Below are 55,622 nucleotides of genomic sequence, written 5' to 3' on the forward strand. Positions count from 1 at the left end.
CCGCTGCTGGTGCTGGTGGGCCGCTTGCTGCAAGGCTTTTCGGCCGGTGCGGAGCTGGGCGGTGTGTCGGTGTACCTGTCTGAAATGGCCACCCCAGGCCGCAAGGGGTTCTACACCAGTTGGCAATCGGGCAGCCAACAGATCTCCATCGTGGTCGCCGCCGCCCTGGGCTATGGCTTGAACGTGTGGATGGAACCGGCGGTGGTTGCCGATTGGGGCTGGCGCATTCCGTTCGCCATCGGTTGCGTGATCATCCCCTTTATCTTTGTGTTGCGTCGCAACCTGCAGGAAACCGAAGAATTCGCCAACCGCAAGCATCGCCCGACCATGCGCGAGGTGCTGGCCACACTGGTGAAAAACTGGACCGTGGTCATCGGCGGCATGCTGATGGTGGCCATGACCACCACCGCGTTCTACCTGATCACCGTGTACGCGCCGACCTTCGGCAAGACCGTGCTGCAACTGAGCACCTCCGACGCCCTGCTGGTGACCTTGCTGGTGGCGGTGTCGAACTTTGTCTGGCTGCCGATCGGCGGCACCCTGAGCGACCGCTTCGGCCGCAAGCCGGTGCTGATCGCCATGACCGCGTTGACGGTGCTCACGGCTTATCCGGCGCTGTCCTACGTGGTGAATGCACCGAGCTTCGCCCATATGCTGGAGACGCTGCTGTGGTTCTCGTTCCTGTACGGCATGTACAACGGCGCGATGATCCCCGCCCTCACGGAAATCATGCCGGTGGAAGTGCGCGTGGCGGGCTTCTCCCTGGCCTACAGCCTGGCGACCGCGATCTTCGGTGGGTTTACCCCGGCGATCTCCACCTGGTTTATTCACATCACTGAAGACAAGGCCTCGCCGGCCTATTGGATGATGTTCGCTGCGTTGTGCGCGCTGTGTTCGACCCTGGCGCTGTATCGTCGCGCCAACGCACGCGGGCAGGTGATGCAGGGGGCGGCGTGATGAAGTCTCTGTTCAAGACCCTGGCGGCCCTGGCCCTCGGTGCCCTGGCGCTGACGGCCCAGGCCGAGGAACTCAAGGTGATGACCTCCGGTGGCTTCACCGCCGCCTATAAACTGCTGGGCCCGCAATACGCCCAGCACAGCGGCGACACCCTCGATACCGTCCTCGGCCCGTCCATGGGCAAGGCGCCGGAAGCGATTCCCAACCGCCTGGCCCGTGGTGAACATGCCGACGTGGTGATCATGGTCGGCTATGCCCTGGATGACTTGATCAAACAAGGCAAGGTCGACCCGGCGTCCCGCGTGGAACTGGCGGATTCGCGCATCGGCCTGGTGGTGAAGGCAGGTGCGACCAAACCCGCGATCGGCACCGATGCCGAACTCAAGGCCGTACTGAGCAAGGCCAAGTCCGTGGCGTATTCGGACAGCGCCAGCGGTGTGTATGTCGAGAAAGAGCTGTTCAAGAAGCTCGGCATGCCCGCCAAAGGCACCATGATCGAACGCCTCCCGGTGGCCGAACAGGTCGCCAAGGGCGATTACGAGGTGGGCTTGCAGCAGGTGGCGGAGTTATTGCCGGTGCCGGGTGTGACGTACGTCGGCAAGATCCCGGAAGACGTGCAATCGGTGACGCGCTTTGCGGCGGGCATTCCGGTCAATGCCGAACACCCTGCACAGGCCAAGGCCTTGTTGCAGTTCCTGGCCTCGCCCCAGGCACAACCGGTGGTGCAATCCACCGGCCTGGACTCGGTGGCACGCTGACCGAAACGGTATCTCCCTCCCCCACCGCTCCAATTCCAGCGCCGCCGACGGCCAGTTCCGTCCGCGGCGTTTGGTCACCTCACCTGCGGTTCCACCCACGGCACACTCAGCCAAATGGGTTGCTCCGACGCCGCTGTCGCGATCGACGGCAGCATCGACCCCCATCCCGCCTCCACCCGCCCGAAGCGCCCGGTCCACAGGGCTTGAGGCAAATGAACGAAAACCTTCGAAACAATTCAAAGCACTTCAATTTAGTATAAATTGCATGCCACTCAACAAGGCATTCAAGGAGGTTTCCCGTGGCAACTCTGCAAGCTCACACCATCCAGGCACTGCACACCCATCGCCCGACCCTGCTGACCGAATGGGTTGCCAGCCTTGAAGCTTCGGGGGCCACGCGTAACGTCAAGGCCGAAGACACCCGGCAGCAGGCCAACGACTTCCTCAACCTGCTCATCGCGGCGCTGCAGCAAGGCGGTTCCCAGCCGGTCAACCATGAAAACTGGGCAGAAACCCGGGTATTCCTGGAAAAGCTCTCCCACAGCCGCGCCCTGGTCGGCCAGGACTCGCAACAGACCGCCAGCTTTATCTTTGCCCTCAAGGGCCCGCTGTTCGCCCTGCTGCAACGGGAGTACGCCGAACAACCGACGCAACTGGCCGAACAACTCTGGGAAATCTCCGAGCTGCTTGACGCGCTGGGCATGCACACCATCCGTACGTTCCAGAAATCCCGTGAGTCGGTGATCAAGCGCCAGCAGGAAGAATTGCTGGAACTGTCCACCCCGGTGGTCAAGCTGTGGGACGGCGTGCTGGCCCTGCCGATGATCGGCACCCTGGATTCGCAACGCACCCAGGTGGTCATGGAGTCCCTGCTGCAGCGCATCGTCGACACTGGCTCGGAAATCGCCATCATCGACATCACCGGCGTACCCACCGTGGACACCCTGGTAGCCCAGCACCTGTTGAAAACCGTTACGGCCATCCGCCTCATGGGGGCCGACTGCATCATCAGCGGCGTGCGTCCGCAGATCGCCCAGACCATCGTGCACCTGGGCCTCGACCTGCAAGGCGTGGTGACCAAGGCCAACCTGGCGGATGCCTTGGCGCTGGCCCTGAAACGCCTGGGCGTCACCATCAGCAAGGCTCTTTAAGCATGGAACGTATCCCTATTTTGCAGATGGGCGAATTCCTGCTCGTGACGATCCAGGTCGACATGCATGACCAGCTCGCGCTGACGCTGCAGGACGACCTGTCCGAGCGCATCAGCCGTACATCGGCCCGGGGCGTGCTGATCGACATTTCGGCGCTGGACATGGTCGACTCGTTTATCGGCCGCATGATCGGCACCATTTCCGGCCTGTCGCGCATCATGGATGCCCAGACCGTGCTGGTAGGCATGCAGCCGGCCGTGGCGATCACGCTGGTGGAACTGGGCATGACCCTGCCGGGCGTGGCCACCGCGTTGAACGTCGAGCGCGGCATGCAACTGTTGCGTGACCGGGTAGACCACTCATGACCCAGGCCAGCAGTGGCACTCACCCGGTGCTCATCGAACAGGACGTAGTGCTGGCCCGACAATTGGTGCGCAAGCTGGCCCAGGAATGCGGCATGCGCCTGATCGACCTGACCAAACTGGTCACCGCCGTCAGTGAGCTGGCGCGCAACACCGTGGTGTACGGCGGCGGCGGCCATATGGATTGGGCCGTGGTCGAAAAAGACCACCGCCCAGGCCTGCGCCTGACCTTTCGCGACGAAGGGCCGGGCATCCCCGACCTCAAGTTGGCGATGACCGACGGCTGGACCTCCGGCAGCGGCCTGGGCCTGGGCCTGACCGGCGCCAAGCGGTTGGTGGACGAGTTTGAACTGGACACCGCACCCGGCCAGGGCACCCGCGTGACGATTACCCGATGGGCCTGAATATTCCCAGTGCCCTGACCCAGGTGTTGTTGATCGAGGATGTCAGCCAGATCGGCCATGCCCGACGCACCGCGCAACAGTTGGCCGAACAATCGGGTTTCGACGAGACCGATGCCGGCCGCGTGGCACTGGTGGCCACCGAGCTGGCCAGCAATATCCTCAAGCATGCCGCCCATGGCCAATTGCATCTGCGCCTCACGGGTAACCAGGGCGTGGAGCTGATCGCCGTGGACCGTGGCCAGGGCTTTGACCTGGACAGTTGCCTGGTGGACGGTTTTTCCACCGGCGGCACCCAGGGCATCGGCATGGGCGCCATTTCGCGTGTGGCCCAGGTGTTCGACGTGTACGCCGATCAGCGCGGAACGGCGATGCTGGCGCGCCTGTATCCACGGGCATCGGCCAGCAAAGATATCCGCTACGGCGTCAGCCAGCATTCCCTGCACGACGACCCGGCCTGCGGCGATGCCTGGCACCTGGTGATCGAACCCGGCCGGTTCAGCGTGATGGTAGCCGACGGCCTGGGCCATGGCAGCGAAGCCGAACGCGCGGCGCAGGCCGGCGAAGCGGTGTTTGCCCAAGACGCCTTCTTCGACGCAGGCGAGCTGTTCAACGACCTGCATATCGGCATGAACGGCACCCGCGGCGCAGCCGTGGCCGTGGCGCAGTACGATGCCACGGCAGACAGCCTGCGCTTTACCGGGGTGGGCAATATCGGCGCCAGCCTGATCGGCCCCGGCAAGTCCCGCGGGCTGGCGTCCCATCCGGGGATCGTCGGCGTGCAGTTTCGCAAGGCGCAGCCCTTCGACTACGCTCAAGTGGGCGGCCAGATGCTGATCCTCTACAGCGACGGCCTGCAGTCACGCTGGAACCTGGCGGACTATCCCGGGCTTTCCCATCGCCACCCTGCCCTGATCGCCGCCGTCCTGCACCGTGATTTCTGTCGCGGCCGGGATGACGTTACCGTCTTTGTGATTGCCCTGGAGGCCATCGATGGCTGACACCACCGTTTCGCTTGAGGAGCAAGTGCGAACGCTTCGCCTGGAAGCCGATGCACTGCGCGCCGAACTGGACGAAACCAACCAGGGCGTATTGGCACTCTATGCCGAGCTGGATACCCAGGCCGACCAACTGCGCCAGGCGTCGGACCTGAAAAGCCGTTTCCTGTCGTACATGAGCCATGAATTCCGCACGCCCCTGGGCTCGATCCTGAGCATCACCAGTCTGTTGGCCGACGAACTCGACGGTCCCCTGAGCCCTGAGCAGCACACACAGGTCGGGTTTATCCGCAGCTCGGCACGCGAACTGCGCGAAATGGTCGACGACCTGCTGGACCTGGCCAAGATCGAGGCCGGGCGCATCACGATCTCGCCGGCCTGGTTCGACATGTTCGATCTGTTCTCGGCGTTGCGCGGGATGTTCCGCCCGATCGTCGATGCGACGTCGGTGGACTTGATCTTCGAAGAGCCGATCGGCTTGCCCAAGCTGTACACCGATGACAAGAAGCTCGCGCAGATCCTGCGCAACTTCATTTCCAACGCCCTGAAGTTCACGGTGCAAGGTGAAGTGCGAGTGTCGGCGCAAAGAGTGGGTGATCAGGAAATCCGCTTTGCCGTGCACGACACCGGCCTGGGCATTCCGGCCGAATTGCACAGCAACCTGTTCGAAGACTTTTCCCAGATCGATTCGCCGCTGCAAAAACGCCTGCGCGGCACCGGCCTGGGGCTGTCGCTGTGCAAACGCTTTGCCGAGTTGCTCGGCGGCCGCGTCGGCGTGGAAAGTACCCCAGGCGTGGGCTCGATGTTCTTCGTGATCATTCCTCTCTCTATTCCTGGCGGGCTTGTTGATGAACCGTGACATCCAACTGCTGATCGTCGACGACAACGCGGCGACCCGCTATGCCCTGCGCCGGCGCCTGGAGAACCATGACTACCGCGTGCTCGAGGCCGGCACCGGCCAGGAAGGGCTGGACCTGATCGCCAGCCAAAAGATCGACGGGCTGATCCTCGACGTCAACCTACCGGACATGAGCGGCTTCGACATCGTACGCGGGCTGCGCGCCGATCCGGTCACGGCCTTGCTGCCGGTGGTGCACGTGTCGGCCGCCTCCATCGAGACCGGCGATATCATCACCGGCCTGGATGCCGGGGCCGATGCCTACCTGATCCACCCCATCGACCCCGATGTGCTGCTGGCGACCCTGCGGACCTTGCTGCGGGTGCGCGACACCGAATATGCGCTGCGCGAGAGCGAGGCACGCTTTCGCGAAATATTCTTCAATATCAGCGCACCGATTGCGGTCATGGATGCGCAGCTCAAGGTCCACGAATGTAACCACGCCTTCGCCCAATTGATTCACGACAACCTCAACCCCGACGCCCTGCTGGAGTGCTTCGCCGCCGATCAACTCGGCGTGCTCCAGGAACTGTGCCAGCGCCTGGCTGCCGGCGAGCGCTGGAAGGGCACCCTGCACATGAAGGTCGACGGTCAGTTGCGCGAGACCGAATGGCAGGTTTCGCCCTACCGCAGCGCCGAATTGAGCCTGGTGTTTGTCGAAGACGTCACCGAGCACCGCCACCGCGAGCGGCACCAACAGGCCGAGCTGGCCAACGCCGCCACCCAGTTGGCACGTACCGAGGCGCAACTGTTGCAGGCGCAGAAGATGGATGCCCTGGGCAAGCTCACCGGCGGCATTGCCCATGACTTCAACAACCTGCTGACCGGGATCATCACCAGCCTGGAGCTGATCAAGAAACGCATCGAGACCCAGCGCACCGACAAGGTCATGGCCTATGCCGATGCAGCGTTGAGCTCGGCCCTCAGCGCCGCCGGCCTGACCAACCGCCTGCTCGCCTTCGCCCGCCAGCAGCCGCTGGACACACGGCCGATCGATATCAACGCGCATATCCGCTCCCTGGAAGAACTGCTGGTACGCACCATCGGTGAACATATCGCGCTGAAGCTGGAGCTGACCCACAACCCTGCCGTGGCGATGGTCGATCCGATCCAGCTGGAAAGTGCGGTGCTGAACCTGGTGATCAACGCCCGCGACGCGCTGCCCAAGGGCGGCACTGTCTGGGTGACGACTTACCCGGCCTACTCCAGTGGCAACCTGAAACTGGAAAACGGCGCCTACATCGCCCTGTCGGTGCGGGACAACGGGGTGGGCATCGAACACAGCGTCATCGACAAAGTCTTCGACCCTTTCTTCACCACCAAGCCGCTGGGCCAGGGCACCGGGCTGGGCCTGTCGACCATCTACGGGTTTGCCCGCCAGTCCGGCGGCGATGCACAGATCCGCAGCGTGACCCGCCAGGGCACCGAAGTGACCATCATGCTTCCCGCCGCCAGCGGGCCTGCCAGCATCGTGACCAAGCCTCTGGCCGCACCCGGCCAGAGCCAGGGCGAACATGTGCTGGTCGTCGAAGACATGCCTTCGGTGCGCAGCTTTGTCGCCGAAATCCTGGCCGACGCCGGCTACCGTTGCAGCCTGGCCGCCAATGGTGACGAAGCGGTGGTCTGCCTGCGCAGCGACCCGAGCATCAACCTGTTGTTGACCGACGTCGGCCTGCCCTTTATGACCGGGCGCGAACTGGCAGACGTGGCACGCGAGATCCGCCACACCTTGCCGATCCTGTTCATGACCGGCTACGCGGAAAATGCCGCGAACCGGCAAAGTTTCCTCGGCGAAGGCATGGATCTGATTTCCAAGCCGTTTCACATCGATGAGTTGCTGGAAAAGATCCGTCGTGGGCTGGATGGGACGGCAGGCGAGCGTTAGAAGGGACAGGGGCACCACGCCAAAAGGCACCTGCCTGGTGCCCGAAGGCGGCGAAAACCGAATGCCCGCGCGGCGCGAAAACCCACGGTAAAACGAAGCAGTATCGCGCAACGGCACAGGCGGCGAACCTGTCAGGAATGACAGTACCGCTGGTCCCGTGGCGCGTTGACGAGCAGCGGCTTCGGGACTTTGCTTATGGTTACCGCGACGAATCTGCAGCGGGGCACACCGGTTCGAGGACAGGAAGAATGAGCGACAGACAGAACGGCACAGTGAAGTGGTTCAACGATGAAAAGGGTTACGGATTCATCACGCCGGAGAGCGGCCCCGACCTGTTCGTCCACTTCAGGGCAATCGAGGGCAACGGGTTCAAAACATTGAAGGAGGGCCAGAAGGTCACCTTTGAAGCCGTACAGGGCCAGAAAGGCATGCAGGCCGATAAAGTCCAAATCGTGTCCTGACCCGCTTGATGCCCGCAGACATACCTGCCCCGACGGGCCACCTATTGCACTGGAAAGGAGAACGGCCATGCCCAGGAAAACTCCACAGACTGCAATCTCCATCAGCAGCAAGACTGCCGCCTACGATGAGCAGGACATTTTCTTTCGCAGTGCCACCACCGCCCAGGGCGGACGGCGGCTGCGCGAGGGGCAGACGGTCACCTACGAATTGGTCAGGGGCCCGGGCGGCGACTGGCAGGCCGTCAATATCGAGATCGTGGACGAGTCGACACTGAACTAGCCCGCGCATGTCACTACAGCTGAAACCTTGCGACGGCTTCGTTCAGGGAAACGGCCAGCTGCGCCAGTTCTCGACTCGATCCATTGATCTGCCCGGCGCCGGAAGAGGATTGCGCAGACAGGTCGCGAATATTGACGATGTTGCGATCGACTTCCTTGGCCACCTGGGCCTGCTCCTCGGCGGCGCTGGCGATGACCAGGTTGCGCTGGTGGATCTGGTCGATGGAGTCGGTGATCTGGCTCAATGCGCCGCCCGCGCCCTCAGCCAATGCCAGAGTGTCGGTGGCACGCTGGGTACTCGACTGCATCGAGCTCAACGCGTCGTTGGACCCCGTGCGCATCGCGGTCACCATCTGGTCGATTTCCAGGGTCGATTGCTGGGTACGGTGGGCCAGTGCACGGACTTCGTCAGCCACCACCGCAAAGCCGCGCCCGGACTCACCGGCCCGCGCCGCCTCGATCGCAGCGTTGAGTGCCAGCAGGTTGGTCTGCTCGGCGATGGAGCGGATCACATCGAGCACCTTGCCGATATCCCGCGATTGCTCGGCGAGGTTCTGCACCAGGGTCGAGGTTTCGCCGATGTTGGTGCTCAGGGCTTGAATGGCGCTGACGGTTGCACCCACACGGTGCTGGCCTTCGCGCGCGGTTTCATTGGAAAGGCGAGTGGACTCGGAGGTGGACACCGCATTGCGCGCTACCTCATCCGCCGCCGAGGTCATCTCGTTGACGGCGGTGGCGGCCTGCTCGATTTCAGCGGTCTGCTTTTGCAGGCTGCGGCTGCTCTGGTCGGTGATGCCGTTGAGGTCGGTGGCCGATGACGCCATCTGCCCGGCCGACTGGCGAATCAGTTGCAAGGTCCCGCGCAGGTTGGCCTGCATGGTCTTGAGTGCCACGAGCAGGCGCGTCACTTCGTCGTCGCCGCTCACGTCCACCGTTTGGGTCAGGTCACCTTCGGCAACGTTCTCGGCAGCCCGTACGGCATGACTGAGCGGGCCGACAATGCTGCGCGTGAGCAACCAGGCCAGCAGCACGGTGCTCAACCCGGCCACGATCACAAAGCCGAACACCATGGTGCGCGAACGGCCGTACTGCGATTCGGCCGCCTGGCCTTGCTGGTTGATCTGGGCGTTGTAGTAGTCGGCCAGGGCATTGAGTTGGGCCCCGGAGCCATCCACCACGGTTTTCATATCCACCAGCAACAACTTGTTGAGCTCGGCGCCCTGCTGCTTGTCGGCAAGGATGAACGACTGCGCCAGCCCTTGCTGGTATTGGCGCAGCGAGACCTGGAACTGGTCATAGAGCGTGCGTACTTCGGGGGTGTCGATCACTGCATCGAGGTCGGCCAGCCGTTTGCTCAGGTCCTGGCTGCGGGTGTCCATCTGGCTACGGTATTGCGGGATGCTCGCCGGGTTCGGGTCCAGGGCCATGCGCAAAGAGATCGTACGAATGCGCAGCATGATTTCACGAATGTCCGCCACCAGCCGCATCTTCGGCACCAGCCCGCTTTCCACCTGCACCGCGCTGGCGCGGATGCTTGCCATGTTCGACAGTGCAAAAAAACCCAGCAGGGCCACGAGCAAAGCAATCAGGGCAAAACCCAGACCCGCACGGCGGGCGATGGACAGGCTGCGAAGGGACATTAGGGGGGACTCTCTTATTGGGGATACGATGTCGTACGAGAGTGTTTCGGCCGTGTGGGTAAAGACTTGAGGGGCGTACACCCAGGAAATGGGAAGTTATAAATATCAGTGAGTTATTTGCAGTATCGACGAGCACGGCGCCCACCAACGACAATACTGGGAACATCAAAGGATTACCCCACCAGCAGGTCTGACATGGAAAAAGCCGTCATTACTCTGGCACTGATTTCTTGCCTATACGGCTGCATCGGCGCACAACTTTCACTTCCTGAACAGAAAAACGTACGCACCACCCCTCAACAGAACCCGCCTGAACGAGCATGGTGCGGCGTGACGCTTTGGGCTGTAGTTCCAATACCCCTGAAGCTCCCCGTGTGCCGCTCACATCCCGCTCCCTCGCCCTTATATGCCTGTGGTCCTTTCATGTTCCTGGGACCGGTCATGCACGGTTACAAGGGGAATGCCTTATGTGGAGAAATGCCTTGAGAGCCCATGACACCCGTCTGGAAAACTGCTTGCTCCCATGTGCCCACTTGCAAAAGTCCCAAGGCGGGACTAGGATTTTCCCATGAGAATAGTCGCACTCAGTCAACTCAAAACCTTTTGGCACAAGCACCCGGATTCGGAGCAACCGTTCCTGGCCTGGATAGACGAAGTAAAAAACGCCGACTGGTCAAACCCGGCTGACATCAAGGAACACTTTCGCAGCGCTAGCATTCTCAAAAGCCGAAGGGTCGTCTTCAACATCAAAGGTAACGACTACAGGCTCGTGGTCGCCGTGGCCTATCGCTATGGCGCTGTCTACATCAAGTTTGTCGGTACACATAAGCAGTACGACGCAATTGACGCCGATACCGTCGAAACGGAGTAACCCATGAACATCCGACCTATCCACACCGAACAGGATTACAAGGACGCGCTCAAGTCTGTCTCTGCACTGTTCGACAACGAACCAGAACCCGGCACCCCGGAAGGTGATTACTTTGACGTAATGATCACGCTGATCGAGGCCTATGAAGCCAAACACTTTCCCATGGACCTGCCCAACCCAATCGATGCCATTCGCTTCAGAATGGAACAGTCTGGCCTGTCGGCGGCTGATCTTATTCCCGCCATTGGCCGCCAGAATCGTGTTTATGAAGTGCTGAATGGAAAACGAGCGCTGACCTTGCCGATGATTTGGAAGCTGCATGAGATGTTTGGTATTCCAGCAGAAAGCCTGATCAAACCAGTAAGGACTGCCTGAAGACGGAATACGGTTGGTTGTGCCTGCTGGAAAGAACCACTACGGCCCTGTTTGCTGCTCGGAACGAGTAGCTCTGCCCCAAACTCTCAGAAACGAAAAAGCCCCGTAGCTTATTCAGCTACGGGGCTTTTTCTATGTAATGGCGGAGAGATAGGGATTCGAACCCTAGGTACCGGTGAAGGTACAACGGATTTCGAATCCGTCCCATTCGGCCACTCTGGCATCTCTCCAACGGCGCGCATCATAACAGCCTGTTTCGTGGAAGCAAAGCTCAAACGAGATTTTTTTCCGTGCTATCAGATGCTTGCGTCGATTAAAGCGGTACGCCGAGGCGCTTGGCGACTTCTTCGTAGGCTTCGATCACATCACCGAGGCCTTGGCGGAAGCGGTCCTTGTCCATCTTCTTCTTGGTGTCCTTGTCCCACAGGCGGCAGCCGTCCGGGCTGAATTCGTCGCCGAGGACGATGGAGCCATCGTGGAACACACCGAATTCCAGCTTGAAGTCCACCAGCAGCAGACCTGCGTCGTCGAACAGCTTGCTCAGCACGTCGTTGACCTTGAGGGACAACTCCTTCATGCGTGCCAGTTGCTCGGCGGTGCCCCAGCCGAATGCCACGACGTGGGATTCGTTGATGAACGGGTCGCCCTTGGCGTCGTCCTTCAGGAACAGCTCGAACGTGTAAGGGTTGAGCTTGAGGCCCTCTTCCACGCCCAGGCGCTTGACCAGGCTGCCGGCGGCGTAGTTACGCACGACGCATTCCACCGGGATCATGTCCAGCTTCTTCACCAGGCACTCGTTGTCGCCCAGCAGTTTGTCGAATTGGGTCGGAATGCCGGCCGCTTCGAGTTTCTGCATGATGAAGGCGTTGAACTTGTTGTTCACCATGCCCTTGCGATCAAGTTGTTCGATGCGCTTGCCGTCGAACGCCGAGGTGTCGTTGCGAAACAGCAGGATCAGGCGGTTGGCGTCGTCGGTCTTGTAAACCGACTTGGCTTTGCCGCGGTAGAGTTCTTCACGTTTTTCCATGATGGGCTCCGCTTTGAGTGAGGTGGGCTAGGCGATATGTCGCCAGTCGAGCCCTGAATCTTGATCGGCCAGTTGCAGCCAGTCCGGGTCGCACCCGAGGGTGTCGACAAAACATTGCCGGGCAAGCGTCGGCAGGTTGTTCTTGCTGCTCAAGTGGGCCAGGACCAGGTGTTGCAGGTCTTGCCAGCCCAACTCATACACCAGGTACGCCGCCTGATGGTTGTTCAAATGTCCCAGTTCGCCGCCGACCCGTTGCTTGAGAAAGTACGGATAGTGACCGCGAGCCAACAGGTCTCGGCAGTGGTTGGACTCGATCATCAAGGCATCGAGGTTCCGGTAGCCGTCCAGTACCTTGGCGCAGTAGGAGCCCAGGTCGGTGAGCACGCCGAAACGCCGCTCTCCGTCACTGAATACATACTGCGTCGGTTCCTGGGCGTCGTGCGCCACGGCAATCACATCGATGCTCAGGGCACCGATTTGCAGCTGCTCGCCACCGGCCAGGAAACCTGCGGGTTCTATAGGTTTGCGCATCCCGCGCAGTGTGCCGCGACTGAGGTACACCGGAAGATTGTAGCGCCGAGACAGCAAACCCACGCCATGCACGTGGTCGGCATGTTCGTGGGTCACCAGAATCGCGCTCAGCTGCGAGGGGTGAACCCCCAGGCGCAGCAGGCGCCGCTCGGTTTCCTTTAACGAGAAACCACAATCCACCAGCACGTACGTGTCGTCATGGGCGACCAGCGTGCCGTTCCCTTGGCTACCGCTGCCGAGAACGGCAAAACGCATCGGATCAGCCCAGGTTGTCCTGAATCACGCCCAACACCTTGCGCGCTGTTTCAGCCGGCGCGACGGTGTTGATGTTCTTCTCGACGGTGACCTGCACAGTCTCGCCAACCTTGCTCAAACGCACCTGATAACGCTCGGCGCGGGTCTCGATTTCTTCCTTGGTCGGCTTGCTGCCGAACAGTTTGCCGAAGAAACCAGGCTCTTCGTCTTTGCGCTCGGCCTTTTCAGCCACGTTGATGTAGTACAGGCCCAGGCTGCGGTTGATGTCTTCAACACGCCATGGGCCTTGCTCCAACGCGCGGCCGACGCTGGCCCAGGCGCGATCCAGGTCTTCACCCAGGTTCAGCACCACGTTGCCGCTGCCGTCCTCGGTGAGGCTGACGCGGCTCGGGGTGTCGTAATCACGGGCGGCGAGCAGGGAAACGGAACCGCCCTTCTCGGAGATACGGCTCATGCTGGCCAGCATCTCGTCGACCAATGCCGAGTCGACACCGGTGTTGACCGAGCGGTTGGTGAAGTCGACGTTGGCGGTGCTGCCGGCAGGACGCTCGGCGCTGACCACGTAGACTTCACTGGTGTTGCGCTGTACGCCCGGCTCGATGCGCACACGCACTCGGGCTTCGCTGTCGGCGGCGACACCACCGGCCTGCAGGCGCTTGGCCATGGTGGCGGACAGCTCGCTGCCCTGCTGCCATGCCGTGGTGAATTCACCGGTCTGCGGGCGCTGCTCGTCGATGCGGAAACCGTTGTCCTGGAAGAACTGCACCGCTACCGGCCAGACTTCTGCAGGTGGGCGCTGCGCCACGATCCAACGCGAATCACCGCTCTTCTGCAGGCTGTAGTCGCTGGCATCCGCCACGGCCGAGATCGGCTGTGGACGTGGCACGACGTATTCACCCTTGGTGGTGTCGTCGGCAACGTTGCGTGGAATCGGCAGCAACGGGTCAAGGCGCTTGGCGACGTTGACGTCCGGCGGCAGTTGCATCGGTTTGGTTGCTTGTGCTTCCAGGTAATCGCTGCCGCGGTCACGGAAGTAGCCTTCCGGGCCCCAGATCCAACCGCAGCCACTGGTGCTGGAGATAATCAAGGCAAGTGCGGAAAGTCCGGCCAATCGCTTCATGCGTAGTGCTTCCTCAATTAAACCAGGACGCCGGACTGGCGCAGGGCCTGTCGCAGCGGTTCGTGACAGGCTTCGCTGAGGCGGGTGAGCGGCAGACGGATACCGTCCGGCATCAGGCCCATCTCGAACAGCGCCCACTTCACGGGAATAGGGTTGGATTCGATAAACAGTGTCTTGTTGAGCGGCATCAGCTTCTCGTGGATCGCACGGGCGGTCACGGCGTCGCCGGCGATGGCGGCGGCACACAGGTCGCTCATGGCGCGCGGGGCCACGTTGGCGGTCACGGAGATATTGCCCTTGCCGCCCAGCAGGATCAGCTCGACAGCCGTGGCGTCGTCACCGGAATACAGCAGGAAATCGCTGCTCACCCCGGCCAGGATGTCCTTGGCGCGCTGCAGGTCGCCGGTGGCTTCCTTGATGCCGATGATGTTCGGCACGGTGGACAGGCGGATCACGGTCTCGGCCTTCATGTCGCACGCGGTACGACCCGGCACGTTATAGAGGATCTGCGGGATGTCGACGGCTTCGGCAATGGTGCGGAAGTGCTGGTACAGGCCTTCCTGGGTCGGCTTGTTGTAGTACGGGGTCACCAGCAGGCAAGCGTCGGCGCCGGCTTTCTTGGCGTTTCGGGTCAGCTCGATGGCTTCGCGCGTCGAGTTGGCGCCCGTGCCGGCGATCACGGCAATACGCCCCGCGACACGCTTGACCACGAATTCGATCACCTGGATGTGTTCTTCCACATCGAGGGTGGCCGATTCACCTGTGGTGCCGACCGCCACGATGGCGTTGGTGCCTTCTTGCAGGTGGAAGTCCACCAGTTTGCCCAGGCTGTCCCAGTCGAGATGACCTTGTGCATCCATGGGTGTGACCAGTGCCACCATACTGCCCGCAATCATGCAACCGCTCCTGCCGGAAAAAGAGAGCCGTAATGGTACTGGCGCCAAGATGCTTGTACAAGCGAAGTACCGCCTGAGGATGCGTTCTGGCGCAACTAAACGACGGGCAATGCCATCATTGGGCCAAAGCACGGGTTGAGGCTGGGCAAAATCAGGCGGATCACGCAATGAAAACGCCACCTCCTATCCCTTGGCGACGCTTTTCGCTACCCTTCATGCTTTGATCGATACAGCCCTCACCGTATCGACCGCTCATCGTTTTAGGAAGGCTGCATGTCCACCCCCACAGTTCGCGAACAATTCCTTGTTATCAGTGCCCTCGGCGCCAACCCCATGGAGCTGACCAACGTCCTGTGCCGCGCCAGCCATGAAAACCGCTGTGCCGTGGTGACCTCCCGCCTGACCCGCCATGGCGAGTGCAGTGCGCTGGTCCTGCAGATTTCCGGCACCTGGGATGCCCTGGCGCGCCTGGAGACCGGCCTGCCGGGCCTGGCCAAGAAGCACGACTTCACCGTCAACGTGGTGCGCAGCGCCGCCCTGGAAAATCGCCCGCAGGCGCTTCCTTATGTGGCGTATGTCAGCTCGGCCTACCGCTCGGACATCGTCAATGAGCTGTGCCAGTTCTTCATCGACCACAACGTCGAACTGGAGAACCTGACCTGCGACACCTACCAGGCCCCGCAGACCGGCGGCACCATGCTCAACGCCACCTTCACCGTGACCCTGCCGGCCGGCGTGCAGATCAGTTGGCTGCGCGACCAGTTCCTGGATTTCGCCGATGCCCTGAACCTCGACGCGTTGATCGAGCCGTGGCGCCCACAGAACCCAATGTAAGGAAGTTTTTTCATGGCGGTAGTCATCGACAAACCCGTAGCCGATTTCGAAGCCCAGGCCACCAGCGGCCAGACCTTCAGCCTTGCCGCCCTCAAGGGCAAGCAAGTGGTGATCTACTTCTACCCGAAGGACAGCACCCCGGGCTGCACCACCGAAGGCCAGGGTTTCCGTGACCAGTACGCGGCATTCAAGGCCGCCAACACAGAGGTGTTTGGCGTGTCGCGCGACAGCGTGAAGTCCCATGAGAACTTCAAGGGCAAGCAGGAATTCCCGTTCGAGCTGATCAGCGACAAGGATGAAGCGGTCTGCCAGCTGTTCGATGTCATCAAGCTGAAGAAGCTGTACGGCAAGGAATACCTGGGTGTGGATCGCAGCACCTTCCTGATCGACAAGGACGGTGTGCTGCGCCAGGAATGGCGCGGCGTGAAAGTGCCGGGCCATGTGGACACCGTTCTGGCCGCAGCCCAGGCGTTGAACAAGGCCTGATCTGTAGCGCGGATCACTGCGGCGATGAAGCAGTGATTCGCACCTCCCCTTACAACAACGGTGCCACCACCGGCTCCTGCCGCGGCCACGCATCCAGCACGGCCTTGAACAGCGTCGCCAGGGGAATCGCAAAGAACACCCCCCAGAATCCCCACAGTCCACCAAACAACAGCACTGCACAGATGATCGCCACCGGGTGCAGGTTGACCGCCTCCGAGAACAGCAGCGGCACCAGCACGTTGCCATCCAGGGTCTGGATGATGCCGTAGACCGCCATCAGGTAGATGAACTGGTCGCTCCAGCCCCACTGGAACAAGGCGATCAAGGTCACCGGCACTGTTACCACCACGGCACCGACATACGGCACCACCACCGAAATCCCCACCAGCAGTGCCAGCAAGGCGGCGTAGTTGAGGTCCAGTGCGATAAACGCGATGTAGGTAACGCCCCCGCAGATAATGATCTCGATGACCTTGCCACGAATGTAGTTGGCGATCTGCCGGTTCATTTCTTCGGCCACCCGGGTGATCAGCGCTCGTTCGCGGGGCAGATAGCCGCTCACCCAACGTCCGATCATGGCGCGGTCCTTGAGGAAGAAGAACACCAGGATCGGTACGAGCACCAGGTAGATCATGATGTTGACCAGCAGCGGCAGGCTGGACAGGGAAAAGGTCAGCGCCCATTGCCCGAATTTTCCGATTTCGCCCCGTGCCACTTCTATGGCCTGCAACACCTGCTCGTCCGACACCAGATGCGGGTAGCGTTCCGGCAACAGCAGCAACAGCGACTGCCACTTGGCGAGCATGCCCGGCAACTCGTTGAACAACGTGATCAGTTGGTGCCACAGCAGCGGCAATACCACGACGACAAACACCACCAGCAGCCCCATGAACAAGGCGAATACCAGGCCCACTGCCGCGCCGCCCGGCAAGCGTAGACGCTCCAGGGTGGTGACCAGGCCCTGCATCAGGTAAGCCAGCACCATCCCCGCCAGTACCGGCGCCAGCATGCCTCCCAAGGTGAGTACGGCCGTAAAGGCCAGAAACAGCAGGACCGCGAGCACCACGGCTTCTTCATCGGAGAAGTAGCGCTGGATCCAGTCTCGTAACACTTTGAACATCAATCAACCTCGGGTGGTAGGGGCAAACGGTTCAGGCCTTGCGCAACCAGTAACGGTACACACCGGCGGCGTCTTCTTCATGCAGCAGGGTATGGCCGGCCAGCTTGGCGAAGGTGCGAAAATCACGCTGGGAACCTGCGTCGGTGGCGATCACCTTGAGCACAGCGCCACTGGCCAATCGATTGAGTTCCAGCTTGGCCTTGAGCAGAGGCAACGGGCAATTGAGGCCGCTGGCATCGAGTTCGGCATCAAAGGCTACAGCGTCGGTCATGGTTTTACTCCGGGCACGCATTCGGGGTGCTTAGAATATCTGGTCCGAAGCTCAGTGTCCGGCTACAGTAAGCTCTTTGTCGAAAGGCTCTGTGCATGACTTTTTTGCGCCCCACCCTGCTGACGCTGGCTTGCCTGCTGGCCTCCCCAGGCTTCGCTGACGACCTGCCGTCACTTGGCGACGCCAGTTCTGCCATTGTCTCGCCACAACAGGAATATCAGCTGGGCCGCGCCTGGCTGGCCTACCTACGGGGCCAGGTCTCGCAGTTGAACGACCCGCAGCTCAAGGATTACGTCGAAACCAGCGTGTACAAGCTGGTGGAAACCAGCCAGGTGAATGACCGGCGCCTGGAATTCATCCTGATCAACAGCCCGCAGCTGAACGCCTTTGCCGCACCCGGCGGTATCGTCGGCGTGAACGGCGGCCTGTTTCTCAATGCCCAGACCGAAGGGGAATACGCGTCGGTGCTGGCCCACGAACTGGCTCACTTGTCCCAGCGTCACTTCGCCCGTGGTGTCGAGGCGCAGCAGCGCATGCAGATCCCGATGATGGCCGCCCTCCTCGGCGGCATCATTGCGGCCGCCGCCGGTGCCGGGGATGCCGGGATTGCTGCGATTGCCGGCACCCAGGCGGCGGCCATCCAGGAACAACGACGATTCTCTCGCCAGAATGAACAGGAAGCGGACCGTATCGGCATCGTCAACCTGGAGAAAGCCGGCTACGACCCGCGTTCCATGCCGACCATGTTCGAACGCCTGATGCGTCAGTACCGCTTCGACGCCAAGCCGCCGGAATTCCTGCTGACTCACCCGGTGACCGAATCGCGTATCGCCGACACCCGCAACCGCGCGGAACAGGCCAAGGCCGGTGGCAAGGAAGACAGCCTGCGCTACCAGCTGATTCGCGCACGGGTACAGCTGCAATACGAAGACACCTCCGGACTCGCCGCCAAACGCTTCCAGGCGCAACTGGACGAAAATCCTAAAAACGACGTGGCGCGCTATGGCCTGGCCATCGCCCAGATCAAAGCCTCCCAGTTCAAACAGGCACGGGAAAGCCTGCAACCCTTGCTGGCCAAGGCGCCCAATGACATCACCTACAACCTGGCGCAGATCCAGTTGGACATCGACAACAACCACCTGCCCGATGCCCAGCAACGCACGGATCGGATGCTGACCCAATACCCCGGCAACTACCCGCTGAATCAGATTCGGGTAGATCTGTTGCTTAAACAGAATCGCACCGCCGATGCGGAAAAGGCCCTGGATGGCTTGCTCAAGTCGCGCCCGGACGATCCGGATGTGTGGTACCAGGTCGCCGAGACGCGTGGTTTGTCGGGCAATATCATCGGCCTGCATCAGGCTCGCGCCGAATACTTTGCTTTGGTGGGAGACTTCCAGCAGGCGATTCAGCAGTTGGACTTTGCCAAACGTCGCGCCGGCAGCAATTTCCCGTTGTCGTCACGTATCGATGCACGTCAGCGTGAGTTGATCGAACAGGAGCGCCTGGTTAAAGGCATGATGGGCTAGACCCATCGCCCACAAAAAAGCCCCGCCCTCGTAACACGAAGGCGGGGCTTTTTATTGGCCGGGTGGGTTACTCGGCCAGCTTGAAGGTAATGAAGCTGGCACGCCCCTGGCGAAGCACGCGCATCGATACCGAGCGGTTCTTCGGCAACGCCTTGGCGATGTCGGTGAACTGCTTGGTAGTCTCAATCGCCTGATTGTTCAGGTGAGTGATCACGTCGCCAGGCTGCAGGCCGATCAAGGCTGCCGGGCCGTCCTGCACTTCCTTGATCACCACGCCGCTCTTGAGATCGAAGGCTTTCTTCTGCTCGTCAGTCAGCTCGGCCACGGCAATGCCCAGGCGATTGCTGCTGCGCTCGGCGCCCGGCTTGGTGTTACCCAGGGCATCCAGGGTCGCGCCCTCTTCAGGGATCGCTCCTACAGTCAGCTCGACATTCTGGCGCTTGCCATCACGAATCACTTCCAACTTGGCCTTGCTGCCGGCCTTGAGTGCGCCAACCAGGTGCGGCAGGTCGGCCGACATAACGATCGGTTGACCGTTCATGCTCAGGATCACGTCGCCCACTTGCAGACCGCCTTTGGCAGCCGGGCCGTCATCCTGGATTTGCGCGACCAGGGCGCCCGCCGGCTTGTCGAGGCCGAAGGATTCAGCCAGGTCCTTGTTCACTTCCTGAATCACCACGCCCAACCAGCCACGGCTGACCTTGCCACCGCTTTTCAGCTGATTGGAAACATCCATGGCCACGTCGATAGGAATGGCGAACGAAACCCCCATGAAGCCACCGGAACGGGTGTAGATCTGCGAGTTGATCCCCACCACTTCGCCCGCCAGGTTGAACAACGGGCCACCGGAGTTGCCCGGGTTGATCGGCACGTCGGTCTGGATGAACGGCACATAGTTCTCGTTCGGCAGGCTGCGACCAATGGCACTGACGATACCCTGGGTAACGGTATGGTCAAAACCAAACGGCGAGCCGATGGCTACCACCCACTGCCCCGCCTTCAGGTCCTGGGACTTGCCCAGCTTCAGCACCGGCAGGTCCTTGCCCTCGATCTTCAGCAAGGCCACGTCGGAACGCGGATCGGTGCCGACCAATTTGGCTTTCAGCTCACTGCGATCGGCCAGGCGTACGAGGATCTCGTCGGCGTCGGCAATCACATGGTTATTGGTGAGGATGTAGCCATCTGGCGAAATGATGAAGCCCGACCCCAGGGACTGCGCTTCACGCTGGCCACCACCGCCACCACGGGGCGCACGCGGTTGTGGCATGCCACGCTCGAAGAACTCGCGCAGCATCGGCGGCAGGCCTTCCAGGTCAGGCATCTGCTGGTTGGAGACTTTGCGATCCGGCAGCTTCTGGGTGGTACTGATGTTCACCACGGCAGGCGAGGCTTGCTCAACCAATTGGGTGAAGTCAGGCAACTCGACCGCTTGCGCGGGCACGGCCTGACCCAGCACCAATACCGTGGCGACTATGGATAGGTAAGACTTCAAACGTGGTATCGACATACAGCTCCCGTTACGACGAGCAGGGTTGAGCGACAGGGTTCAAGAAACGCCGAAAACTGCGAACGACATCTTTGTTCCGCGAACAAAACAAGGCCAGGGCCAACAAGCCCTGACCTATAAAAAACATGGGAGATTTTTGCAAGTGAAAATGCTGATCCAGACATTTCATGCTCTCGGCAGCCAACCTGGCATGGGCGTACTGTGAAAGATCCGGATGAACATAGGATTAACGACTCACGGCTTGGGGGTGGCCTTTTTTTCACCGCGCACCGACAGTGCGATGCGTTCGGCGGTGCCAATAGGTATTTCGCCGACCACAGTCACCATCATTTCGCCATCCACCGTATTCAAGCGACGAGATACAGCGACCGTGGGGCCTAATTGGGTGCGAGTCTCGGTCACGCTCACATCGCTGATCGGCTCGAGAAACACCGAGAAGCGCGCCAGTCCATCTTCATACATCAGGCTGTCGACCGTGGCCTTGGTATGGGGATCCTTGCGGGCGCTGCTATTGGTCAGCTGAAAGCCTGGCGGCAACCACTCCAAGTGCCACGCCTCGGTGGCCTCTACGGCCGCTGCCTTGGTGTCGCCGACGGCGATGGAGGTGCATTCGCCGCTGGGCTGCAAGTCGCGATCATTAGGCGTGGTGGAGGTGTCCAATCGAGTGAACTGAAAGCGCTCAAGCAACTGCCCTTGATCATTCAGCAGCAAGGATTTGAGCGGCAAGGCAGTTTCACGATCAAGATGCAGCTCAAAACCGTAGCGGTATTGATCACGGGGTGTAATCGACACAATCACTGCATTACGACCGGCCACGCGAGATTTGCCGATAACGGCCAGTTCGTAGAATTGATTGAGTCTTTGCGGATCGAGGGCGCGCGAGGGCGCATCACGCGAATTGCCAAGGCCGGCGACAAGAGTGCCGCTGACGCACTGAGTACGACCGTCTATACGAACGACTTCCTGAGCAGAACCATCGAGCTGCAAGAGCCGCTCACGGACCTGGCCATTCTGGACACGATGCCAGATGTCATGGGTAGAAAAACTGCCATTACGTTCGTAGACAAACGTACCTTGAAAACTTTGCTGCTGCTCTGCACGCCCAAGTCGAGTCAGCCAGTCTTGGGCGTCGTCGGCATGGGCGGGGAGTGCAAACCAACCACTGAGCAATAAGGTAAGGAGCGGTATGGCGCGCATAGGGCTCCTTAACGGATCAGCGGTTTTCCAGGCTTGCAGCGCGAGCGTATGGCAGAGCGCTTTCAGTGCCTTTCAAGGCGGATTCCTGTGCGTGTTGGCGCAGGTAGCCTGGAAGACGCTGGTCCTGCCAGCCGGATTGCCCTTGCAGCACACCGTTGGCCATAGGGCCGGTGGTGTCGGAGCTTTCCTTGTAGCCGGCCAGTACCGCTGGGCCTTTGACTTGCGGACCGGCCATGACCGGTTGCTGAGTCTGCTGGGCCAGTTCGGCACCGGCGATTTCGTCCTGGTTGTACAGGCGAACACCGGCCAGCACTGCAACAGTCACCGAAGCAGCCACTGCCAGGCGACCCAGGCTGCGCCAAGGGCCACGAGCAGCTTTTGCCGGAACGGCTTCATCAGCCAGCGCGGCAGAAACGGCCGCAGCAATATCCAGACGAGGGATTAGAAGATCCTTGTGCATCACCGCCCGAGCGACTTGGTAACGAGACCAGGTATCACGGGTTTCGGCATCATCAAATGCATTGAGCACTCGACGAAGTTCCAGTTCATCCGCTTCGTTATCCATCACTGCGGACAGCGATTCCTGCAGGGCATCACGACTCATGGCGGTTCCTCTCTTGGCTGTCGCCGCTGTCTTTAGTTTTCCTGCAACAACGGTTGCAAGGCTTTATCGATGGCTTCCCGGGCCCGGAAAATCCGTGACCTTACAGTCCCCACCGGACACTGCATGACGCTCGCAATGTCTTCGTAACTCAGACCATCGAATTCACGTAAAGTTAACGCCGTACGCAAATCTTCTGGCAGTTGCTGAATCGTGCGATGAACGGTGCCTTCGATCTCGTCGCGCAGCAATGCACGCTCCGGCGACTCGAGATCTTTGAGGCCGTGATCACCATCGTAAAATTCTGCATCTTCTGAACTTACATCACTATCCGGTGGGCGGCGTCCGCGAGACACCAGATAGTTCTTCGCCGTGTTGATGGCGATGCGGTAGAGCCACGTGTAAAACGCACTATCACCGCGGAAATTGCCCAGTGCACGGTACGCCTTGATAAAGGCTTCCTGTGCAACGTCCTGCGCTTCATGGGTGTCGTGCACAAACCGCACGATCAACCCGAGAATTTTGTGCTGGTATTTCAGCACTAGCAGATCAAATGCTCGCTTGTCACCGCGTTGAACGCGCTCGACCAGCTGCTGATCCTCTTCCTGGGTTAGCATGAACACTCCTCGTTGTACTTGAAGGAGGCTTGCATAACTAAACGATCAGGCTTGCAAACATAGACTCGGACTTTTCGCAAAAGTTCTCCCCCTTCAAGCAAGTTTCCGGCATGCACTGATTTGGCACACACGAAAAACGCAGCGCGGGCAACGCCGGCTGCGCGAATAATCTTGTCGTCGGTTTTCTGACGCGTCCAATGCTCCCGACGGGCCAATAAACTCAACGTTTCCCAGCTTTCGGGCAACCTGCTATTGAGTCGAGGCTTATGCAAAAAGTTCCCATCTCAATAACCTGCCGATTTTACCCGAGCCGTGCACCGTAATCTCACATTGCCACGAATGCCCGGCTATTGTGCCGCTCCCCCCCTCTATATACTAGTGGCCCGTGTGACCCTTTGATTCGCCGATCCAGGCGTCCTGTTTGCGCCAGCCCTGTGGATCGCTTTTTGCGGAATCCTTCAAATGAGCCAACAGTTTCAACACGATGTCCTGGTGATCGGTAGCGGCGCGGCCGGCTTGAGCCTTGCACTTACCCTTCCCAGCCACTTGCGCATTGCCGTCCTGAGCAAAGGCGACCTGGCCAACGGTTCGACATTCTGGGCCCAGGGCGGTGTCGCCGCGGTGCTGGACGACACCGATACGGTGCAATCCCACGTTGAAGACACCCTCAACGCCGGCGGTGGCCTGTGCAACGAAGACGCGGTGCGCTTCACCGTCGAGCATAGCCGCGAGGCGATCCAATGGCTGATCGACCAGGGCGTGCCCTTCACCCGCGATGAACACGCAGGCAGCGATGACGGCGGCTTCGAGTTCCATCTGACCCGCGAAGGCGGCCACAGCCATCGCCGTATCATCCACGCCGCCGATGCCACCGGTGCCGCGATCTTCAGGACCTTGCTCGACCAGGCCCGCCAACGCCCCAACATCGAATTGCTGGAACAACGCGTCGCTGTCGACCTGATCACCGAAAAGCGCCTGGGCCTGCCGGGCGAACGCTGCCTCGGCGCCTATGTGCTCAACCGCGCCAGCGGCGAAGTGGATACTTATGGTGCGCGCTTCACCATCCTCGCCTCCGGCGGCGCCGCCAAGGTCTACCTCTATACCAGCAACCCCGACGGCGCCTGCGGCGACGGCATTGCCATGGCATGGCGCTCGGGCTGCCGGGTGGCCAACCTGGAATTCAACCAGTTCCACCCCACCTGCCTTTATCACCCACAGGCCAAGAGCTTCCTGATCACCGAAGCCCTGCGCGGCGAAGGTGCACACCTCAAGCTGCCCAATGGTGAGCGCTTCATGCAGCGTTTCGACCCGCGCGCCGAGCTGGCTCCACGGGATATTGTCGCCCGCGCCATCGACCATGAAATGAAGCGCCTGGGCATCGACTGCGTCTACCTGGACATCAGCCACAAGCCCGAAGCGTTCATCAAGACCCACTTCCCGACCGTCTACGAGCGCTGCCTGGCGTTCAACATCGACATCACCAAAGGCCCGATCCCGGTGGTGCCGGCGGCGCACTACACCTGCGGCGGTGTGATGGTCGACCAACATGGGCGTACCGATGTACCCGGCCTGTACGCGATTGGCGAAACCAGCTTCACCGGCCTGCACGGCGCCAACCGCATGGCCAGCAACTCACTGCTCGAATGCTTCGTCTACGCCCGCTCGGCCGCAGCCGACATTCTCGAACAACTGCCGCGCATCCCGGTGCCGGCCGCCCTGCCCCGCTGGGATGCCAGCCAGGTTACCGACTCGGACGAAGACGTGATCATCGCCCACAACTGGGACGAGCTGCGGCGCTTCATGTGGGATTACGTGGGGATCGTGCGCACCAACAAGCGCCTGCAACGGGCACAGCACCGGGTGCGATTGCTGCTGGATGAGATTGATGAGTTCTACAGCAACTACCGAGTAAGTAGAGACCTGATTGAACTGAGGAACCTTGCTCAGGTAGCGGAACTGATGATCAGGTCTGCCATGGAACGTAAGGAATCTCGGGGTCTGCACTACACGCTGGACTATCCAGGGATGCTGTCAGAGGCGAAGGATACGATCCTTACACCGACCTTTTGAGGCACGTTAGGAGCCCATAGCGTAGCACCATAGGATCCCGGTTTGTAACAGCTTTGGCGCACATTTGTCCCAACGCTGGGGTCCTTATCGCCTGCCCGCAAGGGTCCCTATCGTGCGCCTGGGCGTGGCGCGGGAGGCCCATGGGGGAATTTGATAAAGGTCCCTTCTTTAGATGGGCACACAAATTATTCCCAAATTTTCCCGTTAAGACTTCCTCATAGGCCCCAAACGGCAACCATGAGACGGACCAGTAACGACACACCACAGAAGGCCAAGTAGGCGTCCCCTAAGGTGATCGTCATATGCAACCTCCAACTGAATCGATATAACATTACATAGAATTTAGGGAGACCGAAGCCGCCCTAAAGTGAATCGTTACCGTGAAGCTATTTTGTTATTGGATAACCCGACTGCCCTACTGTGCCCCTTAAGGAGCAACGGCAAAGACCAAACGCTTGATCATCTTGAAAGGCACTGTCTCAGTCTGTAGACCTTGAGTGTCCAACTTCACACGGACCATGGCATTAGCCAGAATATCGAAGACACAGCGGATCTCAAGGTCCCAGCCTTGCATAGCAGCATTACGTGTCGCCTCAACCTTCCAGATGTCGCCATTACGGCCCGTCCGGTAGCTCACTGAAGTGAAGGACTTAGGCAGCATAAAGACACCGTAGTCAGTACCTGAGTAGGCCTGTACGCCCGTCCCCAAGAGTTCCTGAGCATCCTCAAGGCCAGCACGTTGAGCGGCACGATTGAGCATAGGAGAGATGGCCGAAGGGATCAGGATGATGAAGTCAGCCACATCAACACCTACAGCAGGGTTAACGTGTTCGGCCAACATGTCCAAGATGTCCTCAGCCTTCTCAACAGGTTTGCCTGATAGTGCCCCAACATATGAGGTATCCACTGAAGGCGCTCCTACAAGTGCCCCAGCGACCTTGCCAGCAGCATGTAACTCAATGTCCAGTAAGAGCTTCTGACCAGTTTGCATCATGGACCCTTCAGTCCAACCAGCCTGGAGCGTATGGTCAAGCATGGTGATCCGATGGCTGATCAAGATGGCCTTTTCGGCGGCTTCAGTGAAGATGAATTCACCAGCCAGCACATCGGCCTTGTCTACAACCTGATTGTCCCAGTTCTCACGGGGATCAAAAGTCACCGATTGGTCGGCCAGGAGAGCGATCTGTTGCCCCGTGGCGTTAGAGCCATAAGGACGGAACTCACAAGGAGTCGCCTCTATGGCAGCTTCACGCCAATCCTCAGAGTTTAGATACTCATCAAAGGCCTGGCTGATCGACTCGATGTAAACCGAAGTATCCGAAGCCGCCAGGAAGTCTTTACGGACCGGACCGGCATTGTATTGAATCTGCCCACCATCAACCTGACCATAAGTATCGGACGTGATGGCGGTACTGTATGAGTCTGGTTTTTTGTTCTCAAAAGGTTTCATGTAGTTCTCCTAAAGTTGTTATAAATATCCTCAGCAAGACAAAGGACTATTCGTGTAATGGTTAGCTAATTACCAGTCAACACTATTGCCTGACCGGGAACGTATAGCCTCACCATGAGAGCGGACCTTGGCGAACTTACGTTCCCGTTCAAGTCGCTTCTCTGCCTGCTCCTTAGGAGTGGACATATGGACACGATCAACAGCCTCTTGAGCCAATACTTGACGGTCGCGTTCCCATCGCTCGACTTCCTGACGTTGCTCAAAGAGGAAGCGTGAGGCCTCAGGAACGGAACTTAGAGACAGTCCAGCATTATCAAAAGCCTCTGCGACCTTAGTGATACGGACACGATCCTTACCGGCCTGAAAGACCAATAGGGGCAGCATCACGGCCTCTGCAAAGGAGCGAGTGAGAGTCTGACCAAACAACTCAACAGACTTAGGAGTTACGTTTGTGATATTGAGATTCATGATTTATTTGTCTCCTGACATTGGTAAGGGAATCAGGCGCATAAGGAAGAGAAGACCAGAAAGGCGGAGACCATACGTCTCTCCCTACTGATTCACTTCCAATGGCATCTCTGGATTTGTATTTCGGATAGTCCCATGCGCGGGACATTAGGTTACTTTCAGCGCGGACTTATTGATTGATAATGGGATAAACCTGACAGTGATTAGTCACCGTACTTACAGCCTACCTTGGCCAACTCCCGCTCAACCCAAAGCCTCTTAGTGGACTCTGTGGGCCTTGGAATACAGAACAGACCAGGAGCCTTATCTATTTCCAAAATTGCTCTCAGTGCTTCCCTGCGCATATCCTTAGGGGCATCCATCAATATGGTTTCCGTATAGGACACGGGCTTAAGCTGACTCATTGAGAGCCTGCTGTTTACGCTCATGGGCTTCACGCTGGACTTGATTAACGTCATTGGGACTATTAGCAACATCCCAAACGGTCATCCTCTCAGAACCAAAGCCCTTTATGTCTATCACATAGCCATCACTGTCGATTACAGGTCGAGGCTTGCGGTGTTCGATCAGTCCCTTGGCAATGTTCTCAGCGTTCGGTCGAAGCCACTCATTGATACCCTTGAGGGTGACCTTGAAGAGGTGGCCGGTCAGTTGGATAGCCTTGTTGGACGTGGAGACCTCACGGACCCAGCCGCTCTTGGCGTACTTAGGGTGCATCCGAGTCAGATCCTTGCGCTTAGCTGCGCGCCCCGTGGCGATGAACATTTCCATCACCTTATCTGGGTTCGCTACGCCAGCCAGACGGCAGGCTTCACGCCACGTATAGCCCGTGGTGGTCCCTTTACGGACATGTTCGTCGTAGGCTGGTGCCATTGCATCGACTCGGGTTTGCAGGTCGATCAGCGTTTCCGTGATTGCCTGTGAGGCGAACGCCGGGTTGGCTGCCTGCTCAAGTTCGATCCAGCGACCGACCACCGTATAACGCAGTGCGGTGTCGTAACCCGTAATCAGTGTGAAGACCATTTGCTTATTCAAAATCAGCATACGGTACTGCTTACCACGGCTCTCAAAGGTCGACTCAGTGACGCCTTCAATTTGGCTCCTCAAAACTGAGGGGCGAGATTTCGAGACCAGTTCGATGACACTGTCAGCATCTCGCAAAACGTTGTCGTGACGCTTGCCAGTCATAGCGGCAATCTCGACGGTGGTCATGGTGATTTCTTTGATGTCGTTAAGCATAGTAGTGGTGTCCTTTTTGAATGCTCCCTGAGTTCGCTTCCACAGGCCGACCGTCAAGACCCCACTACGGGCATCGACTATGGCTCAAGAAGCATTCAGAAAGACTTGACGTTGATATGAGCCCAGCGACGGGCGTTGAGACGTTGGATGTTGTGTTCCTAAACGTGAGGGTTAAATCAGGGCTCGCTGATCTCAGACCCCACACAGCAGAGCTAATCAAGCAATCAGGAGAGAGCGCAAAGGCAATCTGAAGGATCCACGTAACAGACCATGCGGACCTCCCTGAGAGGAAGACTTAGCTGTATCCCCTTTATGGTGAGGGTTTTTAGTGGGTGTTTTGAATGAGCGACCAGGGAGAAGACTCAGAAGGTTTTAAAGGGCTGCTTAGCTGGGAGACTCAAGTGTCAAAGTTGACTCACAGCCATGGTCTTCATTGCGAAGCAAGAACCATAACTCAAGGTCTTTAAGTCAAAAGCAAAGATAATTTAATAGATAATATTATGATGCACTTCAAGTCTCTCTTTAGAAACTTAAAGATAAAAGCCCCTATATACTGAAGCATAATCTGAGAGCCCCAAACTCAGTTATGACCAGGACACACCTGGCTTACTTCAGTACACGCCTGCTCCGACTACAGGCCACCCGAAGGCGTCATCATGCCAAGCTCTATGAGAGAGCAAGGGTCGGAATTGTGCAGCCTGGACATGCTACTTATGAGTAGCCAAACCAGGAAGCTATAGGAGGACTTAAGATTTCTTATGGTCGTCTCCTAAACGTGAGGGTTAATTAAATCGGTTGACAAACCAACAGAAACCTCAGTCAAAACAGGGCGGCTCTACGTGAATTCCGCAAGGGCAACCCCTTACGAACTCCTCAGATCTCATTCAGGACCGTGAGGGTTAATTCCAAACTCAATACTTCAGCGACTCAACGATCCCCTTAAGGGTATGAGCCACTGTCCGGATACACCTTACCCACAGAGGGCCACCTTGGAGGTGACCTTACAGCATCATTCACAGAGGTCGCCACGTTTCGGGTGGTGTCGCTCTGGTTATTGTGGGGGGTTTAAATCCCCTCTCAAACAGAGACACTCACAAACTTTTACCATCAGCATTCTTTATACTCTGATCTGCAACATCACAGATGAACTTGGCAATAAATGAAGCTACATTCCCACTATCAAATATAAAATCACTTTCAAACTGATATTCACCGCTAACATTGAGGGTTACCAACTTCCCCATTTTATTCTTGCAATCCCCAGCAGTGACATACCACTTACTCAATTCTATTTTCTTGCGCTTGGCACTAATGGCTCTACCTGCCAACACGGCAATAGGAACATCACTTTTATTTTGTGAAAATTCAAACGATCCTGGCATAGCTTCCCAAGTTGAACCGTCTTCTGCTGAAACGAGTTTTATCCAGCCCTTATCGGCAGACGCAGAGAAGCTAACAAACAAAAGTAAAGCACTCGCCAAAACGATAAGTAATTTATCAAATGCCCTCAACATCTTAAGTCGCACTCCTTAGATTAAAGGTCCGGGCAATTTTTCCCTGAGATGAAATTCGATCACCCGCTATCGCACACTATCCGCGCTGGAAATTCGTATAACTCGCGGTGCCTCACAGATGAGTCAATTCAACTCTGGGTAGTATCATACGGCCATACGAAACGCACTTACCAGCGCCTCAGCCATACGGCCCACCTCAACGGCACTCCCCGCCCCATACAGGTCATAGCTGATAGACCCCGAAGCGTGCCCCAAGATGGACTCAGCGGTTCCCACAGGCACCTCAGCGGCCTTCAAGGCACCGGCCAGCGAGTGACGCAACGAATGGAAGGTCTGGGTCCGATCAGCGTTCAACGTCAGGACCTCCCTAAGGGCCCCATTGAGCACGTTCGAGAACTGACCGGCTCCCAGTGTGAACAGCCGTGAGTCAGCCTTATCGACAAACTCAAGGAACGCCTGAAGATCGAAGCCGTAGGCACCATCAGTCAGTGGCACAACACGGAGAGCATTCTTGGTCTTAGCTGTCTTGCCGTCATTCCTATTGATGTCGATGACCCACACGCTGCCGACCTGTTTAACGTCAGCCTTGGTCAACTGTCTGAGTTCCTCGATACGAGTCCCTGTGATGATCCCAAGGGACAACGCCCAACGCTGCCATGCGTCTACTGGTAGTGAGTTAGCGTGAGCCATCAGGGCCTTTACCTGATCCTGAGAGAGCGCCTCACGGGAGCTGTCAGCATCCTTGGATAGCTTCAATCCCTTATCGAAGCCCTTGTCGATGTAGCCATTATGAACAGCCCAATCCATGACAGTTGATAGCCGGGTCAGTAACTTGTTCACAGTGGAACCTTTGCGGTCCTCAAGGAGCTTTGCCTTGAGCGCCACCATGTCAGCCCGAGTGTGCCCTTTAAGGTCGAGGTCTCCCAATACAGCGCTGATAGCCGCACAAGACGACTTTACATCTCTCATAGTGCTGGCCTGTACGTTGTCCTTTTGCTCGGCCATATAGAGCGCGGAGAGGGACTTGAAGGTCAGACCTGAGGAAGCGCTTACAGATAGGGACAGGCAAGGGGCTACAGACGTGCCACAAGGTTCACCATTGAGGTCCTTAACGATCTCGGCCAGCTTTCCCGACCGTCCCCGCATACGCTCCTGTGATGCCTCAAGGATCTCCAGTGCCTTACTCACTGCACGTTGCTGGTTGACGCTCAGGGGCAGCTGTGCGGACGCCTTACGGAGCGCCAAGTGATGCTCATCATTGATCATCTCGTAAGCGACCAGTGAGCTGTCACCGTGTGCCATCGTCAGGTTGTACTCAGCGATGTCTATAAGGCGCTCACGGAGTTCGTCCCATGACGCCTCAGGGTTGTCCAAGTGGTAAGCCTTGAGAGTCGAGAGAATGTCGTCGGAGATGGTCATTGCGGTGGCCTTGTCGGTAGTCCTGAGTGACAGCGTGAAGAAGCCCTTAACGGTTCCTTGAGGGCGAAGGCGAAGGTAATAGCGACCAGACCGGCGATAGTGGTACGGCTTGGCGAGCGCAGTTTGTAACAGGTTTGTCCCAGTTTGGGAGCGGTGGTTGACGATCATCGGCTGAAACCCCTGTATCCATTGGGTTTAGCCTCATAAGGTCGAGTTCTACAGCAACTATAAGGTCAGCCGTGACCTGATCGAACTGCGCAACCTGGCCCAAGTCGCGGAGTTGATGATCCGTTCGGCCATGGAACGCAAGGAAAGCCGGGGCCTGCACTACACCCTCGACTACCCGCAGATGTTGCCCGAGGCCCGCGACACTATTCTGGTGCCAACCACCTACGGCGGCTGAACTTCAAGCGAACCCGCAGGCGCCGGTGCACATCGGCGGCCTGCGAATCCGTCGGCACGCAGACCGAGCGAACCCGCCATTCCCCCGGTACGCGATAGCGCAACACCACAATCAGCGGCAACGCCAGGCTGTCGGGGCGCAGCTGCACGCGATGCCAGCCGCGCTCACCGCTGAATAATTGCCAGCCCTCTTCATCCCGTCGCAGGCCACGAATCGACGAACGGTGAGTCAGCAGGACATAACGCGGCAATACCCAGGCAGCCTGGGCCAGGCACGCCAGCACGCCGAGGACGGCAAAGGGAGAGTCGAGGACCATCAGCGCACCCAGCGCGAACAGCTGGGCAAGGAGATACGCCGCCAGCAGCAGCCGTGAGGCCTGCCAGCAGCATTCAAAACGATTACTTGGGCTGGACACGATCCAGGATCATCCGGACCATGCGCTGCAGTTCAGGATCTTCGGATTCGGCCCGCTCCATGAACCAGCCGAACATGTCCTGATCTTCGCAAGTCAGCAGCCTGACGTAGAGATCGCGATCTTCCTTATTGAGCGTCGCATACACCTCTTTGGTAAAAGGCACCAGCAACACATCAAGCTCAAGCATGCCACGACGGCTGTGCCAGTAGAGACGATTGATTTCTACATCTTCGACCATGGAGCGCTCCTCAAATAGAGCGCAAGTATACAGGCCCGACGGCACCGGAACAGTCGGCTTTGGTCGCCCCCTACGGAAACTATCCATTTGCCGGGCGCCCCTCTATGATGCACCCATGACTTTTTGACCTGCGATGACCCATGGCTGACTCTGCTTTCTTCTGCCCCCTGTCCCACGAAGGCGTTCTCGCCGTCCGCGGCTCCGACGCTGCCAAGTTCCTGCAGGGACAACTCACCTGCAACCTCAATTACCTGAGCGACACCCAGGCCAGCCTCGGTGCGCGCTGCACGCAAAAAGGCCGCATGCAGTCGAGCTTCCGCATCCTGTTGCAGGGCGACGGCGTACTCCTGGCCATGGCCAGCGAACTGCTCGAACCGCAACTGGCGGACCTGAAGAAATATGCGGTGTTCTCCAAGTCCAAGCTCACCGACGAAAGCGCCGCCTGGGTGCGTTTCGGTGTGATCGATGGCGATCAGGCGCTGACCGGCCTTGGCCTTGAGCTGCCCACCGAAACGGACAGCGTTGCCCGTACCGAACACCTGATCGCCGTCCGCGTGTCCCCCGCCCGCGCCGAACTCTGGGTACCGGCCGAGCAAGCCGACGGCGTGCGCGGCCAATTGGCCGCACAGTTGACACAAACCGACTTGAATCACTGGCTACTGGGCCAGATCCGCGCCGGTATCGGCCAGGTCATGCCCCAGACTCGCGAACTGTTCATCCCGCAGATGCTCAACCTGCAGGCCGTGGGCGGCGTCAGCTTCAAGAAAGGCTGCTACACCGGCCAGGAAATCGTCGCGCGCATGCAGTACCTGGGCAAACTCAAGCGTCGCCTGTACCGCTTGAGCTTGAACGCGGCGCAAATGCCCGAGCCAGGCACCCCGTTGTTTTCCCCCAGCCACAACAGCTCGATCGGCGAAGTGGTGATTGCAGCAAAAGCTGACCAGGTGATTGAACTTCTGGCGGTATTGCAAGCCGAAGCTGCCGATAGTGGCGATGTGCACCTAGGCACACTGGAAGGCCCCGGTTTGCAACTGCTTGACCTGCCTTACACCCTTGACCGCGATCGTGAGATCCAGCGTTAGTCGCCGTATTTTCCTGCAACACCCTAGAGAGCATGAATGAACAAACTGGCGGAAAAAGTCCAACAGGCGTTGGTTAAGGCCATCGACAACGATGACCTGGTTCTGCCGACATTGCCGGAAGTGGCCCTGAACATCCGTCAGGCCGCTGAAGACCCGGAAATCAGCATCAGCCACTTGAGTAAAGTGATCGGCCGCGACACTGCGTTGTCGGCGCGCCTGATCAAAGTGGTCAACAGCCCGCTGTTGCGCGCCACCCAGGAAGTCACCGACCTGCACACCGCCATCACCCGGCTGGGCACCAACTACAGCAGCAACCTGGCCATCGGCCTGGTGATGGAACAGATCTTCCACGCCCGTTCCGAAGTGGTCGAACAGAAAATGCGCGATGTGTGGCGCCGCAGCCTGGAAGTGGCAGGTGTAAGCTACGCCCTGTGCCGCAACCACAGCCAGCTCAAGCCGGACCAGGCAGCGCTGGGCGGCCTGGTGCACCAGATCGGCGTGCTGCCGATCCTGACCTACGCCGAAGACCACTACGAGCTGCTGTCGGATCCGGTCAGCCTCAACCACGTGATCGACAGCATCCACCCGGTGCTGGGCGACAAGTTGCTGAGTGGCTGGGACTTCCCGGAAATGCTGGCGAAACTGCCGGGCCAGTACCTGAACCTGGAGCGGGACTCAGCCTGCCTCGACTACATCGACGTAGTGCAGATTGCCATGCTGTATTGCCATCACGGCACCGATCACCCCCTGGCCAAGGTGGACGTCTCCAGCGTGCCTGCGATGAAAAAACTGCGGGTTGATCCCTACAGCGAAAAACTGCGCGCAGAGCTGGATGAAGCGCGCGCCATGTTCGATTGATCAACCGGCGATAAAACTCACCCGCACCTTCAACCCCGCGTGCTCGCCGTCATGCAGGCTGATCTGGGCCAGATGCGCACGACAGATTTCGCCCACGATCGCCAACCCCAGGCCTGAGCCCATGCCTTGCTGGCTACGGCGGTAGAAGCGCTCGAACACCCGGTCGCGCTCATCCTGCGGAATACCCGGGCCATCATCTTCCACCTCCAGTACCGCCGGCGCCGTGACCCGCAGGATCACGTTGCCGCCCGGTGGCGTGTGCGCCAGGGCGTTGTCCACCAGGTTGCTCAACAGCTCGTTGAGCAGCGTCGGCTCGCCACGCAACCACACCGGTTCATCCGCCTCCAGCGCCAGTGCCACGCCGCGCGCATGGGCCAACGGCGCCATGGCCATGCCCAGTTCACGGGCCAATTGGCTGAGGTCGAGCAACTGCGCGCCGCCTTCGGCAATCGCCCGGGCACCGTTTTCGATGCGCGCCAGGGACAGCAACTGATTGGCCAGGTGGGTCAACCGATCGGTGCCTTGGGCGGCGGTCTCCAGGGTACTGCGCCAGGTTGCGGGATCTTCGGCGCGCAGGCCCAGCTCCAGGCGCGCCTTGAGCGCCGCCAACGGGGTACGCAGTTCATGGGATGCATCGGCAATAAACTGCGCCTGACGCTCGAACTGGCCGCGCAGGCGTTCGGTGAAGTGGTTGAGGGAACGCACCAGCGGGCCGAACTCATGCTGAACCTCCACCAACGGCAACGGCCGCAAGTCGTCGGGCTGGCGCTCTTCCACCGCCGTGCGCAGGCGCTCCAGCGGGCGCAAGGCGGCGCTGACGGCAAACCACACCAGCAACAAGGCGCCAATGGCGAGCATGCCCAGGCGCAGCAAGGTGTCAGCCATCAGGCTGCGGGCCATGCTCACCCGTGCCTCATCGGTTTCGGCCACGCGGATTTCCGCCATGCCGTTCATGTTCGGTTCGGAGACCGCCTTCAGCAGGCTGACCACCCGCACTTCCTGGCCCTGGTACTTGGCGTTGTAGAAGCGCGCCAGCGCCGGGTAGTCGTCGGTGCGCGGTGTGCCGGGGGGCGGGCCGGGGAGGTTTTCGTAGCCGGAAATCAGCTTCTGATCAATGTCATTGACCTGATAGTAGATGCGCCCGGCGCTGTCGTAGGCAAAGGTGTCGAGGGCGACATAGGGCACGTTGGCGCTGAGGGTACCGTCCACCTGGGTCAGGCCGGCGGCGATGGTACGCGCCGAGGCCAGCAGCGTGCGGTCATAGGCGGTGTCGGCCGCTTCGCGACCGTTCCAGTAGGCACTCATGCCACTGGCGAGCATCAACAGCACCAGCAGCAGCGCCAGGTTCCACAGCAGGCGCCAGCGCAGACTGCTGGGCTTATGCATCGCGGGCTTCCAGCAGGTAGCCGAGACCGCGGAACGTCACGATAGCGATGGGTTGGCCATCGAGCTTCTTGCGCAGGCGGTGCACGTAGATTTCGATGGCGTCGGGGCTGGCCTCTTCGTCCAGGCCGAACACCTGGGAAGCCAGTTGCTCCTTGCTCATCACCCGGCCTGGGCGGGCAATCAGCGCTTCAAGCACGGCTTGCTCGCGGGAAGTCAACGTCATCAACTCGCCGCCCACCGTGAAACGTCGGGTGTCGAGGTCATAGACCAGCACCCCGCAGGCCTGCTGGCGCTCGCCGCCCAATACGGTGCGGCGCAGCAGCGCCTTGACCCGGGCTTCCAGCTCGGTCAGTTCGAACGGTTTGGCCAGGTAGTCATCGGCGCCCAGGTTCAGGCCATGCACGCGGTCTTTCACATCGCTGCGCGCGGTCAACATCAGCACCGGCAGGTTTTTCCCACGCGCCCGCAAGCGCGCCAGCACCTCGAAACCGTCCATGCGCGGCAGGCCCACATCAAGGATGGCGACCGCGTAATCCTCACTGCCCAAGGCCAGGTCGGCGGCCACGCCGTCATGCAATACGTCAACGGTCAAACCTGTGCTCTTGAGCGCTTGGGCGACGCTTTCGGCGAGTTGCAGATGGTCTTCAACCAGAAGGACACGCATGGATTTCCACCTTATTCGGACGTGGTCGGCGCCACGCTTTGCCGGGCAGTTTACAGGCGCCGACTGCCCTGTGAAGCCTGAAAACATTGAAAGGCAGCTGAAAGGTTAGTGAAAGCTTCGCCCTTTAGCATCCAGCCACGGTAGGTCCTGCCTGCCGAGCGACCTGATGGGTCGCGCCCGAAAAACGCCTCGAAGCGTTTTCGCCAAAATAAGAACAATAACGGAGTGCACCACGATGCTGTCGACACAGCCACAGGCTTGCCCGCCTGTTCGTATTTCCCGCCTGACCCACACCGCCCTTGCCAGTGCCGCTGCCCTTGCCGGCTTTTCGCCGCTTGGCCAGGCTGCCTTCTTCGAAGACAGCAGCGCGACCCTGGAAACCCGCAACATGTACTTCAACCGCGACTTTCGCGACGGCACCAGCGCCCAGCAGTCCAAGCGCGACGAGTGGGCCCAGGGCTTCATGCTCAACCTGCAATCGGGCTACACCGACGGCACCGTCGGCTTTGGCGTGGATGCGCTGGGCATGCTCGGCGTCAAGCTCGACTCCAGCCCCGACCGCACCGGCACCGGCCTGCTGCCCACCCACGACGATGGCCGCGCCGCCAATGAGTACTCCAAGCTGGGCCTGACCGGCAAAGTGAAGATTTCCGCCACCGAGCTCAAGATCGGCTCGCTGATGCCTGAGCTGCCGATCCTCAAGCCCAATGACGGGCGCATCCTGCCGCAGACCTTCAACGGTGGCCTGGTCACCTCCAAGGAATTCAAGAACCTGGTCTTCACCGGCGGCCGCCTCGACAAGGCCAAGGACCGCGACGACAGCAACTACGAGGACATCGCCCTCAACAACAAGAACAGCCGCTTCCTCAGCGGTGCCACCGGCAAGCATTTCAACTTCGGCGGGGTCGACTACAAGTTCGCCGACAAGATCACCGGCAGCTACCACTTCGCCCAACTCGACGACGTGTACCGCCAGCACTTCCTCGGCCTGGTCGCCGCGCGCCCGATGGGCCCCGGCACCTTCGCCACCGACCTGCGCCTGGCGATCAGCGATGACGCAGGCGCAGCCCGTGGCGGCAAGATCGACAACACCTCCCTCAACGGCCTGTTCAGCTATGCCCTCAATGGCCATAAGCTCAGCGCCGGCTACCAGCATATGTCCGGCGACAGTGCCTTTCCGTACGTGGATGGCAGCGACCCGTACCTGGTCAACTTCGTGCAGATCAACGACTTTGCCGGCGCCGAAGAGCGCTCCTGGCAGGCGCGCTACGACTACGACTTCGCCAAGCTGGGCATTCCCGGCCTGAGTTTCATGAGCCGTTACCTCTCGGGTGACAATATCAAGCTCAGGAACGGCGACACCGGCAAGGAATGGGAACGCAACAGCGAGATCAAGTACGTGGTGCAAAGCGGTACGTTCAAGGATGTCGCCGTGCGCCTGCGCAATGCCACCTACCGTTCCAACTATTCAGCCCGTGATGCGGATGAAATGCGCCTGCTGGTCAGCTACAGCGTTGCGCTCTGGTAAGCCACTCATAACAACAAAGACGGAGATCACCATGACCCCTTCATTGCGTAAATTGGCCCTCGCCGCCGGCTGCATGCTGTTCGCCGGCCAACTGCTGGCCGCCGACGAACCCAAGCGCCCGGAATGCATCGCCCCGGCCTCCCCCGGCGGTGGTTTTGACCTGACCTGCAAACTGGCGCAAAGCGCGCTGGTCAACGAGAAACTGCTGAGCAAACCAATGCGCGTGACCTACATGCCGGGCGGCGTGGGCGCGGTGGCCTACAACGCCGTGGTGGCCCAGCGTCCTGCGGACGGCGGTACGCTCGTGGCCTGGTCCAGCGGTTCGCTGCTGAACCTGGCCCAGGGCAAGTTCGGGCGCTTCGATGAGAGCGCCGTACGCTGGCTGGCCGCCGTGGGTACCAGCTACGGTGCCATCGCCGTTAAAGCCGATTCGCCCTACAAGACCCTCGACGATCTCGTCAAAGCCCTGAAGAAAGATCCGGGCAGCGTGGTGATCGGTTCCGGCGGCACCGTCGGCAGCCAGGACTGGATGCAAACCGCGCTGATCGCCAAGGCCGCCGGGATCAACCCGCGCGAGCTGCGCTATGTGGCGCTCGAAGGCGGCGGTGAAATCGCCACCGCCCTGCTCGGCGGGCATATCCAGGTCGGCAGTACCGACATCTCCGACTCCATGCCGCACATTCTCAGCGGTGACATGCGCCTGCTGGCGGTGTTCTCCGAGGAGCGCCTGGACGAGCCGGAAATGAAGAATATTCCGACCGCCAAAGAGCAAGGCTACGACATCGTCTGGCCGGTGGTGCGTGGCTTCTACCTCGGGCCAAAAGTCAGCGATGCCGACTACGCCTGGTGGAAGGAGGCCTTCGACAAACTGCTGGCCTCCGACGAGTTCGCCAAGCTGCGTGACCAGCGCGAGCTGTTCCCGTTCGCCATGACCGGCCCGGAGCTGGACACCTACGTGAAGAAACAGGTGGCTGACTACAAAGTGCTGGCCAAAGAGTTCGGCCTGATCCAGTAATCGCCCCTCTGTCGCGCGGCCATGCCTGGCGAACCCCAGGCATGGCCCAGGAGTTCAACATGCTCTTACAACGCATATTCGCCGCCGCGCTGCTGCTGGCCTGCGCCGGTCTGGCGCTGATGGCCTGGCCCTACCAGGCGTCGTTTTCCTACGAACCCGTAGGGCCCCGCGCCTACCCATTGCTGATGCTCGGGCTGATGAGCCTGGCGCTGATCTACATGCTGTTCCGCCCGCAACCCACCCAGCACACCGAAGAAGAACCCGCGCTGGACCGCCAGACCCTGGTCAAGATCGGCATCTGCGTGGCGCTGTTGATCGTGTTTGCCGGCACCTTCGAGCCCCTGGGCTTCATCCTCAGCAGCATGCTGATCGGCATCCCCATGGCGCGCCTGTATGGCGGGCGCTGGGTGCCCAGCGTGGTGATCGTCAGCCTGATGGCCATCGGTCTTTATCTGCTGTTCGATAAGGCCATGGATGTTCCACTGCCCCTCGGCCTGCTCGACGTTCTGGAGAACTGATATGGATACTTTCGGCTATTTGGGCCAGGGCTTCGGCGTTGCACTGTCCCCCTACAACCTGGTGACCGCCCTGTGCGGCACCCTGATCGGCACCGTGGTCGGCCTGTTGCCGGGCCTGGGCCCGATCAACGGCGTGGCGCTGTTGATCCCCATCGCGTTTGCCCTGGGCCTGCCGCCGGAATCGGCACTGATCCTGCTGGCGGCCGTGTACCTGGGCTGCGAATACGGCGGGCGTATCAGCTCGATCCTGCTGAACATCCCGGGCGAAGCCTCCACCGTAATGACCACCCTCGACGGCTACCCGATGGCCCGCAAAGGCCTGGCCGGCGTGGCGCTGTCGTTGTCCGCGTGGAGTTCGTTCATCGGCGCGTTTATCGCCACCTGCGGCATGGTGCTGTTCGCGCCGCTGCTGGCCAAATGGGCGATTGCCTTCGGCCCGGCGGAATATTTCGTGCTGATGGTGTTCGCGATTGTCTGCCTGGGCGGCATGGCCGGTGACAAACCGCTGAAAACCTTCGTGGCGGCGCTGATCGGCCTGTTCCTCTCGGCAGTGGGCATCGATGCCAACAGCGGCGTGTACCGGTTCACCGGCGATAACATCCACCTCACCGACGGCATCCAGTTTGTGGTGTTGGTATTGGGCTTGTTCTCCATCAGCGAGATCCTGTTGCTGCTGGAAAAAACCCACCGTGGCCAGGAAGCGGTGAAAGCCACCGGGCGGATGATGTTCAACCTGAAGGAAGCAGGTTCGGTGTTCGTGGTGAACATTCGTTGCGGCCTGCTCGGTTTCATCATGGGCGTGCTGCCCGGCGCGGGCGCGACCCTGGCCTCGGCCGTGGCCTACATGACCGAGAAACGCCTGGCCGGTGCCAGCGGCAAATTCGGCCAGGGCGACATGCGCGGCCTGGCGGCACCGGAAACCGCCATCGGCGCGTCCGCCTGCGGTGCCTTGGTGCCGATGCTGACCCTCGGCGTTCCCGGGTCGGGCACCACCGCCGTGATGATCGGCGCCCTGTCGCTGTACAACATCACCCCCGGCCCGCTGCTGTTCCAACAGCAACCGGACATCGTCTGGGGCCTGATCGCCTCGTTGTTTATCGCCAACATCATGCTGGTGATCCTCAACATCCCGATGATCCGCATCTTCACGCGCATCCTCGCCGTGCCGAACTGGGCGCTGGTGCCGGTGATCGCGATCATCACCGCGATCGGTGTGTACGCGGTGCACGCCACCACCTTCGACCTGTTCCTGATGGTCGGCATCGGCATCTTCGGCTACATCCTGCGCAAGCTGGACTTCCCGCTGTCGCCGGTGCTGCTGGGCTTTATCCTCGGCGGCCTGATGGAGCAGAACCTGCGCCGCGCGCTGTCGATTTCCAACGGTGACCTGCAGATTCTCTGGTCAAGCCCGATCACCTTCGGGGTGTGGGTACTGACCGCGTTGATGCTGGCGTTCCCGCTGGTGCGCATCTACCGCAAACGTGCCCTGCAGCGTCGTGCCGTGGCCGATGTCTGAGGTCACCTTTAAACATTGGTGGGGAACACCGCTGGTCGGCCTGGCCGGCGGTTACCTGGCCAGCCTGGTCGGCTGGCCTTTGCCGTACATGGTCGGCTCCTTACTGGCGATCATCCTCGTGCGTTGCCTAACGCCCTGGCAGTTGGCGGAGATTCCCGGCGGGCGCAAATGCGGCCAATGGGTGGTGGGCATCGGCATCGGCCTGCACTTCACCCCCGTGGTAATCGAACAGGTAATGAGCCATTTCGGCCTGATTTTCTTCGGTGCGTTGGTCACCAGCCTGTCGAGCGTGGTCGGCGTGTGGTTGATGCGCCGCAGTGGCGAAGACCGCGCCACCGCGTTTTTCTCGAGCATGCCGGGCGGTTCCGGGGAGATGGTCAACCTCGGCTCGCGCAATGGCGCGGTACTCAGCCGTGTGGCGGCAGGGCAAAGCCTGCGTGTGCTGGTGGTGGTGCTGTGTGTGCCGGCGATCTTCAAGTATCTGTTGGGCGGCGGTGCGCCGCAGTTTCATCCGGCGCCGGTCAGTTGGGTGTGGCTGGCGCTGCTGTTTCCACTCGGTGCACTGGTGGCCTGGGGATGGCAGCGCTTGCGCCAGCCTAACCCGTGGTTGTTCGGCCCCTTGCTGGTCAGTGCGACGGCCAGCGTGGTGTGGGACCTGCATATCGGCCTGCCCGACGGCGGCAGCCAGATCGGCCAGTGGTTGATCGGCAGCGGGTTGGGCTGCCACTTCAATCGGCAGTTCTTTCGTCGAGCACCATCGTTCATGGGCCGCACCTTGATCGGCACGGCCTTGACCATGGCGCTGGCAACGTTGGCGGCGGTGGGCTTGAGCGCCCTCACCCACCTGGACCTGCGCTCGCTGACCCTGGGCATGATGCCCGGCGGGATTGCCGAGATGAGCCTTACGGCCGAGACCCTGCAACTGTCGGTGCCGTTGGTGACGGCGATGCAGGTGATGCGCTTGTTGTTTGTGCTGTTCCTGGCGGAGCCGTTGTTTCGGCATTGGAACCGTCAGCCGGAAAAAATCTAAACCTTCGGCACAGGTTGAACTGTGCCTGGCCTTAGAGCGGCGGCAACCGCCACTCAATCGGCGTTTCGCCGTTCTGCTCAAGAAACTTGTTGGTGCGGCTGAAATGCCCGCACCCCAGGAACCCCCGGTACGCCGACAACGGCGACGGATGCACCGACGTCAGCACCAAATGCTTGGTGGCATCGACCAGCTTCTGCTTGCCCTGGGCATGGGCGCCCCACAACAGGAACACCAGGTGCGGCTGGTGCTCGCTGACCACCTCGATAATCCGATCGGTAAAGAACTGCCAGCCCTTGCCCGCATGGGCATTGGCGTTGGCGCGTTCCACGGTCATGGTGGTGTTGAGCAGCAACACGCCCTGGTCGGCCCAGCTCTGCAGGCAGCCGTGGTTGGGGATGTCGATGTTCAGGTCGCGCTTGAGCTCTTTGTAGATATTGACCAGGGACGGCGGCGCCGGCACGCCCGGTTGTACCGAGAAGCACAAACCGTGGGCCTGGCCGGGGCCGTGGTACGGGTCCTGGCCGAGGATCACCACCTTGACCTTGTCCAGCGGCGTTGAGTTAAGCGCATTGAAGATCAGCGGGCCGGGCGGGTAGATCTCTTTGCCGGCGGCATGTTCCTGGCGCAGGAACTCGCGCAACTGGCCCATGTAGGGCTTATCGAACTCATCACGCAGGGCGTGTTTCCAGCTGGGTTCGAGTTTGATACGGTCGCCTTCGGTCATAGTTGAAATGTCTTGTAGAAAAGAATGAGGCGAACCCTAGGAAAGCCGGCCCTGCTTGTCAATTGATCTGACACACCACCGGCACTTTCCCACGAAGCGATCATACTGATCCTTCACCTTCTCGATTGAGGTCACGATGAATCTGCACTTCGAAGAACTGACCGGCAGCGGCGGCGCCCGCGTCGGCATCGCCAGCCTCGACGCTGAAAAGTCCCTCAATGCCCTCTCTTTGCCGATGATCCTGGCCCTGACTGATCGCCTGGAGGCCTGGGCCAAAGACCCGAACATCGTCTGTGTGCTGCTGCGTGGCAACGGGCCCAAGGCGTTTTGCGCCGGGGGCGAAGTGCGCAGCCTGGCCCAGGCCTGCCGCGAGCAGCCGGGTGAAGTGCCGGCCCTGGCCGCACAGTTTTTTGCTGCGGAATATCGTCTCGACTACCGCTTGCACACTTACCCTAAACCACTGATCTGCTGGGGCCACGGCTACGTGCTGGGCGGGGGCATGGGCCTGCTGCAAAGTGCGGCCATACGGATTGTCACGCCGAGCAGCCGCCTGGCCATGCCCGAGATCAGCATCGGCCTGTACCCGGACGTGGGCGCCAGTTGGTTCCTGTCGCGCCTGCCGGGCAAGCTGGGCTTATTCCTTGGCCTTACCGGTGCCCATATCAACGGCCGTGACGCCCTGGACCTGGGCCTGGCCGACCGTTTCCTGCGCGACGATCAACAAGACGAGTTGCTCGATGGCCTGCTGCAACTGAACTGGCAGGAGCAGACCGCGATACAGCTCAACAGCCTGTTCAAGGCCCTGGCCCAGGAAGCCGTGGCCCAGCAACCCGAGGCGCAATGGCTGCCGCGCCGGGCACAGATCGACGAATGGCTGGACGTCGGCGATGTGCGCAGCGCCTGGCGCGCCTTGAGCCCGCTGCGCGACCACGCCGACCCGCTGTTCAACCGCGCCGGCAAGACGCTGAGCGAAGGCTGCCCGCTGACCGCACACCTGGTGTGGGAACAGATCCAGCGGGCCCGCCATCTGTCCCTGGCCGAGGTGTTCCAGATGGAATACACCCTGAGCCTGAACTGCTGCCGCCATCCGGAATTCAGCGAAGGGGTGCGCGCGCGGTTGATCGACAAGGACCAGAAGCCCCATTGGCATTGGCCGGACATCAATACGGTCCCGGACGCCGTTGTGCAGGCGCACTTCACCAAGGCGTGGGAAGGCCGGCACCCGCTGGCGGACTTGTCCGATTACTGAGGTTTTGCGCCCATGAAAAAGCGGCGCTTCATGCGCCGCTTGTCATACAGGCCGGTCAACGGTGACCGCCGCGGCCACCTCCACGGTCATGATCGCCACCGCGTCCATGCCCGCCATTGTTCCAACGATCCCCCCAGCCCTGGTTCGGGTAAGGCCGGTAACCGGCCCTTGGCCCTGACGGGTAATAGCGAGGCGCCGGCTGGTAATAACGCGGTGCCGAGTAGTAACGCGGTGCCGGAGCGTAGTAACGCGGCGACGGGTAGTAATCACGGCGATATTGATACGCCGTGCCGCCGCCATAGTAATAAGCCGGCGCCGGTGAGGTGTAGACCTCGGAACGGTAGTAGCTCTGGCCTCCATCGTAGTAGGGCACACAAGCGGAAAGGGTCAGACCGAGTAAAGCGCTGAGCAGCAGTCGTCGATACATGGCGGCCTCCTGGACCGCGGAAGAGCACCTCCAGCGACGCTGGGGGGCGGCATTCAGCTTTCACTGAATGACGAAATATCTGACATCAAAAAACGAAACTGGTGCGTTTTCGCAATAGTTTGAAACATGTGTGTAACCGTCATGAACAGGGCTTTTTTGTACGAACTGAAACTTTCCGGATTTGCATGATGTCATTACGACATCGCACAATGCCAGGGAGGCTCTAGCGCGAGCTTCCTCCCCTCATACCCGGATTCCAGTCATGAAGATTTCAACCAAACTGCTGCTCTCATTTGTATTGTGCGCGTTCATCACCCTCGTCGTGGGCGCCTTGGGTATCAAGGGCGTGACACGGCTGGCTTCGGCGCTTGAACTGACCTTCTCGAACAACCTGGTCTCGGTGAGCAATACCGCCGCCACCCTCAATGGCATGGTCGCCCACAACCGTGGCCTGTATCGCCTGGTGGATGCCAGCAATGGCGATGTGGCCCAGCAGGACCGCGAACGCGTGCGCCAGGACATCGCCAACGAACTCAAACGCAGCCAGACCGCCTACGCCATTTATCGCGCCACACCGTTGGAAGATGACGAACGGGCAGCCGGCGACAAGTTCGACCAGATCTGGCCCACCTACGTCAGTAACTCCGAACGCATCATCGCGATGCTCGATGCCGGCCAGCTTGAGCAAGCCCGTACGCAGCTCAACACCAGTAACAATGAACTGTTCCGCCAGGCACGTGAGCTGATTCGCGTGATGGTCGACTCCAATAACCGCCAGATCAAGGAAGGCGCCGCCGCCGCCGACGATCTGCGCAACAGTGCGATGACCTGGATGATTGCCGGCATCGTGCTGGCCTTCATCATTGCAATCATCATTGGCGTGCTGATCACGCGGCTCATCACCCGCCCCATCGCACAGGCGGTGGAAGGCGCGCAGCGCATTGCCAAGGGTGACCTGACCCAAGCCATCGTTACCGAGCGCACCGACGAAGCCGGGCAACTGTTGATGGCGTTGTCGGATATGCAGGGCGGCCTGAAAAGCACCCTGGTGGAAATCGCCAACGCTTCCGACCAGCTCGCGTCAGCCGCCGAAGAGCTGAGCGCGGTCACCGACGAAAGCAGCCGCGGCCTGACCCGCCAGAACGACGAAATCCAGCAAGCCGCCACCGCCGTCAACCAGATGACCGCAGCGGTCGACGAAGTGGCGAGCAACGCCGTGTCGACCTCCGAGGCGTCGCGCCAGGCCACCGCCGAAGCCGAGGACGGTCGCCAGCAGGTGGAGCAGGCCGTGTCGGGCATGTCATCGATGGTGGTCGAGATCAACGATTCGACCCAATCGGTCGCCGACCTCGCCAACCAGGTGCGCGAAATCGGCAAGGTGATCGATGTGATCCGCGGCATTGCCGACCAGACCAACCTGCTGGCCCTCAATGCCGCCATCGAAGCTGCCCGAGCCGGTGAACAAGGCCGTGGTTTTGCCGTGGTGGCCGATGAGGTGCGCGCGCTGGCCCACCGCACCCAGACCTCCACGGTCGACATCGAGAAAATGATCGGTGAAGTCCAGGCCGGTGCCGATGGCGCCGTGGCCGCCATGAACAAAAGCCTGACCTGGGCCAACAACACCCAGACCCTGGCGCAAAATGCCGGTCAGGCGCTGGAGCGCATCACCGCCAGCGTGGCCAGCATCAACGAGCGCAACCTGGTGATCGCCTCGGCGTCCGAGGAACAGGCCCAGGTGGCCCGCGAAGTGGATCGCAACCTGCTCAACATCCAGGACCTGTCGACCCAGACCGCCGCCGGTGCGCACCAGACCAACGCCTCCAGCCAGGACCTGTCGCGCCTGGCCACCTCGTTCAATGTGCTGGTCAGCAAGTTCCAGCTGTAAGCGCCTCATAGCAGTGCGCCGACGCACCCGCGTGGCGCACAACGCCCTCTTCTACCCCCTCCTCTCCCGCCCGCCCGGCTGAACCGCCGGGCATCGAAGCCACTTGGCACGACTCTCGCTTTGTCTCTTGCGTGCAGGATTCATCACAGGTTCGCGGCACCACAATTTGCAATGGCCGACTAGGGTTCCGGCTCGCCGAAAGCGAGTGGCTGGTCCGAGAGTTGGCGACCTCCAGTTGAGGTTACACGGCGGGATAAAAGCCCGGGAGACAAGCCACCGTTCACGGTGCCGCGTTGCTCCTGCTCGCCCTTGATCAACTGGAGAAGACCCATGCCCTCAATCCGTTTACCCGCCCTGCTCGCCGTCGTCTTTGCCGCCGTGCTGAGCGTCCAGGCCCAAGCCGCCCCCAAAAAACACTTCAGCGTGTGCTGGACGATCTACGCCGGCTGGATGCCGTGGGAGTACGCCGGCAGCCAAGGCATCCTCGACAAGTGGGCGAAGAAGTACGGCATCACCATCGACATGGTGCAGCTCAACGACTACGTCGAATCCATCAACCAATACACCGCCGGCCAGTTCGACGGCTGCACCATGACCAACATGGACGCCCTGACCATCCCCGCCGCCGGTGGCGTGGACAGCACCGCGCTGGTGGTCAGCGACTTCTCCAACGGCAACGACGGCGTGGTGATCAAGGGCACCGGCAAGACCGTGGCCGACCTCAAGGGCATGAACGTCAACCTGGTGGAACTCTCGGTGTCCCACTACCTGCTGGCCCGCGCGCTGGAGTCGGCGGACTTGACGGAAAAAGACCTGAAGGTGGTCAACACCTCCGATGCCGACATCGCGGCGGCGTTCAACACCGACCAGGTCCAGGCCGTCACCACCTGGAACCCGATGCTTTCGGAGATCAAGGCCAAGCCTGGGGTGAGCCAGGTGTTCGACTCGAGCAAAGTGCCCGGCGAAATCATGGACATGATGGTGGTCAACACCCAGGTCCTCAAAGACAACCCCAAGCTGGGCAAAGCCCTCACCGGCGCCTGGTTCGAAGTGGTCGCGCTGATGAGCGCCAAGGGCCCCGCCAGCACCGCAGCCCTCGAACATATGGCCAAGGCCTCCGGCACGGACCTTGCGGGCTTCCAGTCGCAACTGGACACTACCAAGCTGTTCGCCACGCCCCAGGAAGCCCTGGCCTTCGCCATCAGTCCACAGTTGCCCGCCACCATGGGCAAAGTCGCCGAGTTCTCGTTTAAACACGGCCTGCTGGGTGAAGGCGCCAAGGACGCCAGCGCCGTGGGCATGCGCTTCGCCAACGGTGTGACCAGTGGCGACAAGGCCAACCTCAAGCTGCAGTTCGACCCCAGCTACGTACAGATGGCCGCCGACGGCAAGCTGTAAGAGGACCCGGCCATGCGCCTGATCAACCGTCACCCGGACCGTTCCAGCCGCCTGTTGCTGGTGCTGCTGCCGTTCACCCTGCTGCTGTTCGCCTACTTCGTGGGCTCGGCCGAGCGCCTGGCGGACAACCCCAACGACAAGCTGCTGCCCGGTGCCGGGCAAATGCTTGACGCGGTAAAGCGCCTGGCCTTCAACGCCGACACCCGCACCGGCGAATACGTGCTGTGGCAGGACAGCGCCGCCAGCCTGCGGCGCCTCGCCATCGGCCTGGGCATCAGCGCCCTCGCCGGCCTGTGCCTGGGGATCGCCGCCGGCACGCTGCCGCTGTTTGGCGCGCCGTTGTCACCGTTGCTGACGGTGCTGTCGATGGTGCCACCGCTGGCGATCCTGCCGATCCTGTTCATCGTGTTCGGGCTGGGGGAATTGTCCAAGGTGATGCTGATCGTCATCGGCGTCACCCCGTGCCTGGCCCGAGACCTGGAACAGCGCGCGCGGGAAATTCCGGTCGAGCTGCTGGTGAAGGCGCAGACCCTCGGCGCCTCCACCTGGACCCTGATGCTGCGTGTGGTATTGCCGCAATTGCTGCCGCGTCTGTTGATCTCGCTGCGGTTGATGCTCGGCTCGGCGTGGTTGTTTTTGATCGCCGCCGAAGCCATCGCCTCCACCGACGGTTTGGGCTACCGGATCTTCCTGGTACGGCGCTACCTGGCGATGGACGTGATCCTGCCCTATGTGGTGTGGATCACCCTGCTCGCCTGGCTGATGGACTGGGGCCTCAAGGCCCTGACCCGGCGTGCGTTCCCCTGGTACGAAGGAGCGCGGGCATGAGTTTTATCAGCGTCAATAATGTGTGGCAGCGCTATGGCGATCAGGTGGTGCTCGAAGGTCTCAACCTGCAGGTCGCCGAGGGTGAATTCTGCACGCTGGTGGGCACGTCCGGCTGTGGCAAGTCGACTTTCCTGCGCCTGCTGCTGGGCCAGGAAAGCGCGAGCAAGGGCCAGATCCTGCTGGACGGCCAGGCCCTCGCCGCCGAGCCGGATGCCAGCCGTGGCGTGGTGTTCCAGCGCTACTCGGTGTTCCCACATCTGACTGTGCTCGACAACGTCGCCCTCGGCCTGGAACTGCCACGTTCTCGCCTGCTGGGCCGGCTGTTCGGTAAAGCCAAAAAGGACGCCCGGGAACAGGCTGCCGCGCTGTTGCACAAGGTCGGCCTCGGCCACGCCCTGGACAAGTACCCCGCGCAGCTCTCCGGCGGCATGCAACAACGCCTGGCCATCGCCCAGGCCCTGATCATGAAACCCCGCGTGTTGCTGCTGGACGAGCCCTTCGGCGCCCTCGACCCGGGCATTCGCAAGGACATGCACCAGCTGCTGCTGGCGCTGTGGCGCGAAACCCGGCTGACGGTGTTCATGGTCACCCATGACCTGAGCGAAGGCTTCAGCCTCGGCACGCGCCTGCTGGTGTTCGACAAGGTTCGCGTCGATCCCCACGCCCCCGGCGCCTACGGCGCGCGCATCACCTACGACATCCCTTTGAACAGCGAACGCCGCAAGGCGCTCGCCGCCGAACTTGGAGCCACGTCCAAATGACCGATTCCACCCAACTGTTCCCACCCTTTGCCGAAGAAATGCTGCCCGGCGGCGGCCACCGTTCGTTCGTGCTCAAGCGCGGCCAACTGCTGCGCCTGACCGACCTGCGCGGCGGCGCCAACGTCAGCCTGACCCTGCTCAACGCCAACGAAAAAACCGAGCGCCTGAACCTGCCCGACAGTCTCAAATGCCAACACACCGCCAAGCTCACCACCGGCCATTGCCTGTACTCGGACATGGGCCGCGTGCTGGCCGCGATCACCGCCGACACCTGCGGCTGGAGCGACAGCATCGGCGGCGTACTGTGCGCCGCCGAAGTCGCCGAGAAATACGGCCAGGGCCGCTACCAGGAACTGCGCAATGGCTTCTTCCGCAACGGCACCGACAACCTGTTGGTGGAGTTGGGCAAGTGGGGCCTGGGCCTGTCCGACCTGCTGATGACCCTCAACCTGTTCAGCAAAGTCACGGTGGACAGCGACGGAGGCCTGCACTTTGTACCGGGCCATTCCAAGGCCGGCGATTACATCGAGCTCTACGCGCCGATGGACACCCTGGTAGTGCTCACCGCGCTGCAACACCCCATGGACCCGAACCCGCAATACGCCCCGCAACCGCTGAAACTGAGCTGGATGAACGCCGACAAAAGCGTCGCCGAACACTGCCGCACCTCGCGCCCGGAAAACGAGCGCGGCTTTATCAACACCGACCGCCTGTTCGCCTGAGGAGCTGCCATGTCTATCGCACTGAAACAACCGGACGCGGCCGTTTACCGCGCAACCATCCCCGCCGGCGAACCGTGGCTGATGGAGGTCAAGGCCGGGCAGACCCTGCGCATCCTCGACCTGGAGGGCAACCAGGCCGTCGACACGTTGTTCTACAGCGTGAAAAACCCCCGTGAACGCTACGACGTGCAACGCACGTTGCGCCGGCAGAACAGCGTGTACCTGGGCACCGACAGCGTGCTGTATTCCAACCTCGGCCAGCCGATGCTGACCATCGTCGATGACACCTGCGGACGCCACGACACCCTCGGCGGCGCCTGCGCCCAAGAGAGCAACACCGTGCGCTACGCCCTGGAAAAACGCTACATGCACAGCTGCCGCGACAACTACCTGCGCGCCTGTGCCCACGACGGCCGCCTGGGCAAAGGCGACATCGGGCCGAACATCAATTTCTTCATGAATGTGCCGGTGACGGTCGACGGCGGGCTGACCTTCGAAGACGGCATTTCCGCCCCCGGCAAGTACGTCGACCTGCGGGCGGAGATGGATGTGATCGTGCTGATCTCCAACTGCCCGCAGTTGAACAACCCATGCAACGCCTACAACCCCACCCCTGCGGAGCTGCTGGTATGGAACTGAAACTCAAGCGCCTGCGCCGTTGGCTGTTTGCCCTGTGCCAATCCCGAGCCGGGCAGTGCATCCGCAAACAATAGCGCGCCAATCTGGGATCCACACTGACTGCACCCACTGCGGACGACCGCAGTGCTCCCCCACTTTGCGGGACGGCCCGCAGGGTTTTGCCATGTTCGAAAAACTGTTGATCGCCAACCGTGGCGCCATCGCCTGCCGCATCCTGCGTACCTTGCGCGAGCTGCAGGTCAAGGGCATCGCCGTGTACGCCGAGGCCGATGCGGCGAGCCTGCATATCCAGCAAGCCGACGAGGCCTACAGCCTCGGTGAAGGCGCAGCGGCCAGTACGTACCTGGCGGTGGACAAAATCCTCGCCACCGCCAAGGCCTGTGGGGCCAAGGCGATCCATCCCGGCTACGGCTTCCTGTCGGAGAACGCCGCGTTTGCCGAAGCCTGTGAAAACGCCGGCATCGCCTTTGTCGGGCCGACGCCGCAACAGCTGCGGGTATTTGGCCTCAAGCACACCGCCCGCGCCCTGGCCAAGCAACACAAGATCCCGCTGCTGGAAGGCACCGAACTGCTCGACAGCCTCGCCTCTGCGTTGCTGGCCGCCGACGCCGTGGGCTACCCGGTGATGCTCAAAAGCACCGCCGGCGGTGGCGGTATCGGCATGCGCGTATGCCGCAGCAGCGTGGAGTTGAGCGAGTCCTTCGAGGCGGTCAAACGCCTGGGGCAGAACAATTTCAGCGATGCCGGCGTGTTTATCGAGAAGTACATCGAGCACGCGCGCCACCTGGAAGTGCAGGTGTTCGGCGACGGCGCCGGTGAAGTGATCGCCCTCGGCGTGCGCGACTGCTCGGTGCAACGGCGCAACCAGAAAGTCCTCGAAGAAACCCCGGCGCCGAACCTGCCCGAAGGCATGGCCGAGGCCCTGTGCGCCGCCGCCATCACCCTGGCCAAGGCCGTGAACTACCGCAGCGCCGGCACCGTGGAATTTATCTATGACAGTGCTGACGGGCGCTTCTACTTCCTCGAAGTGAACACGCGCTTGCAGGTGGAACACGGCGTCACCGAACAGGTATGGGGCGTGGACCTGGTGCGCTGGATGGTGCAACTGGCGGCCGGGGAAATGCCGCCGCTGAACACACTCGAGTTAACCCCCCGGGGCCACGCGATCCAGGCGCGCCTGTATGCCGAAGACCCGGGCCGCGATTTCCAGCCCAGCCCTGGCTTGCTGACCTGTGTGGATTTCCCGCTGGCCGAGGGCCTGCGCATCGACACTTGGGTGGAAGCCGGCTGCGAGATCCCGCCGTACTTCGACCCGATGATCGCCAAGCTCATCACCTGGGCGCCCACCCGCGAACAGGCGCGCCTGGATCTGCACCGGGCGTTGAGTGACAGTCGGTTGTACGGCGTGGAAACCAACCGCGATTACCTGTGCCAAATCCTGCTGGCTCCGCCCTTTGCCAATGGCCGGCCGTGGACGCGGTGCCTGGAAGGCCTGGTCTACGTGGCCGCCACGTTTGAAGTGATCAGCGCAGGCACGCAAACCAGTGTGCAGGACTATCCCGGCCGCCTCGGCTACTGGGCCGTGGGCGTGCCGCCGTCGGGGCCGATGGACAGCCGCGCGCTGCGCCTGGGCAATCGCCTGCTGGGCAACGAGGAGGGAGCAGCGGCGCTGGAAATCACCCTGAGCGGGCCGCTGCTGCGCTTCAATTGCGCGGCGGTTGTCGCCGTGACCGGCGCTGAAATCCCGCTGCGGTTGAATGATCAAGCCGTGCCAATGAACACCGCGTTGTTGATTGAGGCCGGGTCGGTCCTGAGCCTGGGCACCCTCGCCGGCGCCGGGGCGCGCAGTTACCTGTGCCTGCGTGGCGGGCTGCAAGTGCCGGACTATCTGGGCAGCAAAAGCACCTTCACCCTCGGCCAGTTTGGCGGGCATGGCGGGCGCGCCTTGCGGGCGGGCGATGTGTTGCATCTGTTGCCGTTGGAAGACCGGAACGCCGGGCAACAATCAGTCGCTGAACCGCTGCCGGAGGTCCGCACACTGCGGGTGATTTACGGCCCCCACGGCGCACCGGAATACTTCCTGCCGGCGTACATCGACACGTTCTTCGCCACGCAGTGGGAAGTGCATTTCAACTCCAGCCGCACCGGTGTTCGGCTGATCGGGCCCAAGCCATTGTGGGCGCGTACCGATGGCGGTGAAGCGGGGCTGCATCCATCGAACATCCATGACAACCCCTATGCCATCGGCGCGGTGGATTTCACCGGTGACATGCCGGTGATCCTGGGACCGGACGGGCCGAGCCTGGGCGGTTTCGTGTGCCCGGTGACGGTGATCGAGGCGGACCTTTGGCAACTCGGCCAGCTCAAGGCCGGTGACAAGGTTCGCTTTGAACCGGTGGACCTCAAGACCGCCCGCGACCTTGCCCTGAACTGGGATCAAAAGAATGCCGAAACCCTGTGGGAGCAGAGCTTGCTCGCGATGGGACCAACTCGGTCAGCCGCCCGCATCGAGCAATTGGCATCCCCCATCATCCTGGACATCGGCCACGCCGACACCCGCCTGGTCGCGCGCCTCGCCGGCGACACCCACCTGCTGCTGGAAATCGGCGCGCCGGAGCTGGACCTGGTGCTGCGCTTTCGCGCCCATGCCCTGATGCAGGCCCTGGAAACCCGAGCGCTGAAGGGCGTGATCGACCTGACGCCCGGGATCCGCTCGTTGCAGATCCACTACCAGCCGGAACAACTGCCCCTCGCCGACCTGATCGCACTGATCAGCCACGAGTGGACCGCCGTGTGCACCCGGCAAAACCTGCAAGTGCCCTCGCGCATCGTGCACCTGCCGCTGTCCTGGGACGACCCGGCGTGCCAACTGGCCATCGAAAAATACATGACCACCGTGCGCAAGGACGCCCCTTGGTGCCCGAGCAACCTGGAATTCATCCGTCGCATCAACGACCTGGCCAACCTCGATGAAGTGCGCCACACCGTGTTCGACGCCAGCTACCTGGTGATGGGCCTGGGCGACGTCTACCTCGGCGCGCCGGTGGCTACGCCGCTGGACCCGCGTCATCGCCTGGTGACCACCAAATACAACCCGGCCCGCACCTGGACCGCCGAAAATTCGGTGGGCATCGGCGGCGCGTATTTGTGCGTGTACGGCATGGAAGGGCCCGGCGGTTATCAGTTTGTCGGGCGCACCTTGCAGATGTGGAACCGCTATCGCGAAGTGGCGGCGTTTGACGGCAAGCCGTGGCTGCTGCGCTTCTTCGATCAGATTCGGTTCTATCCCGTGAGCGCGGATGAGCTGGTACGGATTCGTCGGGATTTCCCCCTGGGACGCTTCGAGCTGGATATCGAGGAGAGCACCCTGAACCTGGCGGATTACCAGGCATTTCTTGCGCGGGAAGCCTCGGGGATCAGTGCTTTTCGTGAACAACAGCAACAGGCGTTCAATGCCGAGCGTGAGCGCTGGATCGTCAGCGGCCAGGCGCATTTCGACAGCGAAGAGCTCGCGGCGCCAGCGGCGCAAGACACGCTGCTCAAGGCCAATGAATACAGCATCGACAGCCCTATCGCCGGCAACCTCTGGCAGGTGCCGGTGGCCGTGGGTGCGCGGGTTGCCGCCGGGGATGTGCTAGTGATTCTGGAGTCGATGAAAATGGAGATCCCGGTGCTGGCGCCCTTTGCCGGGGTGGTGCGGGAAATCCCGGTGCAGCCGGGCAGCGGCATTGGCGCCGGCCAACGGGTCGTGGTGCTGGAACGGGACTGACCGGCGCTGTATCGTGCAGGGACTTCCGAGGCCCTGCCCCACCGACCATGACCACGCCAACCCTTTGCCCCGCCTGCGGGGCCCGCAACGATTGCACCCTGGCCGACCCACGCACCGCCGACCAGCCGTGCTGGTGCTACAGCGTCACCATCGACCCGGCGGTGCTTGAAGCGCTGCCCGATGCATTGCGCAACACAGCCTGCCTGTGCCCGCGCTGTGCTCAGGTGGATGAGCAGCTTCGCAATGCGCGTTGACCGTTTCCTCAGCAACCTGCCGCGTTTCAATCGCCAGCAAGTGCGCGTGTTGCTGGTGGAGCGGCGGGTGAAGGTGGATGGCGTGGCAGTCAGCGACCCTCATCATGAAGTGCGCGAATTCAGCCGCGTGTGCGTGGACGATGACGTACTGCAGGTGGGCAAAGCGGCGCGCTATTTCATGCTGCACAAACCCCAGGGCTGCGTCAGCGCGACCTCAGACCCGCAACACCCGACCGTCCTGGACCTGCTGGATGAGCCGGACAAAGACGAGCTGCATATCGCCGGCCGCCTGGATTTCAACACCACCGGCCTGATGCTGATCACCAACGACGGCCAGTGGTCGCGGCGCCTGACGCAACCGCAGACCAAGTTGCCCAAGGTCTATCGGGTAGAGACGGAGCAGGACATCGGCCCCGAATACGCGGCAACCTTTGCAGCGGGCCTTTATTTCGCCTTTGAAGACCTGACCACGCAACCGGCCGAGCTGGAGCTGCTGGGGCCACGCCTGGCCCGGCTGAGCATCATCGAAGGCCGCTATCACCAGGTGAAGCGCATGTTCGGGCACTTCAACAACAAAGTGATCGGCCTGCACCGTGAGCGAATGGGCCCATTGGGCTTGGATGCGGCCCTGGCGCCCGGCAAGTACCGGGCGCTGTCCGAGGAAGAAATCCGACAGGTCTGACGACCGTTCGGCCGGTGATGGCAAAAACCCATTTGCGCGACTTGCGGCATCCCCGGTCTACTGCTTGAATCAAACCGTCAGCCAAATTATGACTGGCGAGTCGCCTATAACCTCCAAGAAACACCTTGCCCCGCCCGCGCTTGATCTACGGGCCTCCCAGGCAAACAGCCCGCCCTAACAACAGCCGTCGGCCAGCCGTCATCGGACCGACATGGGCTCTCATCTTCCAGGCGTATGCCTACCTGTCATAAAGCTCGTGCAGAGTGATCTGCGCGCCCTACCCGCTTGCCAGGAGTCTTACGACATGAGGCCAGAAATCGCTGTGTTGGATATACAGGGTCAGTATCGGGTTTACACGGAGTTCTACCGCGCGGATGCTGCTGAAAAGACCATCATCCTGGTCAACGGCTCGCTGGCCACCACGGCCTCCTTCGCCCAAACCGT

57 protein-coding genes, 1 tRNA gene, 1 pseudogene and 1 riboswitch (2 of these 60 only partly in view) are annotated in these 55,622 nt (G+C 60.9%); of the genes and pseudogenes, 36 read left to right on the top strand and 23 right to left on the bottom strand.

Translation table 11 applies throughout. The features are described 5' to 3' along the window. From tcuC to FX984_RS22935, 10 genes are all read left to right on the top strand, one after another. Positions 1-957: the 3' portion of an MFS transporter gene (gene tcuC, locus FX984_RS22890; RefSeq protein ID WP_027604296.1), read on the top strand. 348 nt of this gene lie to the left of the window's left edge; 957 of the gene's 1,305 nt are visible here — the last part of the coding sequence; its start codon lies off the left edge, out of view; the stop codon is at positions 955-957. Next, positions 957-1,715 (top strand): substrate-binding domain-containing protein, encoded by a 759-nt coding sequence (locus tag FX984_RS22895; protein WP_065938903.1) that lies wholly within the window; start codon positions 957-959, stop codon positions 1,713-1,715. Before tcuC ends, FX984_RS22895 begins: the two co-directional genes overlap by 1 nt. A gap of 299 nt (positions 1,716-2,014) precedes the next feature. Then, positions 2,015-2,866 (top strand): STAS domain-containing protein, encoded by an 852-nt coding sequence (locus tag FX984_RS22900; protein WP_146475781.1) that lies wholly within the window; start codon positions 2,015-2,017, stop codon positions 2,864-2,866. A 2-nt stretch (positions 2,867-2,868) separates the two neighbouring features. After that, positions 2,869-3,231, top strand: coding sequence for an STAS domain-containing protein (locus FX984_RS22905; protein ID WP_065938902.1), 363 nt, complete (start codon positions 2,869-2,871; stop codon positions 3,229-3,231). Next, the gene (locus FX984_RS22910; RefSeq protein WP_027604300.1) at positions 3,228-3,632 is read left to right on the top strand and encodes an ATP-binding protein; all 405 of its coding nucleotides are present in this window, start codon (positions 3,228-3,230) and stop codon (positions 3,630-3,632) included. Before FX984_RS22905 ends, FX984_RS22910 begins: the two co-directional genes overlap by 4 nt. After that, positions 3,623-4,630 (top strand): ATP-binding protein, encoded by a 1,008-nt coding sequence (locus FX984_RS22915; RefSeq protein ID WP_146475782.1) that lies wholly within the window; start codon positions 3,623-3,625, stop codon positions 4,628-4,630. Before FX984_RS22910 ends, FX984_RS22915 begins: the two co-directional genes overlap by 10 nt. Next, on the top strand, positions 4,623-5,486 hold the full coding sequence (locus tag FX984_RS22920; protein WP_027604302.1) for a sensor histidine kinase: 864 nt from the start codon (positions 4,623-4,625) through the stop codon (positions 5,484-5,486). Before FX984_RS22915 ends, FX984_RS22920 begins: the two co-directional genes overlap by 8 nt. Beyond that, positions 5,476-7,410, top strand: a complete 1,935-nt coding sequence (locus tag FX984_RS22925) for a response regulator (RefSeq protein WP_027604303.1) — start codon at positions 5,476-5,478, stop codon at positions 7,408-7,410. Before FX984_RS22920 ends, FX984_RS22925 begins: the two co-directional genes overlap by 11 nt. 248 nt (positions 7,411-7,658) lie before the next feature. After that, positions 7,659-7,871 carry a cold-shock protein gene (locus FX984_RS22930; protein WP_027604304.1) on the top strand — a complete coding sequence of 71 codons (213 nt, stop codon included), beginning with the start codon at positions 7,659-7,661 and terminating at the stop codon, positions 7,869-7,871. Between the two features lie 67 nt (positions 7,872-7,938). Further along, positions 7,939-8,151, top strand: coding sequence for a cold-shock protein (locus tag FX984_RS22935; protein ID WP_027604305.1), 213 nt, complete (start codon positions 7,939-7,941; stop codon positions 8,149-8,151). A gap of 13 nt (positions 8,152-8,164) precedes the next feature. On the opposite strand, the gene FX984_RS22940 is transcribed toward FX984_RS22935, so the two are convergent. Continuing rightward, positions 8,165-9,790, bottom strand: a complete 1,626-nt coding sequence (locus FX984_RS22940) for a methyl-accepting chemotaxis protein (RefSeq protein ID WP_146475783.1) — start codon at positions 9,788-9,790, stop codon at positions 8,165-8,167. 568 nt (positions 9,791-10,358) lie between these two features. Between FX984_RS22940 and FX984_RS22950 the strand changes: the two genes are divergently transcribed. Both FX984_RS22950 and FX984_RS22955 read left to right on the top strand, forming a co-directional pair. Further along, positions 10,359-10,661 (top strand): type II toxin-antitoxin system HigB family toxin, encoded by a 303-nt coding sequence (locus tag FX984_RS22950; protein WP_027604307.1) that lies wholly within the window; start codon positions 10,359-10,361, stop codon positions 10,659-10,661. 3 nt (positions 10,662-10,664) lie between these two features. Further along, a complete protein-coding gene (locus tag FX984_RS22955; RefSeq protein ID WP_098480212.1) occupies positions 10,665-11,036 on the top strand; it encodes a helix-turn-helix domain-containing protein in 372 nt (123 codons plus the stop codon). A gap of 140 nt (positions 11,037-11,176) precedes the next feature. Here FX984_RS22955 and FX984_RS22960 read toward each other — a convergent pair. The 5 genes from FX984_RS22960 to dapA all read right to left on the bottom strand — a co-directional run bounded on the left by FX984_RS22960 (position 11,177) and on the right by dapA (position 14,865). Then, positions 11,177-11,266: transfer RNA gene (locus FX984_RS22960), tRNA-Ser, on the bottom strand. A gap of 83 nt (positions 11,267-11,349) precedes the next feature. Further along, on the bottom strand, positions 11,350-12,063 hold the full coding sequence (gene purC / locus FX984_RS22965; RefSeq protein WP_027604309.1) for a phosphoribosylaminoimidazolesuccinocarboxamide synthase: 714 nt from the start codon (positions 12,061-12,063) through the stop codon (positions 11,350-11,352). Between the two features lie 27 nt (positions 12,064-12,090). Continuing rightward, the gene (locus FX984_RS22970; RefSeq protein ID WP_027604310.1) at positions 12,091-12,849 is read right to left on the bottom strand and encodes an MBL fold metallo-hydrolase; all 759 of its coding nucleotides are present in this window, start codon (positions 12,847-12,849) and stop codon (positions 12,091-12,093) included. A gap of 4 nt (positions 12,850-12,853) precedes the next feature. Next, positions 12,854-13,969, bottom strand: a complete 1,116-nt coding sequence (bamC, locus tag FX984_RS22975; protein ID WP_027604311.1) for an NlpB/DapX family lipoprotein — start codon at positions 13,967-13,969, stop codon at positions 12,854-12,856. Positions 13,970-13,986: 17 nt separating this feature from the next. Beyond that, positions 13,987-14,865, bottom strand: a complete 879-nt coding sequence (gene dapA / locus FX984_RS22980) for a 4-hydroxy-tetrahydrodipicolinate synthase (protein WP_065928210.1) — start codon at positions 14,863-14,865, stop codon at positions 13,987-13,989. A 273-nt stretch (positions 14,866-15,138) separates the two neighbouring features. Between dapA and FX984_RS22985 the strand changes: the two genes are divergently transcribed. Together FX984_RS22985 and FX984_RS22990 are read left to right on the top strand one after the other, a co-directional pair. Then, complete coding sequence (locus tag FX984_RS22985; protein ID WP_003172487.1) at positions 15,139-15,699, top strand: glycine cleavage system transcriptional repressor; 561 nt, start codon at positions 15,139-15,141, stop codon at positions 15,697-15,699. Between the two features lie 12 nt (positions 15,700-15,711). Further along, positions 15,712-16,185 carry a peroxiredoxin gene (locus FX984_RS22990; RefSeq protein ID WP_146475784.1) on the top strand — a complete coding sequence of 158 codons (474 nt, stop codon included), beginning with the start codon at positions 15,712-15,714 and terminating at the stop codon, positions 16,183-16,185. Positions 16,186-16,234: 49 nt separating this feature from the next. On the opposite strand, the gene FX984_RS22995 is transcribed toward FX984_RS22990, so the two are convergent. After that, positions 16,235-17,305, bottom strand: a complete 1,071-nt coding sequence (locus FX984_RS22995) for an AI-2E family transporter (protein ID WP_027604314.1) — start codon at positions 17,303-17,305, stop codon at positions 16,235-16,237. Between the two features lie 31 nt (positions 17,306-17,336). Further along, on the bottom strand, positions 17,337-17,576 hold the full coding sequence (locus FX984_RS23000) for a sulfurtransferase TusA family protein (RefSeq protein ID WP_010212198.1): 240 nt from the start codon (positions 17,574-17,576) through the stop codon (positions 17,337-17,339). Between the two features lie 95 nt (positions 17,577-17,671). Here FX984_RS23000 and FX984_RS23005 point away from each other — a divergent pair, with 95 nt between their 5' ends. Then, positions 17,672-19,105 (top strand): M48 family metalloprotease, encoded by a 1,434-nt coding sequence (locus tag FX984_RS23005; RefSeq protein WP_027604315.1) that lies wholly within the window; start codon positions 17,672-17,674, stop codon positions 19,103-19,105. Between the two features lie 67 nt (positions 19,106-19,172). Here the strand turns inward: FX984_RS23005 and FX984_RS23010 are convergent, their stop codons facing one another. Further along, positions 19,173-20,612 carry a DegQ family serine endoprotease gene (locus tag FX984_RS23010; protein ID WP_027604316.1) on the bottom strand — a complete coding sequence of 480 codons (1,440 nt, stop codon included), beginning with the start codon at positions 20,610-20,612 and terminating at the stop codon, positions 19,173-19,175. A 25-nt stretch (positions 20,613-20,637) separates the two neighbouring features. Between FX984_RS23010 and FX984_RS23015 the strand changes: the two genes are divergently transcribed. Beyond that, positions 20,638-20,817: a hypothetical protein gene (locus tag FX984_RS23015; RefSeq protein WP_133822131.1), complete on the top strand. Its 180-nt coding sequence runs from the start codon at positions 20,638-20,640 to the stop codon at positions 20,815-20,817. Between the two features lie 29 nt (positions 20,818-20,846). On the opposite strand, the gene FX984_RS23020 is transcribed toward FX984_RS23015, so the two are convergent. Genes FX984_RS23020 through rpoE form a run of 3 tightly spaced genes read right to left on the bottom strand, consistent with a single transcriptional unit; the run spans position 20,847 to position 23,027 of the window. Continuing rightward, the gene (locus FX984_RS23020; RefSeq protein WP_098480214.1) at positions 20,847-21,809 is read right to left on the bottom strand and encodes a MucB/RseB C-terminal domain-containing protein; all 963 of its coding nucleotides are present in this window, start codon (positions 21,807-21,809) and stop codon (positions 20,847-20,849) included. Positions 21,810-21,825: 16 nt separating this feature from the next. After that, the gene (locus FX984_RS23025; protein ID WP_003172479.1) at positions 21,826-22,413 is read right to left on the bottom strand and encodes a sigma-E factor negative regulatory protein; all 588 of its coding nucleotides are present in this window, start codon (positions 22,411-22,413) and stop codon (positions 21,826-21,828) included. A gap of 32 nt (positions 22,414-22,445) precedes the next feature. Then, a complete protein-coding gene (rpoE, locus tag FX984_RS23030; RefSeq protein WP_003172477.1) occupies positions 22,446-23,027 on the bottom strand; it encodes an RNA polymerase sigma factor RpoE/AlgU in 582 nt (193 codons plus the stop codon). A gap of 462 nt (positions 23,028-23,489) precedes the next feature. On the opposite strand from rpoE, the gene nadB reads away from it, so the two are divergent. Then, a complete protein-coding gene (nadB, locus tag FX984_RS23035) occupies positions 23,490-25,097 on the top strand; it encodes an L-aspartate oxidase (RefSeq protein WP_108573993.1) in 1,608 nt (535 codons plus the stop codon). Positions 25,098-25,524: 427 nt separating this feature from the next. Here the strand turns inward: nadB and FX984_RS23040 are convergent, their stop codons facing one another. The 5 genes from FX984_RS23040 to FX984_RS23060 form a co-directional block, all read right to left on the bottom strand. After that, positions 25,525-26,547 carry a hypothetical protein gene (locus FX984_RS23040; RefSeq protein ID WP_108573992.1) on the bottom strand — a complete coding sequence of 341 codons (1,023 nt, stop codon included), beginning with the start codon at positions 26,545-26,547 and terminating at the stop codon, positions 25,525-25,527. A 69-nt stretch (positions 26,548-26,616) separates the two neighbouring features. After that, on the bottom strand, positions 26,617-27,015 hold the full coding sequence (locus FX984_RS23045) for a hypothetical protein (protein ID WP_133822130.1): 399 nt from the start codon (positions 27,013-27,015) through the stop codon (positions 26,617-26,619). A gap of 390 nt (positions 27,016-27,405) precedes the next feature. Continuing rightward, entirely contained in the window at positions 27,406-28,254 is an 849-nt protein-coding gene (locus FX984_RS23050) for a Rha family transcriptional regulator (protein WP_108573990.1), read from the bottom strand. 1,091 nt (positions 28,255-29,345) lie between these two features. Then, positions 29,346-29,768 carry a hypothetical protein gene (locus tag FX984_RS23055; RefSeq protein WP_108573989.1) on the bottom strand — a complete coding sequence of 141 codons (423 nt, stop codon included), beginning with the start codon at positions 29,766-29,768 and terminating at the stop codon, positions 29,346-29,348. A gap of 144 nt (positions 29,769-29,912) precedes the next feature. After that, positions 29,913-31,355, bottom strand: coding sequence for a tyrosine-type recombinase/integrase (locus FX984_RS23060; RefSeq protein ID WP_146475785.1), 1,443 nt, complete (start codon positions 31,353-31,355; stop codon positions 29,913-29,915). Between the two features lie 43 nt (positions 31,356-31,398). Here FX984_RS23060 and FX984_RS23065 point away from each other — a divergent pair. Next, positions 31,399-31,590, top strand: a pseudogene (locus FX984_RS23065) (L-aspartate oxidase); the annotation flags it as partial. On the opposite strand, the gene FX984_RS23070 reads toward FX984_RS23065, so the two are convergent. Beyond that, positions 31,559-32,005, bottom strand: coding sequence for a protein YgfX (locus tag FX984_RS23070; RefSeq protein ID WP_146475786.1), 447 nt, complete (start codon positions 32,003-32,005; stop codon positions 31,559-31,561). The pseudogene FX984_RS23065 and the gene FX984_RS23070 overlap by 32 nt on opposite strands. Further along, positions 31,989-32,243, bottom strand: a complete 255-nt coding sequence (locus FX984_RS23075) for an FAD assembly factor SdhE (RefSeq protein ID WP_027604321.1) — start codon at positions 32,241-32,243, stop codon at positions 31,989-31,991. Before FX984_RS23075 ends, FX984_RS23070 begins: the two co-directional genes overlap by 17 nt. Positions 32,244-32,383: 140 nt before the next feature. On the opposite strand from FX984_RS23075, the gene ygfZ reads away from it, so the two are divergent. After that, positions 32,384-33,325 carry a CAF17-like 4Fe-4S cluster assembly/insertion protein YgfZ gene (gene ygfZ / locus FX984_RS23080; RefSeq protein WP_027604322.1) on the top strand — a complete coding sequence of 314 codons (942 nt, stop codon included), beginning with the start codon at positions 32,384-32,386 and terminating at the stop codon, positions 33,323-33,325. Positions 33,326-33,361: 36 nt separating this feature from the next. Continuing rightward, entirely contained in the window at positions 33,362-34,183 is an 822-nt protein-coding gene (locus FX984_RS23085; RefSeq protein WP_027604323.1) for an HDOD domain-containing protein, read from the top strand. Here the strand turns inward: FX984_RS23085 and FX984_RS23090 are convergent, their stop codons facing one another. Both FX984_RS23090 and FX984_RS23095 read right to left on the bottom strand, forming a co-directional pair. Continuing rightward, positions 34,184-35,569, bottom strand: coding sequence for a sensor histidine kinase (locus tag FX984_RS23090; RefSeq protein ID WP_027604324.1), 1,386 nt, complete (start codon positions 35,567-35,569; stop codon positions 34,184-34,186). It lies immediately after the preceding gene. Beyond that, positions 35,562-36,233: a response regulator gene (locus FX984_RS23095; RefSeq protein ID WP_146475787.1), complete on the bottom strand. Its 672-nt coding sequence runs from the start codon at positions 36,231-36,233 to the stop codon at positions 35,562-35,564. The genes FX984_RS23090 and FX984_RS23095 overlap by 8 nt, the downstream gene beginning before the upstream one ends. A gap of 235 nt (positions 36,234-36,468) precedes the next feature. Here FX984_RS23095 and FX984_RS23100 point away from each other — a divergent pair, with 235 nt between their 5' ends. From FX984_RS23100 to FX984_RS23120, 5 genes are read left to right on the top strand one after another with little or no spacing between them, the layout of a single operon-like run. Then, the gene (locus FX984_RS23100) at positions 36,469-37,761 is read left to right on the top strand and encodes an OprD family porin (protein WP_146475788.1); all 1,293 of its coding nucleotides are present in this window, start codon (positions 36,469-36,471) and stop codon (positions 37,759-37,761) included. A gap of 31 nt (positions 37,762-37,792) precedes the next feature. Next, complete coding sequence (locus tag FX984_RS23105; protein ID WP_027604327.1) at positions 37,793-38,776, top strand: Bug family tripartite tricarboxylate transporter substrate binding protein; 984 nt, start codon at positions 37,793-37,795, stop codon at positions 38,774-38,776. A gap of 59 nt (positions 38,777-38,835) precedes the next feature. Continuing rightward, on the top strand, positions 38,836-39,294 hold the full coding sequence (locus FX984_RS23110; protein ID WP_027604328.1) for a tripartite tricarboxylate transporter TctB family protein: 459 nt from the start codon (positions 38,836-38,838) through the stop codon (positions 39,292-39,294). A gap of 1 nt (position 39,295) precedes the next feature. Then, positions 39,296-40,810, top strand: a complete 1,515-nt coding sequence (locus tag FX984_RS23115; protein WP_027604329.1) for a tripartite tricarboxylate transporter permease — start codon at positions 39,296-39,298, stop codon at positions 40,808-40,810. Beyond that, positions 40,803-41,840, top strand: a complete 1,038-nt coding sequence (locus tag FX984_RS23120) for an AbrB family transcriptional regulator (protein WP_027604330.1) — start codon at positions 40,803-40,805, stop codon at positions 41,838-41,840. Before FX984_RS23115 ends, FX984_RS23120 begins: the two co-directional genes overlap by 8 nt. Positions 41,841-41,871: 31 nt before the next feature. On the opposite strand, the gene ung is transcribed toward FX984_RS23120, so the two are convergent. Beyond that, positions 41,872-42,564: a uracil-DNA glycosylase gene (gene ung / locus FX984_RS23125; protein ID WP_027604331.1), complete on the bottom strand. Its 693-nt coding sequence runs from the start codon at positions 42,562-42,564 to the stop codon at positions 41,872-41,874. Positions 42,565-42,700: 136 nt separating this feature from the next. On the opposite strand from ung, the gene FX984_RS23130 reads away from it, so the two are divergent. Next, entirely contained in the window at positions 42,701-43,813 is a 1,113-nt protein-coding gene (locus FX984_RS23130; RefSeq protein WP_065938877.1) for an enoyl-CoA hydratase/isomerase family protein, read from the top strand. 55 nt (positions 43,814-43,868) lie between these two features. Here FX984_RS23130 and FX984_RS23135 read toward each other — a convergent pair whose 3' ends face one another. Beyond that, positions 43,869-44,240, bottom strand: coding sequence for a hypothetical protein (locus tag FX984_RS23135; RefSeq protein WP_081744398.1), 372 nt, complete (start codon positions 44,238-44,240; stop codon positions 43,869-43,871). A 262-nt stretch (positions 44,241-44,502) separates the two neighbouring features. Between FX984_RS23135 and FX984_RS23140 the strand changes: the two genes are divergently transcribed. From FX984_RS23140 to FX984_RS23185, 10 genes are all read left to right on the top strand, one after another. After that, positions 44,503-46,125 carry a methyl-accepting chemotaxis protein gene (locus tag FX984_RS23140; protein WP_027604333.1) on the top strand — a complete coding sequence of 541 codons (1,623 nt, stop codon included), beginning with the start codon at positions 44,503-44,505 and terminating at the stop codon, positions 46,123-46,125. A gap of 168 nt (positions 46,126-46,293) precedes the next feature. Beyond that, positions 46,294-46,395, top strand: a riboswitch (guanidine-I (ykkC/yxkD leader). 60 nt (positions 46,396-46,455) lie between these two features. Beyond that, positions 46,456-47,523 carry a putative urea ABC transporter substrate-binding protein gene (locus FX984_RS23145; protein WP_092356557.1) on the top strand — a complete coding sequence of 356 codons (1,068 nt, stop codon included), beginning with the start codon at positions 46,456-46,458 and terminating at the stop codon, positions 47,521-47,523. Positions 47,524-47,535: 12 nt separating this feature from the next. After that, positions 47,536-48,351 carry an ABC transporter permease gene (locus FX984_RS23150; RefSeq protein WP_146475789.1) on the top strand — a complete coding sequence of 272 codons (816 nt, stop codon included), beginning with the start codon at positions 47,536-47,538 and terminating at the stop codon, positions 48,349-48,351. Further along, positions 48,348-49,112 carry an ABC transporter ATP-binding protein gene (locus FX984_RS23155; protein WP_092356554.1) on the top strand — a complete coding sequence of 255 codons (765 nt, stop codon included), beginning with the start codon at positions 48,348-48,350 and terminating at the stop codon, positions 49,110-49,112. Before FX984_RS23150 ends, FX984_RS23155 begins: the two co-directional genes overlap by 4 nt. Further along, on the top strand, positions 49,109-49,834 hold the full coding sequence (locus FX984_RS23160) for an urea amidolyase associated protein UAAP1 (protein WP_027604337.1): 726 nt from the start codon (positions 49,109-49,111) through the stop codon (positions 49,832-49,834). The genes FX984_RS23155 and FX984_RS23160 overlap by 4 nt, the downstream gene beginning before the upstream one ends. A gap of 9 nt (positions 49,835-49,843) precedes the next feature. Continuing rightward, entirely contained in the window at positions 49,844-50,473 is a 630-nt protein-coding gene (locus tag FX984_RS23165; RefSeq protein WP_146475790.1) for an urea amidolyase associated protein UAAP2, read from the top strand. 163 nt (positions 50,474-50,636) lie between these two features. Next, the gene (uca, locus tag FX984_RS23170; RefSeq protein ID WP_108573985.1) at positions 50,637-54,242 is read left to right on the top strand and encodes an urea carboxylase; all 3,606 of its coding nucleotides are present in this window, start codon (positions 50,637-50,639) and stop codon (positions 54,240-54,242) included. Between the two features lie 47 nt (positions 54,243-54,289). Beyond that, complete coding sequence (locus FX984_RS23175) at positions 54,290-54,496, top strand: cysteine-rich CWC family protein (protein ID WP_065938870.1); 207 nt, start codon at positions 54,290-54,292, stop codon at positions 54,494-54,496. Further along, positions 54,486-55,178: a 16S rRNA pseudouridine(516) synthase gene (locus FX984_RS23180; RefSeq protein ID WP_098480223.1), complete on the top strand. Its 693-nt coding sequence runs from the start codon at positions 54,486-54,488 to the stop codon at positions 55,176-55,178. The genes FX984_RS23175 and FX984_RS23180 overlap by 11 nt, the downstream gene beginning before the upstream one ends. A 304-nt stretch (positions 55,179-55,482) precedes the next feature. Next, a protein-coding gene (locus FX984_RS23185; RefSeq protein ID WP_027604342.1) for an alpha/beta fold hydrolase crosses the window boundary here: on the top strand, positions 55,483-55,622 show its start. It continues 745 nt past the right edge of the window; the window shows 140 of its 885 coding nt (coding positions 1-140); its start codon is at positions 55,483-55,485; the stop codon falls past the right edge of the window.

This window comes from Pseudomonas marginalis, from assembly GCF_008692035.1.
Taxonomy (GTDB): Bacteria; Pseudomonadota; Gammaproteobacteria; order Pseudomonadales; family Pseudomonadaceae; genus Aquipseudomonas; species Aquipseudomonas marginalis.

Excerpts from the sequence above, each read along its gene's own strand:
- FX984_RS22895 (WP_065938903.1), top strand. The coding sequence starts at position 957 with ATGAAGTCTCTGTTCAAGACCCTGGCGGCCCTGGCCCTCGGTGCCCTG.
- FX984_RS22905 (WP_065938902.1), top strand. The coding sequence starts at position 2,869 with ATGGAACGTATCCCTATTTTGCAGATGGGCGAATTCCTGCTCGTGACG.
- FX984_RS22910 (WP_027604300.1), top strand. The coding sequence starts at position 3,228 with ATGACCCAGGCCAGCAGTGGCACTCACCCGGTGCTCATCGAACAGGAC.
- FX984_RS22915 (WP_146475782.1), top strand. The coding sequence starts at position 3,623 with ATGGGCCTGAATATTCCCAGTGCCCTGACCCAGGTGTTGTTGATCGAG.
- FX984_RS22920 (WP_027604302.1), top strand. The coding sequence starts at position 4,623 with ATGGCTGACACCACCGTTTCGCTTGAGGAGCAAGTGCGAACGCTTCGC.
- FX984_RS22925 (WP_027604303.1), top strand. The coding sequence starts at position 5,476 with ATGAACCGTGACATCCAACTGCTGATCGTCGACGACAACGCGGCGACC.
- FX984_RS22930 (WP_027604304.1), top strand. The coding sequence starts at position 7,659 with ATGAGCGACAGACAGAACGGCACAGTGAAGTGGTTCAACGATGAAAAG.
- FX984_RS22935 (WP_027604305.1), top strand. The coding sequence starts at position 7,939 with ATGCCCAGGAAAACTCCACAGACTGCAATCTCCATCAGCAGCAAGACT.
- FX984_RS22940 (WP_146475783.1), bottom strand. The coding sequence starts at position 9,790 with ATGTCCCTTCGCAGCCTGTCCATCGCCCGCCGTGCGGGTCTGGGTTTT.
- FX984_RS22950 (WP_027604307.1), top strand. The coding sequence starts at position 10,359 with ATGAGAATAGTCGCACTCAGTCAACTCAAAACCTTTTGGCACAAGCAC.
- FX984_RS22955 (WP_098480212.1), top strand. The coding sequence starts at position 10,665 with ATGAACATCCGACCTATCCACACCGAACAGGATTACAAGGACGCGCTC.
- purC (WP_027604309.1), bottom strand. The coding sequence starts at position 12,063 with ATGGAAAAACGTGAAGAACTCTACCGCGGCAAAGCCAAGTCGGTTTAC.
- FX984_RS22970 (WP_027604310.1), bottom strand. The coding sequence starts at position 12,849 with ATGCGTTTTGCCGTTCTCGGCAGCGGTAGCCAAGGGAACGGCACGCTG.
- bamC (WP_027604311.1), bottom strand. The coding sequence starts at position 13,969 with ATGAAGCGATTGGCCGGACTTTCCGCACTTGCCTTGATTATCTCCAGC.
- dapA (WP_065928210.1), bottom strand. The coding sequence starts at position 14,865 with ATGATTGCGGGCAGTATGGTGGCACTGGTCACACCCATGGATGCACAA.
- FX984_RS22985 (WP_003172487.1), top strand. The coding sequence starts at position 15,139 with ATGTCCACCCCCACAGTTCGCGAACAATTCCTTGTTATCAGTGCCCTC.
- FX984_RS22990 (WP_146475784.1), top strand. The coding sequence starts at position 15,712 with ATGGCGGTAGTCATCGACAAACCCGTAGCCGATTTCGAAGCCCAGGCC.
- FX984_RS22995 (WP_027604314.1), bottom strand. The coding sequence starts at position 17,305 with ATGTTCAAAGTGTTACGAGACTGGATCCAGCGCTACTTCTCCGATGAA.
- FX984_RS23000 (WP_010212198.1), bottom strand. The coding sequence starts at position 17,576 with ATGACCGACGCTGTAGCCTTTGATGCCGAACTCGATGCCAGCGGCCTC.
- FX984_RS23005 (WP_027604315.1), top strand. The coding sequence starts at position 17,672 with ATGACTTTTTTGCGCCCCACCCTGCTGACGCTGGCTTGCCTGCTGGCC.
- FX984_RS23010 (WP_027604316.1), bottom strand. The coding sequence starts at position 20,612 with ATGTCGATACCACGTTTGAAGTCTTACCTATCCATAGTCGCCACGGTA.
- FX984_RS23020 (WP_098480214.1), bottom strand. The coding sequence starts at position 21,809 with ATGCGCGCCATACCGCTCCTTACCTTATTGCTCAGTGGTTGGTTTGCA.
- FX984_RS23025 (WP_003172479.1), bottom strand. The coding sequence starts at position 22,413 with ATGAGTCGTGATGCCCTGCAGGAATCGCTGTCCGCAGTGATGGATAAC.
- rpoE (WP_003172477.1), bottom strand. The coding sequence starts at position 23,027 with ATGCTAACCCAGGAAGAGGATCAGCAGCTGGTCGAGCGCGTTCAACGC.
- nadB (WP_108573993.1), top strand. The coding sequence starts at position 23,490 with ATGAGCCAACAGTTTCAACACGATGTCCTGGTGATCGGTAGCGGCGCG.
- FX984_RS23040 (WP_108573992.1), bottom strand. The coding sequence starts at position 26,547 with ATGAAACCTTTTGAGAACAAAAAACCAGACTCATACAGTACCGCCATC.
- FX984_RS23045 (WP_133822130.1), bottom strand. The coding sequence starts at position 27,015 with ATGAATCTCAATATCACAAACGTAACTCCTAAGTCTGTTGAGTTGTTT.
- FX984_RS23050 (WP_108573990.1), bottom strand. The coding sequence starts at position 28,254 with ATGCTTAACGACATCAAAGAAATCACCATGACCACCGTCGAGATTGCC.
- FX984_RS23055 (WP_108573989.1), bottom strand. The coding sequence starts at position 29,768 with ATGTTGAGGGCATTTGATAAATTACTTATCGTTTTGGCGAGTGCTTTA.
- FX984_RS23060 (WP_146475785.1), bottom strand. The coding sequence starts at position 31,355 with ATGATCGTCAACCACCGCTCCCAAACTGGGACAAACCTGTTACAAACT.
- FX984_RS23075 (WP_027604321.1), bottom strand. The coding sequence starts at position 32,243 with ATGGTCGAAGATGTAGAAATCAATCGTCTCTACTGGCACAGCCGTCGT.
- ygfZ (WP_027604322.1), top strand. The coding sequence starts at position 32,384 with ATGGCTGACTCTGCTTTCTTCTGCCCCCTGTCCCACGAAGGCGTTCTC.
- FX984_RS23085 (WP_027604323.1), top strand. The coding sequence starts at position 33,362 with ATGAACAAACTGGCGGAAAAAGTCCAACAGGCGTTGGTTAAGGCCATC.
- FX984_RS23090 (WP_027604324.1), bottom strand. The coding sequence starts at position 35,569 with ATGCATAAGCCCAGCAGTCTGCGCTGGCGCCTGCTGTGGAACCTGGCG.
- FX984_RS23095 (WP_146475787.1), bottom strand. The coding sequence starts at position 36,233 with ATGCGTGTCCTTCTGGTTGAAGACCATCTGCAACTCGCCGAAAGCGTC.
- FX984_RS23100 (WP_146475788.1), top strand. The coding sequence starts at position 36,469 with ATGCTGTCGACACAGCCACAGGCTTGCCCGCCTGTTCGTATTTCCCGC.
- FX984_RS23105 (WP_027604327.1), top strand. The coding sequence starts at position 37,793 with ATGACCCCTTCATTGCGTAAATTGGCCCTCGCCGCCGGCTGCATGCTG.
- FX984_RS23110 (WP_027604328.1), top strand. The coding sequence starts at position 38,836 with ATGCTCTTACAACGCATATTCGCCGCCGCGCTGCTGCTGGCCTGCGCC.
- FX984_RS23115 (WP_027604329.1), top strand. The coding sequence starts at position 39,296 with ATGGATACTTTCGGCTATTTGGGCCAGGGCTTCGGCGTTGCACTGTCC.
- FX984_RS23120 (WP_027604330.1), top strand. The coding sequence starts at position 40,803 with ATGTCTGAGGTCACCTTTAAACATTGGTGGGGAACACCGCTGGTCGGC.
- ung (WP_027604331.1), bottom strand. The coding sequence starts at position 42,564 with ATGACCGAAGGCGACCGTATCAAACTCGAACCCAGCTGGAAACACGCC.
- FX984_RS23130 (WP_065938877.1), top strand. The coding sequence starts at position 42,701 with ATGAATCTGCACTTCGAAGAACTGACCGGCAGCGGCGGCGCCCGCGTC.
- FX984_RS23135 (WP_081744398.1), bottom strand. The coding sequence starts at position 44,240 with ATGTATCGACGACTGCTGCTCAGCGCTTTACTCGGTCTGACCCTTTCC.
- FX984_RS23140 (WP_027604333.1), top strand. The coding sequence starts at position 44,503 with ATGAAGATTTCAACCAAACTGCTGCTCTCATTTGTATTGTGCGCGTTC.
- FX984_RS23145 (WP_092356557.1), top strand. The coding sequence starts at position 46,456 with ATGCCCTCAATCCGTTTACCCGCCCTGCTCGCCGTCGTCTTTGCCGCC.
- FX984_RS23150 (WP_146475789.1), top strand. The coding sequence starts at position 47,536 with ATGCGCCTGATCAACCGTCACCCGGACCGTTCCAGCCGCCTGTTGCTG.
- FX984_RS23155 (WP_092356554.1), top strand. The coding sequence starts at position 48,348 with ATGAGTTTTATCAGCGTCAATAATGTGTGGCAGCGCTATGGCGATCAG.
- FX984_RS23160 (WP_027604337.1), top strand. The coding sequence starts at position 49,109 with ATGACCGATTCCACCCAACTGTTCCCACCCTTTGCCGAAGAAATGCTG.
- FX984_RS23165 (WP_146475790.1), top strand. The coding sequence starts at position 49,844 with ATGTCTATCGCACTGAAACAACCGGACGCGGCCGTTTACCGCGCAACC.
- uca (WP_108573985.1), top strand. The coding sequence starts at position 50,637 with ATGTTCGAAAAACTGTTGATCGCCAACCGTGGCGCCATCGCCTGCCGC.
- FX984_RS23175 (WP_065938870.1), top strand. The coding sequence starts at position 54,290 with ATGACCACGCCAACCCTTTGCCCCGCCTGCGGGGCCCGCAACGATTGC.
- FX984_RS23180 (WP_098480223.1), top strand. The coding sequence starts at position 54,486 with ATGCGCGTTGACCGTTTCCTCAGCAACCTGCCGCGTTTCAATCGCCAG.